The organism is Blautia glucerasea (assembly GCF_020537505.1).
Taxonomy (GTDB): domain Bacteria; phylum Bacillota; class Clostridia; order Lachnospirales; family Lachnospiraceae; genus Blautia_A.
On the sequence record NZ_JAJBMO010000005.1, the window covers coordinates 57672 to 115342 of the forward strand.

Below are 57671 nucleotides of genomic sequence, written 5' to 3' on the forward strand. Positions count from 1 at the left end.
TTGCTCAACATTCCGCCTATCTGGTCTATTTCTTCTAACATACAGCGCCAATCCTTTTTTATATAAAAATGCTTTATAACTTCTCTCCAGTTCTTCCCATTTTTTATCAGTGATGCTGCTACAACTTGTACACTTCTCATTCAGAAATTCTTTCAACAGATCAAATCTGTAAATATCATTTACTACTGTTGATAATGACAAACGTCTACATCTATCATCGATATACCCATAAATCTCATCCTGCATCTTTTCATTATGAATCTCTGATATGTAGTACACCCTGTTTTCCTTCCATTTCAGTCCTGCCAACTGTTTTTCTGTAGCTTGTTGATAACAGTCATACGAAATCAAATTAATATTACCTTTCATCATCTTCTGCTCCTTTCAATTTAAATGACTGATTTTTAGAGAAATATTTATCTTCAGCCGATACAATACGTTCCGGCATGAAATCAATGTACTGTTTTGTCATATTCTCACTTGAATGTCCTAGATAATCTCGTACCCCTTGTATAGAAACCCCATTTCCGTACATTGAAGTTGCAAGGTTATGTCTGTAATCGTGTGCTCTAAAGATATAATCTCCGCAGGCAATCCCACGAGCCTTACACTCCCGAATCATCTGATTTGAAAATGTCTGTCCATTAAATGCACCACCCTTTTTATTTTTGAATAAATACTCCCCATTTTTTATTCCGTACTTTTTTTCATAATCATTCACCAGTCCAACCAATAAACTGGGAACAGGAATGACTTTTTCTCTCCGCATTTTGCTTTGATATATGCGCATCCAATTCTCATTGCCTTGTGAATAAAAGGCTCCCGATTTTATTGTACAAACCTCGCTTTTCCTAATTCCTGTGCAAAACAAAATCAAATACATCAACTGTAAATGCTCTGGGAATGCCGGCAGCTCCTTAATTAGATGAGCAATTGTTTTTTCTGGAACACTTCTTTCATTGTGTTCCGAAAAACCTTTTTTTAAAAATCGTTCCGGATAAAACTTCAACACTTCAATATTTTTCATTTTCAAAAACTGTAGAAATGTATGCATATGTGTGATATATCGGTTAAAAGTGGAATACTTAATATCGGACTCATCCAAAACAGACACATAATCCGCTATATCTTGCATCTCCAGTTCAGTTACTTTCTTACTCTGTCCATCCAGATATTTTAAAAATTGTGAAATAAAACTTATTGTATTTCGGATATTTGATAAAGACAGATCAGATATCCCGACCAAATATTTTGCGTATAATTGTAAATACCAACGATTTTCTTTTTCGTAAATATTAATAAACGAAAGGCTTTTAACAGGTGAACTGGCATTGATTCTCGATTTATCAAACTGAAACCTATCCATATACCAGATACACGCTCGCCAATTTGTCTCTGAATCTGTTAGAAATAACGTTCTTCTCGCAAACTCAACAATCTTAGAAGCCTGTTTTTTTATAATTTCCGACTCCTTGTTTAAATACAGATAAAATCTGTTTTCGTCTGCCTGTTCCATTTCTTCAATATCATCTATTCCGTACTTATCGCAAAACCGTATAAGTGCTTTTAATGGTTCTAAAAAATATCTTCGATGTCTTTGTACCTTATCCATATTCAGAATTTCACACAGCAATATTTTTGTCTGTCGCACCAACTGTGATGAATGTATCCTCGTTAAGTCCCATAACAAATCATTCTTATCGACCACCTGACGAAAAGATTGTGCTTTCTTCTTATTGGGGACATACAGCAAAAACAATTTGTCTTGCTTAAAAAACTCCTGTTCTACAAAGAAGGGATTTCCTTGTGAATAGACATCCGGCATATTTTCTATTTTTAAACGATCAAATAAGCTCATTAATTCCGCTTTATATTTTTCTGAAATATCCTCTTTTTCAAGAGAATCCATATACATTTTTCTCGTTTCATAGTTAATATCTGCAGTACACTGTATATCTGTATACTGGAAAAATTTGTATAACCGGTTATAGTATTTTGCTTCTCCATTCGTAACTAAAGATATTTCTTCCTTTAATTTCTCGGATATTTTTTCCTGATATAACTTAGGAACAATTTTTAATATTGCCAAGGTAATCCCTCCTTCCTTTTACAGAAAATCTGCAATTTGGTATAAATCTTCATTATTTGAGTAGTATTGATCTGTCGCTTCTATCAATCGTTCATTATTTTCACCCAAGTATTTAATGGTAGTTTCAACTTTCTTATGCCCCAGGGCAAAACGAATGTCATTCAAATCCCATCCTTCTTTTCTTCTTTCCTCCGCAAAATAGTGTCGGAGCTGATGCGGATGGGAATTGATATCCGTTTTTTTGGATAGCCTTTTCAACATGCTATACACAGAATCCGCATCTAATGGCTCTCCTTTGTTTTTTCCAGTCAATTTTGTAAATAGATACTCCGAGTTCATCAGACTTTTTCGATTATCAGAAATGTACTTAACCAAGAACTCAAAAGTTGTATTACTTAACAAAGCCATTCTATATTCTGCATTTTTTGCTCTTGCCAAGTTGGTATTGGATTCACGATACCTTACCCGAACCGTCCTTCTTTTAAAATCAATATCTTCGGTATAATGGATTCCCAGAATTTCCCCTAATCTAAGACCGGTTTCTGCCATCATTGCTATCAGCAATCGATCTCTATCATTCGAACAGGCATTTATCAGCTCCTGTATTTCTTCGGATGTTATTTCTTCCAGATTAGGTTCTTCTTCTTTGAAGAAACCTTTAAACGAATTCACTGCATTTTGATGATTTACTCCCATACTGTCAAAATACGATACTTTTTTTACTCGTAAGACTTTAAGCATTGGCAAAACATCTTCCAGTGCCAAAAACTGGTAGTATCTGAAGACTGCACCAAGATACATATTGCAGGTCTTATTACTCGTCTGTGTATTATGCTCAGTATGCTTTCCACTCTTAACCCAATACAAGAAATCGATAAAATGTTTATTCTGCTCTGAATAGGATAACAATGTAATCTCATCCAATCCTATCGTTTGCTCCTGCAGATAATTGTAATAATATGAAAGTGCGAAGGCGGCGGATTTTACAGTATTCGGAGAAGCATTAATCTGATCCAGATGCTTCAAATACTTTGATGGAAGGATTTCAATTTCTTCAATATCAGAAGTAATCAAAAAACGTGGTCTATTATCTTTCAAAACCGAAACAACCCTATATTTCAATCCACAGCCCTCCTTCCTTTCTTTTTGATTTGTTTGACTTCTTTGACTTCTTGATTTACATTATACACAAAGATATCAAAATGTCAATTACGTTTTTGACTTCTTTGACTTTTAAAGGAATATCAATAAAGCATTTTTTGATTTCTTTATGTTTTAAATTGATTTTTAGGGATATAATTGATAAGATAAAATACAAGAAGTCAATTTATACAAAGTCAAAGAAGTCAAGAGGAGATTTGAATGAACGAATTTATATCAAATTCAGGCACACTAATAAATCCTGACAGCGTTTACGATCAGGAAAGATTCATCAATATACTTCAAATCATTTTACAGAAAAAAACACAAAAAGAATTATCTGAACAAACAGGCTTAAATAATGCAACCATTTCACGAATGCTCAACGGTGCCCGATCTGGAAGACCATATAAAAGCACTATTGATAAAATTGCAAAAGCCATTGATGATCCAGAACTTATCCAAGAATTATATGATGCAACGGGATATTCTTCTAAGAAAATACGGGAACGGAAAAAGATAATTGCAGACAATGGATTTTCTCTGGATCTCTCTACTGTTCAGGTGCATGAAAAATTTTTTTCTACCTTAATGCGTGGACTTTCCATGATGACAAGTCTGCATAAAGTTGAATGGACAATAAAATCCGGAACACCCAGATCATACGATTATTTAATTGAATTAAAAGAGGGAAATATAGATTATTGGTACATTAGATATGTAGATAGAATTATTTCTGATGAAGAAAGAAAAAAAGCCTTAACTGCCATTTATGGAGAATTTGCAAAATTGAAATTGGGCGGAAAAATCAAAGTTTCTTGCGCCACTCCTTCTTACGAAGATTATGATTATTTTGTTACAATTCCGCCATATCAATTAAATACAAATGCTTCAATTATACATTTTGATTCTGAACTCGAAAGATTTGCAGACGAAACCTTTTTAGAGACAGCTTTACCACTTAAAGAAAATATTCCTGTTAAGGATTTTTGTAATCTTACCGAACCACTGATACTATAACTTTTTGATTTTATCACAGAGAGAGTTACTTATGGCTCTCTCTTTTTTTTGCACTTCCTCCTCCCACGTTCCAACTCATTATGGCTAATCATTTTTCTAAAGTAAGTATCGCCTAGAGTAACTCAAAATTCCATTTCTGGATTATGATTCTCTGACAAACTTGATGGAGATTACGATTCCCCATACCCTCAATATCACAAAATATCAAATTTTGCTATTAGCTCATAATAAATTTTCGCAGCTATCTGTTTTTGCACTCATAGTTATCAAAAGCTTTTTATAACCATCTGCTTCTACCAGTAACAAAATGTCAATAGTTTTTGAATCACTTTTTCAAAAAAGGCAAAAAATAGAACGTATAGATTATTTCCATACGCTCTATCTCACATTTCATATTAAATTTTTGAATTCTACAAACAGGAAATTAGCTATTTCGTTGCAACAATACTTATCCAATGATTTTTTGTATTTGAATACATTTTTATCTCTGTAAAACCTGCTTCTTTCAAAGCAGCAATGAGTTGATCAGAGGTGTAAATCTTCATACCATCAATCAACTTTGTCCATTTTTCATCTGCGGCATTCGTTCCGTCAGATTCGTTACAAATCAGGAATGTCCCTCCGTTTTTCAGAACCCGATTTACCTCAAAAAAACATTTTTCCAATCCAGGCCAGAAGTAAACTGTCTCGAAAGCAGATACATAATCAAAAACCGCATCAGGAAAAGGGATAGCAGATACATCACCTTGAACCACGCAACATTTCCCTTGTTTAATGGCGGTGGCGTTCAGTTTTTGAGATTCTGCCACGCTGACCTCCGAATAATCCATTCCTGTCACATGTCCATTTCCGCATTTGCCCAACCAGGCTACAATATTTGCACCGCCTCCGCAACCAACATCCAGTACCGTAGCGTCCGGATTCACTGAGATATTTGAGAATCCCCATTGTGATAACTTGGCGTGACCGATGTTCATCATCTTCGTCATCAATTTTCCGCCGAAGCCTTGTGGCTTACGAGTATTTTCAAAGAAGTTCATTGCATTATTCCTCCTCTTTAAATTCCGATTTGTTACTCACATGATATCATATTTTTTCTTCAATTACATCCACCTAATTTTAATACACTGCCTGTCGACTTGCTTCTGTAACCAGCATCCGGTTAATCTTCTCCTGCATTGTTTCCTTTGCATTTTCATTGAAATGATAACGGACAACATAGACTGTCTGCCCGATTTTCTTTGTAAATGTGTTACCCTCTGTTTTTGTATTCATCATTTTTTCCATAATCATTTTTCCTTTCTTTTGGAGCCCCAGCAGAGAGTCATTCCATTGGTCTCTGTCAGAACATTATTCTTTAAATCAGGCCCAAAATGGGCACTTCCAGTTTCACAGGCTACCTATATATAGCCTTTTCATTTTTGCTTGCAAAAAGCCTTGTGATCACAGCACTTTTTTAACGTAAAAAGCGTTTTAATATGATGCAGCCAACGACAAGAAGCATATCTAACAAATATCATTGTCTATCACTTCTGTTTTCTCTGCCGATATCTCTCTGGTTAATCCCTAATAATCTTCCCTGCCAGACAAGACGATAAGTACAGCGTTTGCTTCTATCGTGTTTCCAAATACTTTCTTCCATCATCCGATGGTTCTTCATCAAGTTCCAGTCCGTGACGTTTACAGATATCTAAAAACATTGTCCGGCAGGCAGAATCGGCTGCAGATTCAAAATTTTATTATTCAAAAATAAATAAAAATGGATTCCACCAAAATACCCATCACCAAAAATGTACTGGACACTTCTATTCATTATATTTGCACCAACAACTTGAAGTTATCTTCCTGCTTACGACTTTCCAACAACATAAACTCCAAATATCATTTTGATAATATAAAGATACTTCTTTCTTACCCCAGAGCAAGATCCACCTGTGTTTAACAATATTGTCTTTCATCACAATATTCTCTTATCAGGTTTTCATCTTGCTGGGGATTCCCCAAACCCATTTTTCTATTTATGCCGAGGTCTCAGTATACACTAGAGCAAGATCCACCCCGGTAATACCATATCGCTATTTTAGCAATATGATATTTTCCGGACGTAGGATTCTTGCTGAGGATTGTGCTCCCCAGTTCCTCACATTCAGCATAAATATATAATTGGTTCCTCGAATTTCTTCGGTCACAGCACAGGGAGAAAAAATAGGCTAAACAGCCCTATATCCCTGTGAAATCACCATGTGATTATAAAAACAGCAAGGACAGGAAGTGTGGATACACTTCCGCAAAATTGCCAATTTCGGAGCCATATCCAAAATTGAAAAATACATAAAAATCAAAAATCCGAAACCCTACTCGATATCCAAATTTATAATTTTTACAGATTACCAAAAAAACCAATATGAAAATTTTACAAATTTTGTAACACATGTAAAATTCACATATTGGTTTTCATTCAGCTTTTATGGATTGGGAATATTCTATATTTTCCAAATATTCTGTGCATTAGCTAAGAGCCATTCTGCACGATTTTCTATTTCATGTTCGTTCCAATCATTTTTTTGAAGTACGTCATGTAATGTATAAAGTCCGCTCGCACACAAAAGTAAGCCTGGTTTATTTTGTCCCTTCCCCGCCTTTTTTACATTCCATGCAGCATCACGTATAGATGCATTTAAAGCTTGCGGAATAATCGCCAAATTCCCCAATGTCAATAATAGAGAATCTCTCTTTTTTGCATCATCTTCTGTCGCACAAGCTCCCCAATTATTTCTCCATTTCTTTGGCATTAAATGTTCCAAACTATAATTGTTAAATCCAAGCAATGCTGTAGAACTATTGTCTGAACGAATTTTACTTTCTAGCAAATAAATAATTCCTTTCGATTGCAGATTAACCAGTTTTGATGTTTCAAAGCCAATTTTCATTTCATTATCATCTGGACAATATGTAGTTGCATCACCAATTCCTTTTAAACGTAAAGTTAAAGTCTGCGAATCCAGCACTTTATTCAAAATCAATGAAGTGAATAAATTATTGTAACTTTTAGTAGATGCATGTACCACAACTCTTCTCATTATATAACTTTCCAAAATTCCATACATTTTATTTAGCTCGTTTTTGTCCTGCACGTTTTTTGCAATATATAAAATATATGGTATCATCGTTGTATTCTTTAATCCAAAAATCACAACATTTATACGTTCAATACCTTCTTCCTTCGGTATACTCATTCCACATTGATTTGGGTTCAAATTATTTCTGAAACACTCTGCATATTCTTTCATCTGATCTAGCACAATATTTTTATTGCCACCACAATACTTATTGATGAAATGCTGATAAGACTGAGCAAGCCTGTCTACCCTAGAATACATAAGTTTGTCTTCATTAGAAATATTATACTGCTTATCCTGAATAAATAATTGAAAATAGGAATCAAAGAATATGTCAATAATTGCTCTCTTTATTCGTCCTGTCTCAATTTCCCTATCCCAATATACTTTAGTCTCATCATTTTTTTCAAATACATCTGCCCATTTTCTTTCATATTCGCCAACAGTCTCTCGATTGAAAAAATAATTTTTTAATAATTCAGATGTAGTTAGATTTACGCCCAAGGAATTAATTGTATCAAAAATTTGCTGTTCATCTTCATCCGCATCCAAATCAATACGAACAAATTGTGTATTTACAAATATTGTCATAATGTCCAGCTTACTTTCGTCAATATGTTCCACAAAATAATTAAATGCTCCAATTATTCTGGACACCGGCTCTGGATTATCAATTATTTCCGCTTTGCTCAATGACATTACTTTTTCAAAAGCCTGTATGTCGTTCCTTCCATGTCTAAGCGCAATCATTTGACCCATGATTCTAAATTGGCAATCAAACAACGCAGTCTGTCCTAATTTTAAGCAAAGCACTTTCATAAATATCAAAAAAGTTGTTAATCGTTGCTGACCATCAACTATTGTTCTGCAATCCGCAAAGTTTTCTCCCAATTTAGGCTTTCGACCTTCTTTCAGAATAATAGAACCCAAGAAATGTGGTTTTTTTGTCTTTACTACAAACTCCATATCTTCAAGAAGTCGTCCCCAAAGGTCTTCTTTCCACACATATGATCTCTGAAAAAAAGGAACTTCCACCAACGTAGAATTGTTAAAAATATTGGTAATTAACGCTTTATGTGCATCCATCTTTCTTCGTTGCTCCTTACTTATCTTTGCATTTTTTGATATAGCTTCATCAATTCTGCAACACACTCTTCTTCTGTCATTTTTATGCCAAAACCATAGGCTGCCATAACTGCCTTATCATTTGCGATATGTGCTTTTCGCAATTCCGGTGGCATAGTCAGTTCATCATAAAGATCTGCAAGGCTGCTGTCCGGATATAATGCTCTGGCATCAAGGATTGCCTGTGCAGTCTGTTCGATTTTTTGCCGTTGTGGGACGGTAGGCTCCGGCCATGGGAAGTTATTATAAACAATATCTTTAGAATAACGATAATCACTTTTTAATCGCCCACAAACGACACGCACCCATGCCATATGAACATTAGATGTAAGCACGCCAAAATGATAAAGTGTTGCATCTGGAATTATTTTCACAAGATTACTGCAAAAAATATTAGGTGTAAAAAATCCCATTGGAATGTATCTTCTTCGTTGTGATGATACTTCAGGAATTACAATATAATTCTCCTTTGGCATATTTTCCACATGAAACCTTGTTGGTCTTTCTGCCAATTTAACAGTTCCAGCGCTTGTACTTTGCAGCCGATATTCTTTTACTGCCCTTATTCTTTCCATACACATTGGAAGTTTTCTTAATTCTGCTGGGCTACACTCACCCAACCAAAGACAATATCTCGGTGACCTGTTAATAAATTCCTTTGAGCCATACCAAGGGCGAAAGTATTTTTTTGCTTCAGGTTCTTTTTTTATAAAATCCTCCATTTCATCTTTTTCAAAAAGATAATAGCCACCGTCAATCGGCTTATTTCCGATTCCTATGTCTGGAATATTACAGATAGGTTTGTTTCTGCTCTCAACATATACATTCGCTGCATCTAACAGGTATCCATTGATGTTTTTTGCAATTTGATATCGTTCATCTGTAAATATCTTTTTGGGTTTATCATAAGGCGCAATACTAAATCCAATAATCACACAATGCACATGGGCCTTTATCTTTGCTTCACTATCCCATTGAAATGTTCGATATGCAAAGTCAATATGCACGCCATTTTCCAATAGTGGTTTCCACAAATTAGCAACACTTTCTCCTTGGGAAACAGAATTTGTCGAAACCAATGCAGCTCGTATTGATGTATTCTTCATAAAATCTGCACATTTCTTATACCAGCAGCAAACGTAATCCATATTTCCAACATTTTTCCAGCCTTGAAAAATTTCTTTCACATCATCTTTCTGTTCAGAACTCATTACTCTAGCACCAACAAACGGAGGATTTCCCATAATATATGATACCTGATATTTCGGTACAACGCTCTCCCAGTCAATCTGTAAAGAATTGCCTTCCACAATAAATGCATTAGTTGTCAATGGCAGAAAATCCAGATTCATGTGAACAATGTCTTCTGTCTCTTTCATCATCTGTGATTCTGCAATCCACAATGCAGTCTTGGCAACTGTGACAGCAAAATCATTTATTTCGATTCCATAAAACTGATTAATAGAAACATGAATCGGAGAAGATTCATCGAAGCCAAAAGTAATCTGTCCTCTCTGCAATTCTTTTATGACTTCATTCTCCAATCGTCGGATACTGATATATGTCTCTGTAAGGAAATTTCCACTTCCCGCTGCCGGATCAAGCCACCGAAGATTTGATAACTTTGTCTGGAAGTCTCTCAGCTTTTTATCTTTTGTTCTCTGAACCGTTATCTGCTGAATTTCTTTCAGTTCATTTTTCAGATCATCCAGAAACAGTGGATCAATGACTTTATGAATATTTTCGATAGATGTATAATGCATTCCTCCAGAACGTCTGGTCTCAGGATTTAATGTAGATTCAAATACGGCTCCAAATATAGTTGGAGAAATATCACTCCAATCAAAATCTTCTGACGCTTTTGTAAGAAGTAATTCTTTAATTTCCTCTGTAAAAGGTGGTATCTCAATAGTTTCATCAGCAAATAACCCGCCATTTACATATGGAAACTGAGCAAGATCTTCCTCCAAATACTCGTCCCGATCTGATATCGGCGTATCCAATACTTTAAATAATTCTATTAATGCTCTTCGACAATCCCTTACTTCATATGTTTCCAAATAATCATGAAACATATTTCTCTTACCCAAAATTCCAGCATCTTCAGCATATAAGCAAAAGACAATCCGTACACATAAAGCATTCAGGCTCTTTAATTTATGCTCTCTTTTTTCTTTCTGTTCGGACGTTTCATCTTTTTCTTTAATATCCGGTATACGATATTGTTTTAAAAACGCATCATAAATAAGCCCAACAATATCTCCTGCTTTTATTGATACTTCCATTTCATGCGATATTGTCTTTACTTCTTTTTTTACCAAGAAATCCAACAATGGATATTTGCTTTGTAATTCATCTAAAGCAATCTTTGTCGGTTCTGGCTGTTTCTGGTTCATATCATAAATCCAAATTTCCGCAAAATTTGACGTAACAATCCACCGAGCTCTTTCATCAAAAGTCAGCTTTCCATTATATCTGTCTGCCTGTTCAAATGGAGTAAGATCAACATCTCCTGAATTCCTGATTTTCTGATCCAATGCTTTTCCAAGACTCTTCTGTTCAATAATTACTCGTGTTTCAGGAATATATACATCAATACGTTTTGTATTTCCATCAATTACAACTTTCTTTTCAAAGTTCAAACGTTCTGTCACATTATCCATTCCCAAAACGTTCGTCAATAAATCAATCCAATAAGAACGTCCATCTTCATCTTCTTTCCCTTTTCCCATCCATCGGTTTACAAATTGACGGGCAGCCTCTCTTTGTTCTGCATCTGTCATGCTTTTTTCCTCCTAAATAATCGTGCATTCACAAATCTTTCTCCGACTATTTTTACATATCATATCCACAGTATATCATAAAATTATTACAGAACAGCATTCATATATCATTATTTGTATTGTGTCTGCACACAAGGAACTTCTACCGCCAAATCATAATAATATTGATACATGATCATGTTATCTTTTGCTTCTATATACACTCTCTGCGCTTCTTTCATCAAGTTATTCCAAATATCTTTCCATTCACTAGGAGCTGAATCTAAAAACCACATATTATTAAATGACATTTCTATCGTCCCCCATAAATCATCTTCTTTACGCTCAGTTTTTATATTCATCTGCATATTTCGTGCAATTTCCAATGCATCTTTTTGTAAAAAAGTGAACTTCACTACTTTTTGAGGATCTGGAACTTTCTTAAAACGACGCATATGAGCTTCTGCCTTTTTAATAATTGTTTCCAATTGTTCATCATGCCATTTTTTATCCTCTAGTATCTCTTCTTCTGACATTTGCGCTTTTTCTTCATTAATTTCTCTTTGCATTTCTTCCAATTCACGCTGTGCAATATCATAATATTTCTTTTCAATCACCATAATCTCCCAACTCCATAAAAAAAGAAACAGTCAACATTTTCGTTACAACTGTTTCCTTTATTTTTGAAGTCCCCGGAGCATTTGTATCACTACATTCTGTTCTTTTTCATCAAGATTATTCCAAATATTCAGAACCTCTTGTTGTGATTCTGATAAGCTTACTGGAACATCCATTCCGGCAAAGAATTGTGCCATTGTTACTCCCAGTGCATCACATATCTTTTCTACAGTAGGCATGGTTGGTAAACTTTCTTTAGCAATAATTTTTCCAATCGAAGATTGAGATATACCAGTCAATTGTGACAGCCGATATTTACTCATATCACGTTTTTTACATAAAGCTATAATATTGTCCGCAATATAATCCTCTGTACGCAAGTAAATACACCTCTTTCCGATAGTAGTTACCTTAATTGTAACTAGAAATCCGCAAAAATATTAGAGATGTATCTTACAAGTATTTACTAAGGGAAACAGTAGTATTAAAACAAAAAAAATAGAACTATATAAAGTTGTATTCCATTAATGTCAGCTTATTATCTAAATGCTCATATTCTCTTTGTACCTCTTCAATTTTATCATATAGTTTCAGCACTGTCGAACCCTTTATCATTTTATTTTCTTGGCACATCTGCCGGAATTTTTCTTTGTACTCCCGCAGTATTCTTCCTTTTTCCTCTAATTCCTCCAGTGTTTTAATTTCCTCTTTATCTGCCATGTATTTTCCTCTCAGACATAATTTTTAATACATAAATAATAACCTTTTTTTCGCTGTTGTTCAATTACAACTTATCGCCTTTTTCTCCCATCAATCGACAATCTTCTTTTTGCTATATACATATGATATACTTCTTTTCATGCAACCAATTACTATTGTATAGCTCACCATTTTTTCTATCTACAACACAAAAAAGTCAAGTTGTGATGGAAAGGAGGTGAGGACATGGAAATAAATTATGCACTTATAGGCAAACGTATAAGAGAAACCCGCAAACAACGAGGATTATCTGCCGAGGAGCTGGCTGAAATCGCTGATCTTTCTACTGTTTATATAAGCTATATAGAAAATGCCAAGCGTAAACCCAGTTTAGAATCTTTAATCAAAATTAGCAATGCCCTTGAAATTACTATTGATGAATTACTCTATGGAAACTTGTTATACAATCCTACGGAATATCAAACTGATATTGATTTATTAATGGCAGATTGTACCAGCACTGAAAAACGTTACATATTCGAGGTTCTTTCAGCCATAAAGAATATTTTACGAATCAATGATTGGCATCTATCCTCAAAACACAATTACGATGCTGATAACCCGAATGATTATTAAATCATTCAATAACAATCAAATATCTATTTCTACATAAACCATCCGTTAATCACTTAACGGATGGTTTATGTCTTTTTCAATCCAAAAATTCTATGATAGTTGTATCAACTATAAAGGATGTCGCTATTGATGAAAGAAAGTGAAGAACGAAGCAGTAATATTGATGAACAGAAAGCCAGAATCCGGCAAAGATACAAAGGTATTGATCCAGAAGAACTGGAAGTAATTCCGGCACTTCCACCAGAGGATATTTTTAAAACAGAAAAAAAACTACGAGTAGCTGTATATGCAAGGGTATCTACGGATGATCCACGCCAAACATCCTCATATGAATTACAGAAAAATCATTATCAGGATGTAGTAAATAAAAATCCGAATTGGATGCTTGTCGAAATATATGCCGACGAAGGCATTTCAGGCACTTCGCTTCAACATAGAGATGCATTCAAAAAAATGATTGAAGATTGTGAAGCCGGAAAAATTGATTTAATCATAACAAAAAGTGTATCCCGATTTGCAAGAAACGTTGTTGACTGTATCCGATATGTACGAGAGCTTTCTTCACTCCGTCCACCCGTCGGTGTATTTTTTGAAACAGAGCATTTAAATACTCTTGATCCCAAAAGCGAAATGATTCTGTCATTCATGTCAACACTTGCACAGGAAGAAAGTCATACCAAAAGTGAAATTATGAATTCTTCCATTGAAATGCGTTTTCGTCGGGGAATATTCCTTACACCTCCTCTGCTCGGATATGACCAAGACGAAAATGGAGATCTTGTAATCAATCCACATGAAGCTAAAATTGTGCAGCTTATTTTTTATATGTATCTGAATGGAAGCAGTACTCAACAAATTGCTGATTCTTTGACAGAACTCGGTTGTAAAACAAAAAAGAATAATGATGTCTGGTCATCCAGTACCATACTACAAATCCTTCAAAATGAACGCCATTGTGGAGATGTTCTGGCGAGAAAAACATGGACTCCTAATTATCTTGACCATAAATCAAGGAAAAACAATCAAGACCGTAATCAATACAGAAAAGTCGGACATCACGAAGCTATTATCTCCCGAGATGATTTCATAGCTGTTCAAAAATTAATTACAAATGCGAAATATGGAAATAAAGAGATTTTACCAGAATTACATGTGATACAAGAAGGCTCTCTAAGTGGATTTATAAGCATTAATCCAAGATGGTCTGGATTTAAAGCTAGAGACTACTTTGAAGCATCTCAAAGCGTCCTTAAACCGGCAAATATGAATGTACCTGATACAATTACTGCTTCCGCCGGTTCCTTCGATTTAAGAGACTATGAAGTTGCCAGAGGACAATTTTTCTCCTCTGTTGGTCGGATTTCTGTTTCTTTTTCATATAAACAGATCTCTTTTAACAAAGATGCTATACGGAAATTTCCAAACATAAAATTTGTCGAACTGCTAATACACCCAAGCTCAAAACTACTTGCTATCCGACCATGTTCCTCTGAAACAAAAAATAAAGTGCAGTGGTCACGTCTCAAAGATGGTCAACTTATTCCAAAACCAATTTCCGGCGCTGCATTTTTGCCAACATTATACGAGATATTTAAATGGGACAAAAAATGCAAATATAGAATATTAGGAGTTGCCCACCAAAAAGGCAATGAAAATGTCCTTATTTTCAACATGGACGATACAGAAATACGAATACCGACAAGTACCAACGACGTATCCGCCCCCAATAACAACATGCCTGATACAATATCTGATTCTAAGAGTGTGTTAGCTTATCCTGCCGACTGGATGAATAGCTTCGGTAATAATTACTATACTCAGTCTCAAGCGCCAGAATTAACAGAATTTACAGCAGACAAAAACTGGCAGACTGCTTCAGAAAGTAAACCTTATAAAGAACCCGAGCTACAAACCACTCCCAAAGAAACCATTATACAAAATATAAAGAATATTATTACAGAAATTAAAGGAGACACCCAATGAGCGAGCAACCTATAAATCAATGGAATATGACTACAGAACCTTCTGATATGATGAAAATCAACACACCTATGCCAATAACAGTCGCGCCCAGCCCCTCAAATCAAATGGAAGTCATTGACGATGATTCTTTCAGCTATGACGGTTATCAAGTTGTACGTGGCGAATTCTTCGCTCATATTTACGAACCTTCGTTTACGTTTAATAACTACAAGGTATCTGTAAATACCGCCTGCATAAAAAAACTACCCGATGTCGAATATGTGCAAATATTAGTCAATCCCATTGAAAAAAAACTGGCTGTCCGTCCCTGTCGAGAAGAAGAAAAAGACTCTTTTCGTTGGTGTTCCTCTGGAAAAAAGCGTTCGCCAAAACAAATCACCTGTCGAATTTTCTTTGCTAAAGTGATATCTCTCATGGACTGGAATCCTAATTATCGGTACAAGATTCTCGGCAAACTAATTCGTTCTGGCAATGAAATACTGTTCATTTTCGATTTAACTTCACCTGAAATATTTCCTCGTACTCTAAAAGACAATGGAACTGTAACCACTGCTAGGACACCTTCTTATCCTGAAGAATGGAAGAATCAGTTCGGTATTCCAGTGGAAGAACATCAAAAATCAATGCAAGTCAATATATTTGAAGGCTACGCAGTATTTGACATACAAGAAAAGAAGAAGGCAACTGATAAATCCATAGAAAAAGCAAAAGAACCATCAACAGCAGAAAGTGAGGAAAAATCCTATGAACAACAAACACTCTTCCCATCCACTAATATGTATTGACTTTAAAAAGAATCGTATACGAATCCACCGCAATACACTCCGTCAAATTGGTAACCCAGAATATATTCAACTTCTTGTTAATCCTGATCAAAAAATGATAGGTATAAAGGCTAGTTGTGCGGAGGATAAATTGGCACATAAAGTTAAGGATTATTTTGTCATCAATGGTAACAGTTATGAATTGTACAGCCGAGAATTACTATATTCACTTTCCCAACTTAACCTTTCTTGGGAGAAATTTAACATTTTTCGTTTAGAAGGCAATATTTACCCAGATAAAAAAATAGCTCTATTTTCCATGGATAACATCATCACAAAACTGCCACAAACAGAATTCAAATCAGAAATAATGGGAGATGAGTATGCGCAATTATAGTATATATACATTAAAAACAAAACTAGAATTCACCAATTTGTATCAATATCTCAGTGAAAAAGATTATAAACAACTTGAACAACAGATATTATGTCATTCCTATCACACCCCCATCTGCACATGGAATGGTATTGTCATTAATGGTATAGAAGCATATGAATTATTTCGTAAACACAGTATTCCTTTCCGAATAAAAAGACTCCATTTTTCCAGTAAAGAAGATGTAATTTCATGGATATGTACTGACCAACTTAAACGAGAGGATTTAACCAATATCAATAAAAAATACCTGATTGGGAAAAAATATGATGCTGAAAAAATTATAGTTTCAAGACAACTTTCATCTACGAATAAATCTCATATTTCCGGTGCAAGCATCGCAGCAAAAAAAATATCCGAAGAATGTAATGTAGCAATGGCTACCGTTTACAAATATTCTGCTTACAGTAGTGCACTAGATATAATTGATGAAAAAGTTCCGGATTTTGTCAAACGAGTTCGTTCTGGTCAACTCTGGATTTCCCAAGCTAATATTATTGAGCTTTCAGGATTACCAAAAGAGCAACTTTTAAGTCTAAATAACTACCTTCTTGCCGAAAAGATAGAACATCTCAGTTATCATGATATGAAAAGGGAATTACTATGGAATAATTACGCCAAACCGATGTTAAGGAAAGAATCTTCCGTTTCTATTCCTTCAATACGCAACCTGCCACAATTTGATCCAGATGCGGAAATTGCAAGTCTTACATTGACGATTCCCTCGTGGAACAGTTCTATCGAAAGAGTATTAAAAGTTTCAGATTTTAAAATTGCATCTGATACAGCAAAATATAAGCTTAAATATCAGCTTATGTGTCTAATATCAACCACAAATAATATTTTAAAAAAATTGGAGGAAATATAATTATGGATGGAAATACCGAAGATTTACAAAAGTTTGTTCCCCAAGTGCATTTTGAGCAAATACCTATTAAAAATTTATGTTCAAATCAAGATTATCAACGTAATCTTTCCATCAAACACGTTCAGCGTGCTGCAGCTAATTTTGATCTTTATCAGATAAACCCTGTAAAAGTAAGTAGACGTGATGGGATAAATTATGTGTTCAACGGACAACACACTATAGAGATTGTTGCTCTCGTCTCTGGATCAAGAGAAACTCCTGTCTGGTGTATGGTTTATGATGATCTTGTTTACACCCAAGAAGCAGATATTTTTGCAAATCAGATGAAATATGTCAAATCGTTATTACCTTATGAAATATTCATGGCTAATATTGAAGCTGGTAATGATAGAGAACTTATTATTCGTGACCTTGTTGAATCATATGATCTCACTATTACTTCTTCCTCTCGCCCCGGAGGTATATGTGCTGTATCCACTTTAATTAATATCTATGAAAAATATGGTTTTCACACTCTTGATCGTGTTTTACGCCTTTGTGTTGCCACATGGGAAGGTGCGCCTATGTCCTTTAGTTCCAATATGCTTAATGCTATTGCCCGTCTGGATAATGCTTATGGAGAAACAATGAAAGATGACACCTTCAAAGAAAAAGTTGGGCGTGTCTCTGTCAGAGAAATCAGTCGTACTGCCAGAGAACGTCGTGCCGGTTCATTAGGATTCGCAGAAGCTCTTTTACTAGAATACAATAAAAAATCCAAGTATTCACTTCCTTTTGAGAAATTATACACTCATAAAACACCCAAAAAAAGAGAACCATCAACTGAAGATGAATCCGGTCAAAGTTCCACTCCAGAAGGTCAGTTAGATTTATTTTCTACGGATCAAGAGAATACTCAGGCTCTGCCAAACGAATAGCGCAGAGCCTTCAGCCTTTAATTCTATCCATACTTTCAAAAGAACACCCTGCTTTAAGGCTCTCTTTCATGCAATCACTATTTTATCTTATCCCAAATTCATCAACCGCTCCATCCGCCACCTTATATATGAATACCCATTCCAAATATTTGCTTTTACCGGATACTCTTTCCTGTAAACAAATACAGTGTGATATTTAACAAAATGTATTCTACACCAATTATGTATATCTTTCATATATATGTTATTTATACCATTCATCCACTGTTCTAAAGCCCATATGTCTTTATCTGACACTAACTCCATTATGAACAGTACATTATAATATTGAATGACACCTACTCTCTTCCTTTCCTCTATTAACCTTTTACACAATAACCTATACTTAATGTTCATATCGTTCCTATGCCCCTCCCTCTAATCTATATTTTCCATCCTTATATACGTTATATATATAATTATTATATAGTACATATAAGTGCCTGCAGCATATCCATTGCTTCTCCTCCACGTACTTCGCCCACAATGATTCGTGATGGTCTCATTCGAAGGGCAGTCCGGATAAGATCCCGGATGCTTACAGGAGGTGCACCGTTAACACTTGCCGGTCTTGCTTCAAGGCGGACCAGATTATCGATCCCCTGAATTTTTAATTCGGCATTGTCCTCAATTGTGATGATCCGCTCATCCTTGGGTATGTATTCAGACAACGCCCCCAGGAAAGTGGTCTTCCCACATCCGGTTCCGCCTCCGATTACAATGGAATATCGGGCTTCCACCAGTTTTTCCAGAAACCTGGCACATTCTGGCGTTATGCTCCCCAGCTCGATCAGCCGCTCCATGGTGATCGGCTTGTCCGGAAAACGCCGGATTGTCAGGATAGGTCCATTTAAGGCAACTGGCGCAGCGACCACATTTACTCTGGAACCATTCTCCAGTCTGGCATCCACGATCGGACTGGATTCATTTACAATACGATTGCATTTTCCTACGATCTGCTGAATCACATCCTCCAGCTTCTCCTGATCAGTAAAAGATTTCTTCCATCTTGTGAGCTTTCCTTTCCGTTCTACAAAAATGGCATCAGGGCCATTTACCATAATTTCAGTCACAGTTTCGTCTTCGATCAGCTCCTGCAGCACATCCAGTTTTCGTACAGAATAAAATAATTCCTGGCGAAGCTGTACCTTTTCTTTCAAGCTTACTCCAGATTCACGCAAAGTATTTACAATGAGCTCATCAATGGTTTCCAAAATCTCCTGGTCGGTAAGCTCCCGGTAAACATCCAGCTTTTCCATAAGCATTTTTCTCAGTTTACGAAATATTTCCTGGCTCATTCCTTTTCCTTTCTCAAAATCTCTCTCACATAATCTCCAAGTTCACTCCACAATAGTCCCTCAATGTAATTTTCCGGTGGGGTATTTCCTCCATGAAATGGCGGACGTACCTTTACGGTTCTGGTAAGGATCTGAGGATAGTCCCAGATTCTTACCAGATTTTCAAACTGGGAAATCTTTGAGACGGATACCGGATCAGACAATACAGGCATATATATCCGCTGGCACATATCCAGCATTTGAAATGTGCCGTCTATTGCCCCTCCCATATCCAGGATCACCACCTCATAATTGCTGTGAAGCATGATCTCCTGCAGCAGTTTTTCCCAGTCCTCCCATTCAGTTCCGCGTATATCTTCTGGTGTACGCACTGGTGGAATGTAATCCAGATTACTGATGGTCTGTATCATGCTGTTCATCTTATAGATCAGGTTTCCATTTTCCTGGCGTACAAAATAAAGAAGATCGCTTAAATTCTGAGCAAAGCCCTTCCCCATCATTTCTTCAAAGCCAGAATATTCTTCCAGGTTGAGATACAGCACAGCCCGGTCTCTTGCCAGGATCTGCCCCAAAGTAAGGGCAAAAGAAGTTTTCAAGCAGCGTCCTAAAGGAGAATATACAGCATAAATCTCTGTGGTCTTTTTCAGTACAGGAAAGACTACCGGCGCAACTGCCTTCTCTGCTCCATAACACGCCATTACTTCCCGGACTACATTGGAAGAAGCCTGATATTTATAAACGCTTGGATAACGGTCCAGTTCCGGAGGGTGCACGCCTTCCGAAAGTATAACAATTTTACCAATTTTTAACTCCTGCACCTGACGGCACATAGCCTTCTGGGAAATCAACAGCAACTCAATCCGGTTAACTTTCCCATAGGCGATCAGACTCTCCACATTTGTAAACGCCTGGATTTCAAAGGGAATGTTTTTCTTCTGGTTCAGATAGTCCATAAAGTTCAGGGCATAATCCACTTCAAGATCGCAGACTGCAAAAATGTTCTTCAATAGACACCTCCTGCATAGAGCAATGCACTTAGAAATATAGGAACTGTGAAATGAAAGTTTTCTGGCGGCATGCCGCTTTTGTAATAGGGTTCTCTTTTTCCTGTTTTAAGATAACCACAAAGGTAACGTAGTAAATAAAGGATTCGCTGGCTGAAAATGCCGCTTGAAACCATAAGAGCTGCTGATAGAACTGCTCCGATCAGAAAAGAATAAAACATGCAATTTAGGATTTTCACAGGTCCCATCAGGCTTCCAAGCACGCTTAGAAGCTTGATATCACCGGCCCCCAGCATTCTGAAAAGGAACAAAACCCCCAGAAGCAATACGGGAATCAGCAGACCGCAGATCCAGTTTCCCAGACTGCCCAAATCCTTTTCCCATAGGCGTGTACACAAGCTGATCAGCATGCAGAACAAGAGCCAGCCATTGTCTACCTTCGTCCTTTGAACATCCATCAGGACGGCACATCCCGCTGCTATGGCAGGGAATATTCTGTAAAAAAGCATAGATGGATCCATCCCTTCTTTGATGTAGAGTTTATCCGTAACAGGAGGGTATCCTTCGTATTTTCGCGTAGAAAAGTTCTACTATTTTATCTTTCGTAGAATAGGGAATTGTCAATCCGAAAGGATGACGTTCGATACCAGATGACTTCTGGTGAGTCTTATTATAGGTTCTCCATTTCCATTTGTCCAGTCCTTTTTTCAAAAATATGTAAAAAAACTATAAACCCTTTTGAAAAAAGAGTATAATCAATATTATAAAAAATCGTTTCTATACAGAATCAAGAAGAAGGGGAAATTATGACAATATTAACATGTCTGGGTGACAGCATCACAGACTGTGATCACTGCTTTACTGCGGATTTTCTTGGGAATGGCTATGTGCAGATGCTGTCCAAGCGTTTTGAAAAGGAAGGAATTCCATGTCAGGTACGTAACTATGGTACAGACGGCTTCACTGTAAACAGGCTTTTGCAAAGGATAAAATGCGAAAATGATTTTTCCAGTAATATTATAACAATTTTGATTGGGATCAACGATATTAGTATGATGGCCGATACTTACACACCCAAGGAACAACAATCTAAAATGCTCATTTCCTTTAAGCAGCACTATACAGAACTTTTAACAATATTAACAAAATCTACCTCACATATTATTTTAATGGAGCCTTTTCTTTTTTCCTGGCCAGCCTTTTATGAAACATGGCTTCCACTTCTTTCTGACATGTGGAAGATCATAAAGGAACTTGCGGAAAGCTTTCAGTTGCCCTACGTTTCTTTCCACGAGAAATTAAATGAAGAGGCACGCCGCTATGGATATGCTTCAGTTACCATCGACGGGATCCATCTTACCGAACAGGGACAAAAATTTATTGCTGACAAATTATATCCATTGCTGCTTCCATATTGCGGGAATGATTTTTCAAACAGGCTCTAGAGCATACAGATTGCAGGAATGCTTTTGGGGCAGGCTCTGATGTAGTTGCATTTCCCACATTAATTATGTATAATTACGTTTAAATTCTAAGCAAAAGAAGGGTTTTCAATGGATAAAATAATCAAAGAAATCGAAGATATGTCATTAAATGCCTGGCCCTCCCACAAAATGGAGCTTTATGATGGGTGGATCCTCCGTTTTTCCTATTTCTATACACACCGAACCAATAGCGTCGAACAATTTGGAACCTCTACCCTCTCCTGGAGAGAAAAGGTTTCTTTTTGTGAAGCAGAGTATGCACGCCTGGGAAGTCCGGCTATTTTCAAGATCAGCCCTCTGGTCTCCCCTGACTTTGATTACCTTTTGGAAAACCGTAACTATGAAATCCAGCATACCACCAATGTTATGGCTGCTTCCTTAGATGGAACAGATCTTTCTGCTCCATGTGATCTGGTAACACTTACAGATGACATTCCTGATATCTGGATTGAAAGTCTCTTTGATCTGAAGGGAACTATTAATCCCGTTCACCGTGCGGTAGTTCCTTCCATGTATCACGCCATTGTGAAAGATACGGTATGTGCTTCTATCTGGAATAATGGAAAAATTATTGCCACGGGGCTTGGAATCCTGGATCGTAATTATATTGGGCTTTATGCCATTCATGTCCGTGAAGATTTCCGCCACAAGGGATATGCCCGCCAAATCTGTACTGCACTTCTGAAGGAGGGCAAAAAGAAGGGGGCAACCAAGGCTTATCTCCAAGTGGTTGAAGGGAATACGCCGGCCCGCAATCTTTATGAATCCCTGGGACTTCATTATGTTTATACATATTGGTTCCGGGTACAGACGCATATGGACTAAATCCTGTCCTAAAAAGCTTCCAGTAAAAAAGACTGTGAATCCAGTTTGTAAAATTACAAGTGGTTCGCAGTCTTTTTATTGGGGAATCGTATTTTATAGATTTATGAACTAGAGCGTGTCTGAAAAAGGCTTTCTACAAGATGTGCATCACAATTTGTGGAAGATGTTTCCAGGATGAATACGCCGCAGCGGGCTACGGCAACCGAATTCAGGCAAAATACAGCACAAAGTGGGGCGTGCAGATTGCGGGAATGATTTTGGGGCACGCTCTAACCAGTCTTATCTTTATTACGTCACATTATTCAATTTTCATTATTTATTTTATATATGCCACCGTTCTTATACGGTCTTCTTCTCCAGCTTCGCTGGTCTTACATTTCCAACGACCATACCTGTAAGTGGGCTGAAATAAAGAAGGCTTGTAATCACACAATAGATTGGAGTCATAATTGCGAACTGCACAAGGCGTCCTGGCATAATTGCATAGAAGTTTGCTCCGATCATTACCAGTCCGGCAGTCGTAAATCCAAGAGTACCAACCACACCAGAAATTACAATTCCAGCGCACATGATCGCTGTTTTTACTTTTCTGCTCTTCTCAGCCATCAGCTTGCCTGCTACTCCGGCAACAACGCCCCAGGTCACAGCAGATAATGTGATCAGCGGATTAACACCATAGCCTTTCATAAAACATCCGATAATATCGGCAACTGCACCTTCCACCCCACCTGCTACAGGTCCCATCCAGAGACCAGCTAATACGGTAGCAATGGTTCCAAGTGTAATACGGTATACACCAAGATCAATTACCAGGATACGGGATAATACAAGCTGGATTGCAACCAACAGCGCCAGAAATACAAGAGTCTTGACACTCCATGTCTGTTTGTTTTTATGCATAAAAAAAACACCTCCATAATGATTAAAATAACAGAGTAGTTACCATAAATAATAATCCCTCCACATTATGAGATGTTCTCACATGTAGCAACGGGTGCGGAAAATATATCGTAAGCAGTCCTGCTGCTTTTCGTTTCACGGCGACTCCCCAGCCAATGAACACTTAACGCATAAATTCCTACTTCGCTATTATTTATTTAAGCTGATTATAGCACAAAATATGGAAATTTCAATATGTATTTGTTATAATATTCACATTGAAGAATTGTAAGGTTCCTGTTCGTTGTAATCGTGTGTATACTCTTTCCTTTTTCGCATACTCTAAGAATATCTCCCCTTATGTGGGATAAATATCAAATAAAAGGAGTATCTGTATGAGTATAAGATCAAAACAGTCATCGTCTTCCCGGGAACAGTCGCTTCTTCAAAACCCTTATAATATTTTTTATGACAATTACCTGAATACAAACGCCACAACAGAATGTACAGGACTTGGCTATCGTATGCCTGATAATCTGGAGGAATGGGATGCATACCGGCAGGTTTTTGATTTTCTTCCTGTACCATTTCTGAATTCGGAGGATATAAACCAATCATGAAGAAATTCGCAAAGCTACTTCTTAGTTCCTGTGTGCTGCTCTCTCTGTCTGGATGTACGGCTGGCGACCTGATTGCCAGCTATACGTCTTCCCAGTCAGACACTAGTACTGCACAGGAAGCTTCAGATACCCCAAAACAGCGGGTTTATATGGATGAAGTCAAGGGAACCCTCCAGGACTTCACTGGTGCTACGCTCACTATGGCAAGCCAGGAGCAGACCTATGTCTTTGATGTTTCAGAGGCAACTCTGGAATGTGAAGATGGCATGATCACAGGAGACGAAATCAGCGTGATTTACGAAGGGCAGCTGTCCAATGACGATACCAGCACCGTAAAAGCATTAAAAGTAGTGGATGACTTTCACAAAAAGAATCAGCTGGAAGACAGAAAGGCTTACGGAGAAGTCCAGAGCCTGACTCCAAACACCATAACGATTAAAAATAAAAAAGGCAAAACAGCGACCTACCCCATTACCGGAACGGAACAATACTACCAGAACGGTATCCACGCCGGGGTATGGATATACATTCATTTTAAGGGAAAATTTGCTTCCAATCAGGATGGGCAGGGTTCTTCCCTTAATGCCAGCCACTTGAAAGTACTTAGTATTTCAGATATTGATCCTCTGACACTTCCAGATCCAACACCAACACCTGATCCTGCAGAGGAGTCTGCTGATGAATCAGGAAAAGAGCAACAGCTACATGCAGTAGTTCAGAATATCTCTTCCAATATTCTGACTATCCAGCCCACAGGAGCAGATACTTCCCAGAGTTCACTGAATATAGACCTCTCCCAGATTCCCTCTTACTTCAAGGGAGGAACAGCACCAGGCTCCTATGTAACCATCAATTATAAGGGACAATATCAGGGAAATTCACTGGAAGGCGTTACGATCATCTCTGTTACCGGAGATGATCCAGATTCCCTTGCCACCCGCAATCTTTCCTATACCGTCAGCGGCACGATCATTGGACATACTGCTAATACCGTCACTCTTCAGACTGGTGACGGAGCAACTATTACCTGTTTTACAGAAGGCGCAAAGGATACTTCGACCAGCAGCATGGAAGCTGGTGCTGGTATTCGTATTACCTTTGATCCTACCAAATCCAAGGAATCTAATATCTATACTTCCATTAAGATTCAGGACGCCTGAAAGTGTCCTGAATCTTTTTTTCTCCAGCCCTCAGCCAGCAGCATACCTGATCTGATTCTCCCAGAATATCCACAAAAGCCTGATATTCATCTAGCAGACCAGTTCCATGGGGAACCATATAAGCACCCGCGTCACTGCCAAGAGCCACTTTTACCTTATATCTCCATGCCAGCTGCAGGTTCTTTTGCGCAAGTTCTATAATTGGCTTAAGAGTCTCCACCTCATATCGTCCACACCCCCAGAGATTACGTATTGTCACAAGAGTTGGAACCCATACGGTATCACTATCCGCCAGCATTTTAATTGTTTCTTCATCAATATAATTGCCATGTTCCACGGAATCCACACCGGCTTCCACCGCTGTCTGTACCCCGTAAATGCCATTGGTATGACTCATAACTGCCATCCCCTCTTCATGGGCAATGTGTACCATTTCCAGAACCGCTTTCTGCTCCAGAGGTGTACCAGTGACCTGACCGTGATTGTTAAAATCCAGAAGGCCCGTTGTCATGATTTTAATAAAATCTGCCCCCTGCTTTTTCGCAGTCTTCACCAGATCATAATATTCCTTCATATCATCGAACCCTTTTCCCACAATAGCTCCATAATGGCCATTTTTGTGGATTGCAAAAACCGGTGTCCGATAATCAATTCCATATTCTGCTGCCAGATCCCTGGCCCTTCTGGATACGCCTAAAGCGTCCCCACCATCTCTTACAAAGGTAATTCCCAGCTTCTGATACGCCTTCAGATGCTCTCGGATTACCATATCATTTATACTATCTTTATGAATGGAAATCGCTTCTTTATAGTTCACTCCATCCATAATGATATGCGCATGACATTCTCCAAATATTTCTTTCATATTTCAGCTGGATTGCTTCCTTTCTCCTGATAAGGCAGATATTTCCTATCAGAATCTGTTATTTACCAAAAAAATCACGTATTTCCTTCTCCGATGCCTGCACGGATCCCTGCACAAAGAACGGCTTTCCTCCGCCTCTTCCATTAAGCGCCGCATTCATATCTTTGGTAAACTGGCGTAAATCGCCGTCTTTCTCTCCCATTGCGTATTTATAGCTTCCGTCTGTATTTCTGGAGAATACAGCACAGCGTCCCTTGCAAACCTGTAAGATTGCATCCGTAAGCTTCTGTACACTTCCAGCATCCATTCCCTCCTGGAATAAAAGCACGTTCTCTTTCTCTTTCCATTTGGCAGCTTCACTGGCGATAAATTCTTCCTCCAGCGCATGCACCCTTCCCTTTAATACAAAATTCTCCTCCTGAAGCCTTGTCACTGCTGCAGCTGTTTTATCTATTTTCGCAGAAAGCTTTACAGAAATCTGGCGGTTCTGTTCATTAACCATGTTCAAATAATCCAGAGCTCTTTTTCCTGACAGCATTTCCATACGGACACCTTCACGGAATTTTACTACGGAAAGCAGCTTCACCATTCCAATTTCTCCTGTACGTGTCACATGAGTTCCACAGCATGCGCAGGTATCTGCTCCTGGAAACCGCACAATACGTACCCATCCAGAAAGTTCCTTCTTGCTTCTGTACTCCAGTGCTTTTAATTCTTCCTCTGTTGGATAAAAGATTTCAACCTTCTGGTTCGCCCAGATGATCTGGTTCGCCTTTGCCTCAATCTCTGCCATCTGCTCTTCATCCACCACTCCGCTGAAATCAATGGTGATCACATCGCTTCCCATATGAAAGCCTACATTATCGTATCCAAACGCCTCATGAACAAGGCCACTTACAATATGCTCCCCAGAGTGCTGCTGCATAAGGTCAAATCTTCTGTCCCAGTTGATTTCCCCAGTCACTTCTGTGCCAATTTCCAATGGACCATCTGTATAATGGATCAGTTCGCCATTTTTTTCGTGCACTTCTTTTATATTTACATTCCCTAACGTACCGTTATCACTTGGCTGTCCGCCGCCTTCCGGATAAAAAGCAGTCTGGTCAAGAATTATTTCATAGCCTTTCTTTCCTTCACGGCACTCCAGAACCTTGGCCTTAAATTCTTTCTTATAAACATCTTCATAGTATAATTTCGTTGTCTCGTACATATATGCTCCTTCTTTCGCTTTACTCGCCGTTAATATTCTTCTAAGCTTTTTCACAAGCTTGATTATAGTCTATTTGTTTTCTTCCTGCAATTTTTATCCTTTCATTTACAAAAATAAAATTTTCATCAATTTCTGAAGTACTTTTCCCTGCAGCCGCGTTATAATTAGAGAACGGACAGGAAGGGGGCTGATAGCATTTCACAGGAACAATATCTGGAATATTTAATTGAGCAATACCAGAATCTTATTTATTCCATTTGTCTGAAATCCGTAGGCAACCCTTTTGATGCAGAAGACCTTACCCAGGAAGTATTTCTGTCCGCCTACAAAAATCTTGCCAACTTTGATGGGCTTTATGAAAAAGCCTGGCTTAGCAAGATTACAGTACGTAAATGTCTTGATTTTCTGAAAGCAGCCGGGCGCCGTTCTATCCCAACGGAAGATATTTATTTTTCCCAGCTCCCAGATCAGGAAAATCAGTCCTCACCAGAGGAACAATGCCTACAGTCCGATTCTGAACAGCAGGTATTCCAAATATGCAGCAGTCTGAAAAGTCCTTATCGAGAAATTGCCATTGCCCATTTCTGTAAGCAAATGTCCGTAACGGAAATATCGCAAAAAGAAGGAAAAAATCCAAAGACTATCCAGACACAGTTATATCGGGCAAAAAATATGTTAAAAAAAATGTTAGCAGAAAGGAGCGAGTAAATGCATATCAATAATAATGACCTTAGCAATTTTCAAGATGAAGAAATGAATACAGATGAACTGATTGCATTTCTCCAGCATCTGGACACTTGCGATTACTGCCTGGAGCAATTAATAGATACTCAGTCAGAATCCCCGGCTCCCGCTCCTGCTTACATGAAAGAAATGATTATGAAACGTGCCACTGCTGCCGATACACAGGTTCAGAAAACAGCTATAAATGCAACTCATCAAATGCGTATTTTCTACCAGGGGCTTCGCACAATGGTGGGAGTTGTACTGGCACTGATCATGTTATTCAGCCTTGGACAGATGGATTGGTTCACACCACAGCTTCCACAGTCCACAGCCAGGTCTGCCCAGGCCCGCAGAGAAGCCCAGACTTCCTTCCGTAATTTCTCAGATAACCTGACAGATGGATTCACAGACGGATCCCAAAAAGTTGTTGACTATATTAATTCTATTTCCAATACTATAACAAATGGAGGTAACTAACATGCAAAAACAAAAAAGAGGCTTTCTCCTGTTTATCTGTTCTCTGATTCCTGGAGCCGGAGAAATGTATATGGGCTTCTTCAAACAGGGAATCAGTATTATGACACTTTTCTGGGCGCTGGTTGCGATTGCCGGAGGATTAAACATCTCTTCTTTGGTTATTTTCCTTCCAGTAGTCTGGTTCTATAGTTTCTTTCATGTGCATAATCTGAAAGAGCTGCCAGAGGAAGAATTCTATGCTGTAGAAGATAATTATATTCTGAACCTTGACCGTATATTTCCAAATTCCGAAAAGCTTGCACCAAAGCATACAAAAATCATTGCTATTCTTTTGATCATTTTCGGTGCTGCTATCCTCTGGAATGGATTCCGTGACCTGCTGTTCTGGATTCTTCCGAACGCGCTGGCTATTATTGTACAGGATATCATGTATCAGATTCCATCTGTTATCATTGGAATCCTAATCATTATTGCAGGCTATCATCTTCTTACTGGAAAAATTAAAAGCTTCTCTCTGGAAGAAAAAACAGATAATAAGAAAAACGAACAGGAGCACTATTGGCAGCCATATCGCCCTTATCAGCAGTCAGACAATAACAACACAGCAGCAAAGAGTATGGCACAGTTTCCAATTCCCACAGAACCTTCCGCAAGCTCAAAGGAAACCAATACAAACAATGAACCCACAGCAGCAAGAGTCACAGATACCCCAGCTCAGCCATCTGCTGCCGCTGCTCCTTCCAATGTTAACACAGACAATGCGGATTGACGCTGGCGCGTGTCCCAAAAGCTTCTAAGATAACGTTACCGCCGATGAATCATTTCTTCATCGGCGGTATTTTTATTGAAATTTCTCCAAAAGACAGCTTGCTCTGTTTCCCATCAGACTCCTGAACCAGCAGTTTCCCATCTGGACAAATGGATAATGCCCTGGCACTTCGGCTGCTTTTATTATCTATAATTGTAATATCATTTCCTGGAACAATATTATGCTCCACATATTCTTCTGACAGCTTCAGTTCTCTGGTCTCCTCAAGCAGATGATTCACGATCTGGGCTGCAAGGCGATTCCGGTCTGCCTTCTTCGCGGACTGCTGGTCTTCGTAGATTCCACCAGCCACCTCCTGTAATTCTTCCGGAAACAATTCACGTTCCACATACAGGTTCAGCCCGATTCCCACAATAGCAAACTCAATATTTCCACTCTCAAAATCTGTTACAGCTTCTGTTAGGATTCCGCAAACCTTGCGGTTCTCTTTGTAGAGATCATTTACCCACTTAATTCCAAGTTCTATGCCGCACACTTCTTTTACGGCCTTATATACCGCAGTGGCTGCCGCAGTTGTGATCAAAAGACTTCCCTCCAGTGTCCCCTGTGGCTCCAGGATCACACTTAGATAAATACCGCTGCCCTTCGGTGAATAAAACTCCCGACCTCTGCGCCCTCTGCCAGCAGTCTGCTCCATGGCAACCACAAAAGAGCCATGTCCTGCCTGACCGCTGACAGCCATCTGTCTGGCCTCCAGATTGGTAGAGCTGATCTCATCAAAGATTCTCACTTCTCCCTGTGGATGCTCCAGAAAAAGCCGGATTCCCTCTGCTGAAATCAGGTTGCTCTCCCTTGTAAGCATATACCCTTTATTTGGTCCAGCCTCTATGGGATACCCCTCCTGTCTGAGACTGTTCACTGCCTTCCACACGGCAGCCCGTGTACAGGAAAGCTCTCTGCCAATATCCTCGCCAGATAAAGTTTCCCCTTTATGCTGTTCCAACAACTCCAAAAGTCTGGATTTCACTGTCATGCTCTCATCCTTCATAATTCTCCAGGGCTTTCTTTAAAAAGTCCCGGTATTCTTTCCGTACATTCTCCGGTGAAAGCACTTTCACATCATTTCCAAGAGCTGCAAGCCAACCATAAAACTGGGAACTCACACTCACCTGTACTCTGGTCACCGAGTGCTCATTATCTTTCGCCATGATCATGATGTCCTGTCCAAAGCGGTCTATCATTACTCCCACAAGATGGTTCTCAAATTCCAGACTGATATTCTCTTCCCTGCCGCCAAACATTCCAAAGGTGCCGGAAGCGAACTTTGCACTGTCAAACTTCTCAAAGAGTATAGCACCGTTCCTGAATTCCTTCTCAATAACGATCTTCAACATTTTATCTACACGATAATGCTTCACAATACCGCTCTTTTCATCAACTCCTACCAGATAATAATTCCCATCCTGCCATACCATCTGCCAGGGACTGATCTGGTATCGTTCTCCGTTCTTCTTCAAATGCCGTTCCTTGGATACGGTCCATTCTGTATACTGGAAGCTGATCTGCCGGTTCTCTGAAATCGCTCTATGGATCTCATCCACATTGTAGTAGATGCTCTCATTAGTATTCTTCACCTGATTCTGTACGATCACCTGCCGCTGCAGATCCTTGGCCTGATAAATACTGGTAAGATGTTCCAGCTTCTGAATCAGCTGACGTGATTTCCCGCTGGTCAGAAATCTGGAAAACTGAACAGCATCCACAAGCAATTTCAGTTCTGCGGTCTCAAACTCACGGCTCGCCAGATAAAAGCCAGCCGGTCTCTCCCTACGGTTCACAATGTCCATTCCAAATACGCGCAAAGTCTCTATATCGTCATATATGGTCTTTCGCTCTGCGTGGATTCCAAGACTCTCCAGATAGGAAATCAGATCTTTCACACTCATGGGATGTGCCTCATCTGTTTTCTCAGAAAAGACGCGCATAAGATATAAAATTTTCAGTTTCTGCTGGAAAGATTTCGGCATGTCCTTACTCCTATTTATCTGTCAATACTGCTACGACTCCAGAATATAATACCACAAAAGCAAATATCAAGGCAACAATATCCCCACCATGAAAATCATAATTAAAGATCATAGCTCCCCCGATCATGATCTCCAACGTAATAAAAAACCCCAGTATCATGGCTGTACTTCCAGAAAACTTTCTGCCCTGGCTCTCCTGAGCTTCTTCTATGTATCCTTCTGCGAGAGCTGCCTTTCTGTTATTCAAATTTCTGCCTGAATTCCACATAATCTCTCCTCCTTTTTCCAAACGTCACCATCATCCGTCTCTCAAATATCGAACATATTTTCCGAACATGTTTTCTTGTATGAGATTAGTCTACCACATTATTAGTCCTATAAAACGGCACAAATTTACTTTTTTCGAATATTTGTTCGTTTTTACTCATAAAAATACCGCCTGCAAACACCTTTTTAAGCATTTTCAGACGGTATTCATTACAATATATTGGATTTCAGGCAAACCCTGTTTTACATAAATCCTGCAAACGCAGATGCTGCGATAACTGTCAAAAGACCGGCAACTGCTATTGCAAGGCTGCTCATTGCTCCCTCTACAGGTCCCAGTTCCATTGCTTTGGATGTACCGATGGCGTGGGCAGAAGTTCCAAGAGCCAGGCCTTTGGCAATAGGCTCCTCTATCTTCGCCAATTTAAGTACAGCTTCCGCGATCACATTTCCAAGCACACCGGTAATGATGATAACCGCAACTGTGATCGTCACAAGCCCACCAAGCTCCTCTGATACGCCCATTCCAATGGCTGTTGTAATGGATTTCGGAAGGAGAGTAACATACTCGGCATGGGAAAGTCCGAACAGTTTTGCAAAAATAAGAACACTTACCATACTTGCCAGCACGCCGGAAACAATCCCGATAATAATCGCTTTCAGGTTATTGCGAAGCAAGGTAAGCTGTCTGTAAAGAGGCACTGCAAGACATACTGTAGCGGGGGTAAGCAGATAGCTGATATACTGACCACCAGCATTATAAGTCTTATAATCCACCTGCATCAGCTGAAGGATTCCCATTACGCAAAGAATTGCGATCAAAAGAGGATTAAACAGCGCCATCTTAAATTTTTTCTTCAGCAAAAGACCGACCTCATATCCGACCAGACTTAATGCCGCCCCGAAAAACAGGGAATTCTCAATAAAAGACATCATTTCTTATCTCTCCTCCTGTCTTTTCTGATCACAAACTGCGTACTGCGGCCAGTTACTACCATTACAATAACCGTAGTCAGAATTGTGATGATCACAACAGGAATCCAGATTGGCTGCAGGTCGCCCCATGCTTCCAATAAGCCCACACCTGCCGGGACAAACATAACCGGCATGATCTCAACCAGAAAATCCGCTGCATCCTCCACCTGTTCAAGCTTCAGGATTCCACTGATAAGTGCTCCCAGCATCAATACAAGTCCGTAAACACTGGCTGGTACCGGAAGGGGCAGCAGGATATGCAGTCCTTCGCCTAATGCTGAAACCAGCAAAATAATACAAAATTGCCTTAGATACTTCAATTTCCGTCTTCCTCCTCGCTGTCTCCACAAAGAAGTTCATTTGCAATTTCCAGATATGGCTGGAGCTCGTCCAAAGCAGCTCGTCCATTTCGTTTCATCTTTGTAACCCCTGGATACTGTGCAGGGATGGATTTTGTCATATTTCCATCGCCATAGATCTTGACCATATCACCATTTTCCAAAGTGTCCCCGGCAATCAATTTATCATTTCTGTTATAAATTCCTTCCTTGGGAACCGCTGCCTTGAAAACTGTTTTTTTGTCCATATCTACGAATACCATTTCCTTCAGTACATCTCCGGCTTCCACATAGATCGCCCTGATCGCCTCTTTTTCCAGACGGGCTTCCTCCTGCTTGTCTTTCTCAGCCTGTCTGGCAACCAGATTCCAGAAAGAGCCACCTACCAAGCCAAAGATCACCAGAAGAATGACAGTCCCTACAATGAATTTCACATCAATTTCTTTTTTCTCCACTGCAAATCCTCATTTCTTTCATGGCACTTTTCTTCTGCCCCATTATACCTTATCTCGTTAAAATTGCAATGTTATCTTTCGACAATTCTGCAACCTGTTTTCCCTGTTTTTTCTACAATATTATTTGAAAGTCTTATTCGGTATATCTCTTTTTCCACATGACAGGATTTAAAACGTAATCTTTTCCACTGTCCAGACTCCGTTCTCCACCGTCATGACAGCCATAGTCACACCGCCTCCGAACCGGCTTCTGCCGCAGCTTCCAGGGTTTAACCACAGCCTTCCGTCAATCTCTTTTGAAAAATACTGGTGGCTGTGTCCAAAGATCACCACCTGCGTGTCTCCCAGTTCCCAGGCTACATCTTTTTTATCATGGACTATAAAAAATTTCACATTTCCTACGGTAAAATTCAGGCTTCTTCTCAAATTCTGCGCCCAGTATCCATCATTATTTCCCCGCACAACATATAATGCCCCCAGCGGTCTGAGGGCATCCAGAAGTTCCGGCCGGTCTACATCTCCTGCATGAAAAATATAATCACAGTTCTTCAGTATTTCCACCACTTCCGGCCGCAGAAGTCCATGGGTATCTGAAATAATTCCAATTTTTATCCTTTTTGTTTCGGTCATTTTTCTCCTACTTCTGGGTAAACAGACAGATTTTTCCATATTCACCATCAAATCCCGGCTTACAGATCACTTCTTTTCTTCGCAGTTTTCCAATGCCTTCTGCAATTTTTTCACTGCTCTCCTTCTCTATATCTTCAATGGGAATTTCCCTTAAAATCTGAAATTCATTTCCCAGCTTCTGAAGCATTTTTTCGTATTCACAGGCCACTGTTTTGGTTGTCACAGCTTTGCCAACACAGGCAGAAATCACTTCTGGAAGAGGCACAATACTTTCAAAAGGTCTGGCATTTTTCTTTACAAAACCGGTCTCCCGGTCCGCCAGATCCAGGATTCTGTGATCTACTCCCATAGTCAGTTTTTTCCCACATACAGGACATTTTCCATGATATTTTTCTGCCTCCTCCGGGCTCAGGCAAATGTGGCATTTTCGGTGGCCATCATAATGATATTTCCCCTCTTCCGGGAAAAATTCCAAAGTTCCCATAAGTCCTTTTCCATATTGAATGGCGTTATAAAGGCCTTCATAAGACAATTCAATGTCCAGAAGATTGGCTTCCCTGCCCAGCCTGGATGGGGAATGGGCATCGGAATTAGATATCAGCTGAAGCCCATCAAGTGCAGATAATCTCCAGTTCATAGGAGGATCGGAAGAAAGACCGGTCTCCACAGCATGAACATATTGGGTGAGATCTTCGAAGCATTCTTCCATAGTATCAAAGCCGGAAGCTGCACCGAAAAGGCCAAAATGGGGCGTCCAGATATGAGCCGGGACCAGCATTCCGCCTTTACAGTTTTCCAGTAAAATTTCCAGAAGGTCGTGACAGTCAAGCCCCAGGATTGGTCTTCCATCCGAGTAGATATTTCCAATCTGTTCCAGCTTCCCAGCCATCTGATCTGCCGCCTCAAGTCCTGGTAAAAGAAGCACGTTATGCACCTTCCTGCACTTTCCGTTCTTCTTATAAATAGAACTGATTTCTCCCGTAATGACAAATCTAGGAGCCTGTCCTGGAAGCAGTTTTGCCTCTTCCAGAACGTATTCTTCCTTTAAACGATATAATCCTGTTTCTGCCGGGACCAGCTTTTCTTTTAATTCTTCCCGCCATGCAGGGTGGGTAAAATCTCCGGTTCCAACAAGAGAAATTCCCTTCTTTCTAGCCCACAGATCCAGATATTCCGGGGTTCCAAGTTTACTTGTTGCCATGGAATATCTGGAATGAATATGAAGATCTGCGATTATTTCCACTTTTCTTTACTCCATTTCAGGCATTTATTTCCTCTGATCTTCTTTGCGCTCTGCAAACCGCAAGGCTTTCAATTCTGCCTGACATTTTATCTTTTATTTTTTCTTTTTATACCAGCTTGTAATCCACTTTCCTGCAGCAGTCAGATTTCCAGATGTCCATTTACTGGTCTTGCTGCAGTTAGATTTAATAAGTGCAGAGCTTTCAGCCTTATTGGACAAGCTCCATGCCATATAACTGATCTTGTTTTTGTCCAGGAAGGTAAGCCATTTTTTAGCTTCATTTTTATCCAGCCCACCATTTCCGGAAGCATCGCAAATACTGAATTCCGAAACAAATAATGGAAGCCCTTTGTTAAGTGCCGTCTGCGCTTTGTCTCTCAGCCATTGCTTATGAGTCGCTGCATAAAAATGCAGGGTATACATTACATTTTTCCTGTATTTCTTTGCAATCGGGGACAGTGCAGCCTGGTCTACATCCTGTGACCAGTTTGGTGTTCCAACCAGGATCACTGCTTTTTTATCATAGGTACGGATACCTTTTATAATCTTTTCTGCGTATTTTTTTATGGTATTCCAGGAAGTTCCACCATTCGGTTCATTGCAGATTTCATAGATCACATTGGTGTTATTTTTATATTTTTTTGCCATTTTTTTGAAGAATTTTAAGGCTTCTTTCTGATGCTGCTTTGGATTTCCATCACTTAAAATATGCCAGTCAATGATTACATAGAGACCAGCATTTGTGGCATATTTTACGCCATTGTCGATGTACTTTTCCAGCTTGCGCTGATTGGCTGCATCACCAGTGCAATACCCATTATATTCCGCAGTATACATGGCAAGGCGGACTGCATTTACTTTCCAGTTCTTCTTAATATAAGTAAATGCACTCTGATTTACATACTCTGGATACCAGGATAAGCCATGGGTGCTCACACCGCGGAGCTGCACTGTTTTTCCACTGCTGTTCACAAGCTTCGTACCCTTTACCTGCAGTCTTGAAAGCTTCGAAGCTGCAGATACCGGCACACAAAGTGTGCATAAAAGCAAACACATAAGAAGCAATCCAAACCATTTTTTTCTTTTTTCGATCATTACATTCCCTCCTCCATTAAGCGCCAGCCATTGTCTTTTAACCATTTTTGCCGCTCCCGATAATCTGGAAGAATGGTCTCCACTTCCTTCCAGAATGCCTGGGAATGGTTCATTTCCCTGCGGTGACAAAGTTCATGTACCACCACATAATCCAGCACCTCAGAGGGTGCCAGAATCAACAGCCAGTTAAAGTTCAGATTTCCATTTACAGCACAGCTTCCCCACCTTGTTTTCTGCTGCCGCAGGGTGATTTTTCCATATGTGACTCCTATTTTTTCTGCAAAATAAGCGACTCGTCTTGGAATTACCACGCAGGCTTTGTTCTGTAAATGTTGTCTTTCCAGGGCGGACAGTCTTGGAACATGCTCTCTTTGTTCGTCCCTTTTCTGGATTTTCTCCATATTTTTCAAAATCCATTCCTGTTTTTCTTCCACAAATTTCCGGATTCTGGTCTCTGACAAACGAAGAGGTGCACGCACGATGATTCTGCCATCCGGCTTGATCTCCAGACTCATTGTTCTGCGGCTGCTGCGGATGATCTGATAGGAAATCTTCTGGTTCAGCATAGGCACTTCTCCATATGGGCATTCATCTGCTGGTCCAGGATTTCCATCTTTTCCCTGGTGTCTTCGTCCTTATAATCCAGTCTCTTTATGATTCTGGAAATATAATTCTTTTCCTTCATGATCTGCCATGTTTCCTTAAAATTCAGGTCATAATATTGTGCCACATAGGACACCCAGTAATCCACAGAGGTTACCCTGTCCTGGGACAAAACAGCCTCTCTTTTCAGGCAGGCATTCCACACCTTCGGGGATATTTTTCCCTCCCCTGCGCGTTCCTGTGGCACCCCGATCATGGCTTCTACAGAGTCCACAAGCTTCACTCTGCAATTGTCAAGTTTGTCCGCATCACGGATTATTTTTGCATGAAAAAGAGTCCGCTTATCCGGGATTCCTTCCAGGCGGAAATCACTGTGTCTGGCGATTGCAGTGTGGATGATTCCATCATACTGCCTTTCCTCTAAGAACCTGCTGATCATAGGGTTCTCCCCTTCAAACAATAGCTGCGCGCCAAATGCTGCGTGATCCATGGTATCCGGTGAGAAGCTGTCATAAAGGCGCAGCTGCTCGAACCTTCCAATATCATGGAGCAGCGCGATCATCTCTGCCAGCTGCTGGTCCTCTTCATTTAAATGCATTCTGTGCCCGATTTCCCGGGCGCTTTTTACCACTCCGTATGTATGGATGATCTTTAATTTTATCTTCTCATCTTCTCTGTCGTATCCATCCAGATACTCTTCGAAAACGTCCCTTGCGTGTTTAAAATCAATTTTCAAAATGTCTTCCTTTCTGCTGCATCTTAGATGCGGCTACACTCTTATTATAAACTACCAGCATTTCTTTTCCAATAGGAGCTTCGGATTTTCGGAAATTTCTACAGCTTGCGTCAGCTCTGTCCATAACGTATAATACAAGACAGAAATCACGTATATGCAGAACTGAAAAGGCTGTTTCGCACACTATAGTTTGCATCATATTATCGCTGATTGAAAAAAGGAGGATACCCATGGCAGATAAAACACCAGATAATTTTCCTAATGTAGACGAAACCATGAAGGAGCTGGAAACTCATGGCTCTTTTGAACTGCCAGTGGAAACCTATACCGATAATTGTGAGATTTTTCGTTCCTTATACAACCACTGGCACAAAGAAATGGAGATCATCTATATTGACAGGGGAAGCGGTCTGGCAAGGTTAAACCGGGAAACGCTGCGTCTGAAGAAAGGAGATCTTCTTATTGTGAACAGCGGTGTTCTTCATGGAATCAAATCTGATTCCAGACATATTTTATATTATAGAAGTGTGGTGTTTGACTTAAATTTTCTGGCTGGTCCTGCTGGGGATCTCTGCCAGGAAAAAGTGATTTCCCTGCTTATGGAAAACCGGGCAGAGTTCACTCATCTGATCACCCCTTCCCATGAAAACTATGATAATATTTTCCATCTTTTCTGTGAAATCCATAAATGCCATCATGAGAAACCTCCTTTCTATTATATGAAATTAAAGGGCCTTTTCTATGGGCTTTTTTATGAAATGCTGGCAGGAAATTACATTATTACCACCGATGCAGACCAGAACAGGAATCTTTTATCCATGAAAAAGGTGCTGGACTATATCAGTACCCACTACCGGGAACCTTTATCTGTAAAAGAACTGTCCGGCCTTTCCAATTACAGTGAATTTTATTTTATGAAGCTTTTTAAACAGTATACTGGAAAAACAGCTGCTGCCTACTTAAATGACTACAGGCTTGAGAAGGCAAAGTCCCTGCTATTGCACACAGATGCCTCTGTGACAGACATTGCCCTGGATGTTGGCTTCAACAATACCAGCTATTTTATAAAAAAATTTCAGGAAGCCAATCAACTTTCCCCTCATAAATTTCGCAAAAAAATGTCATAACAGAACAGTTTTGTTGTATTTTTCCCAGAGCTGCATATGCTAATATAACAGCATCAGACAGAGGTGAGGTCCATGACACCTGACTGATCAATGGACTTTAATCAACATTCATACGCTCTCGAAAGGAGAAAATCATGAAAGCTTTAGAAACTATGATTCAGGACATGTTCCACAAAGACTGCGCAGCATGTACAGACCAGGAAGTATATGAAGCACTTCTCACATATACAAAGGAACAATTAGCTGCAAAGGGCTATCACGACGGAAAGAAAAAAATCTATTATATTTCTGCGGAATTCCTGATTGGAAAGCTTCTTTCCAACAATCTGATCAACCTTGGAATCTACGATGAGGTTGCAGAGTTCCTGAAAAAAAACGGCAAATCCTTAGCAGAAATTGAGTCTGTTGAACCGGAACCATCACTTGGAAACGGCGGTCTTGGACGTCTGGCTGCATGCTTTCTGGACTCCATTGCAACACTTGGACTGCCAGGCGAAGGTATCGGCCTGAACTACCACCTTGGACTTTTCAAACAGGTTTTTGAAGACAACCTTCAGCATGAGGTTCCAAACCCATGGATCACTCCGGAGTCCTGGCTGAGTGCTACAGATGTAACTTATATGGTTCCATTCCGAGGCTTTTCCCTGAAATCTACCATGTACAATATTGACGTTGCCGGCTATGAAAATAAGGCCATCCGCCTGCGTCTTTTTGATATTGACCTGGCTGACGAGTCCATGGTTCACGATGGAATCACCTTTAATAAAAAAGATATCCTGCACAATCTGACACTGTTCCTGTATCCGGATGACAGCGACGAGGATGGACGTAAGCTTCGTGTTTACCAGCAGTATTTCATGGTAAGCAATGCAGCCCAGCTGATCCTGGATGAGGCAGTTTCCAAGGGAAGTAATCTTCATGATCTGGCTGATTATGCAGTGGTTCAGATCAACGACACACACCCAAGTATGATCATTCCAGAGTTTATCCGTCTCCTTGGCGAACGCGGAATTGACTTTGACGAGGCAGCTGAAATCGTTTCCCATGTATGCGCATATACCAACCATACAATCCTTGCTGAGGCTCTTGAGAAATGGCCGATTCACTATCTGGAGGACATTGTTCCGCAGCTGGTTCCGATTATCCGCAAGCTGGATGAGAAGGTAAAAGCGAAATATCCGGCTGAAAATCTTGCTATTATTGACAGCAATAATCTGGTTCACATGGCTCATATGGATATTCATTATGGCTTCTCCATCAACGGTGTTGCATCCCTTCATACAGAGATCCTGAAGAACTCTGAGCTTCACCAGTTTTATGAGATCTATCCGGAAAAATTCAATAATAAGACCAATGGTATTACCTTCCGCCGCTGGTTAATGTATTGTAACCAGTCCCTTACCAAGTTTATTTCTTCTCTTATTGGAGATGGTTTTAAGAAGGATGCAGATGAACTGAAGAAGCTTCTGGCTTACAAGGATGACCAGAAGGTACTGGATCAGCTTCTTGAGATCAAGGCAAACGCAAAGAAGATCTGCAAGGATTTTGTACTGGAAAATACTGGTATTGAGATTGATGAAAACAGTGTTTTTGATATCCAGATCAAGAGACTTCATGAGTACAAACGCCAGCAGTTAAATGCCCTTTATATCATCTATAAATATCTGGAAATCAAGGGTGGAAAGAAACCGGAAAGACCGATCACTTTCATCTTTGGTGCAAAAGCAGCTCCTGCTTATTACATTGCAAAAGATATCATTCATTTGCTTCTGACTCTGGAAGCTTTAATCCAGAATGATCCGGATGTAGCTCCTTATATGAAGCTTGTTATGGTGGAAAATTATAATGTAAGTGCTGCTGAAAAGCTGATTCCGGCCTGCGATATCTCCGAGCAGATTTCCCTGGCTTCCAAGGAGGCAAGTGGTACTGGAAATATGAAATTTATGCTCAATGGTGCCGTTACTCTTGGTACTATGGATGGCGCAAATGTGGAAATCAGCGATCTGGTTGGCAAAGAAAATATCTATATCTTTGGCGAGTCCAGTGATGACGTAATCAAGCATTATGAGAAAATGGATTACAATTCCAGAGCGATTTATGAGAGCGATGCTGACATTAAGAGGTATGTGGATTTCATTGTCAGCGAGCCGATGCTGAAGCTTGGTAAAGAGGAGCATCTGAGAAACTTCTATAATGAACTTCTGAATAAAGACTGGTTTATGACTTTGCTGGATCTGAAGGATTATATTAAGGTAAAAGATCAGGTGTTTGCGGATTATGAGGACCGCAATAGCTGGGCTAAGAAAATGCTCGTAAATATTGGAGAGGCTGGATTCTTCTCCTCTGACAGAACGATTGCACAGTATAATAAAGATATCTGGCATTTGAACTAAGAAAGAATATATTCAAGACATACGACGGGGAGAGGGTGTGCATTGCACGCCCCTCCCCGTCGTATGTCTTGGGCAAAAGTCCGGTAGGATTTGATTTGTATTTTATTGTCTGCATGGCAGATTCCGTTGGAAATGACATTCTCCTTTATCAAACAGTTACTGTTCACTCCGTGACCAGTAACACGCTCTGGCACAAAAATAAAGCAGCGTGAACTTGCAAAATTGAGAATTTCCAATTACAATGAACGTTAGATTAAGATTCAAAAGGGTGGAACGTAACAACAGAACTGCACAGGATTTACGAAAGGATTTTATAAGATGACAAAAGAAGAACTTGCTCTTGAAGTAATAGACCGATTAAAAAAGGAATACCCGCTGGCGGACTGTACTCTTGATTATGATGAGGCCTGGAAGCTGCTGGTAAGTGTGCGGCTGGCGGCACAGTGTACAGATGCCAGAGTCAATGTGGTAGTCCAGGATCTGTATGCAAAGTATCCGGATGTAGCCGCTCTTGCAGCTGCTGCCCCAGAAGAAATCGAAACGATTGTAAAGCCTTGCGGACTGGGAAAAAGTAAAGCAAGGGATATCAGCGCCTGTATGAAAATCCTTCATGAAAAATACCACGGCAATGTTCCTTGCGACTTCAATGCACTGCTCGCCCTCCCTGGCGTAGGACGTAAAAGTGCAAACCTGATCATGGGGGATGTGTTCGGGAAACCAGCTATTGTCACAGACACACACTGTATCCGTCTCACTAACCGGATCGGTCTTGTAGAAGGTACTAAGGATCCTAAGAAAGTAGAGATGGCACTGTGGAAGATCATTCCGCCAGAGGAGGGAAATGACTTCTGCCACCGCCTGGTGAACCATGGACGTGAAATCTGTACAGCACGAACAAAACCATATTGTGACAGATGTTGTCTTGCTGATATTTGTGCTAAAAATGGGGTAGACTAACCATAATTTTAAACGTTATTGTTCTCCAACAATTTTCTTCAATACAAACATAAAAATCTTCTCAACCCCCACACTCACCGCAATGATCACAATGGTCCATGCAAACAGATCCGGGGTTTCCAGATAGACCTTGGCTTTGTATAGTTTTTCGCCGATGGAGCCAGCTGGAATCCCGATTACCTCAGCTGCGATTCCCGCCTTCCAGCAAAGGCCAAGCCCCAGTTTGCAGGCTGTAGCTGCATAAGGCATCACCTGGGAAAGATACACAAACTGCACCTTTTTCCCTACGCCTGCACCAAAGGAATCTGCCATTTCCAGAAGCTGTTTATCTGTCTGCCGGATGCCCTCCAGGATATTCGTATATACCACAGGAAAAACCATAAGAAATGAAATAAAAACAGATAAATTTCTGGACGGAATCCAGATCAGGCACAAAATAATAAACGAGGCAACCGGGGTAGCTTTTATGACCATGATCAATGGTTCCATCAGCACCTCCACGGCAAAAAAAGCACAGGAAAGTGCTGCCAGAACTGTTCCCAGAAGCAGGGCCAGAGAAAATCCCAGAATGATCCTTCCCAAACTAAATGCCACTGATTTCCAGAAATCCGGCAGCACGATCAGCTCCGTCAGCCTTTTTATAACAGAAACAGGAGATGCCAGAAGGATCTCCTGTTTCAGCCACATACTGGTCAGCTGCCAGACCATGATCCATACAGCAGCTGCCAGGATTTTATATAATGTACGATGTTTTTTGACGCGATCAGCGCTTGTAATAGAAGTCCTCATCTGGCAACTGGCCTCCGATGGTTTCCGGATTCTGCTCATTTAAGGTGTTCAGATAACCAGAAAGAATGGTCTGCATTTCATCTCCTTCCATGAATACAATACTGCATTCCGGAATGGCTTTTGCTGCAACTTCTGTTGGAATAATATCATGGTTTCCAATGATTTCTGCAGCAGCTTCTGTATCTGAATTTACAAATTCCACAGAAGCTTTATAGGCATCCATAAACGCATCTACATCTGCCTCATGCTCTTTCAGATAATCATTTCTGGCGATCACAACACCAGTTACAAGCTTGCTGCCATCTGTCACAGAGGATTCCCAGAGCTCATTCAGATCAAGGGCTACCCGAAGATTCTCATTCTTCATCAGCGCTGTGGTTACAAACGGCTGTGGAAGAAGTCCCACTGCTGTCTGGTCTTCTGCAAGAGCTGCTACAACCTCTGCATGTTCTGATTTATATTCAATTGTAACATCCTTCTCCGGATCCAGTCCATTGGACTTAAGGACAGAGTTTAAAGCGTACTCAGGAGTGGCACCTTTGCCGCTGGCGTAGATGGTTTTTCCCTTTAAATCTTCCACAGACTGGATGGAGTCACCGTTCTCTACCAGGTAAAGAATACCCAGGGTATTGACTGCCAGAACACTGACATTTTTGTCTGTTTTCTGATACAAAACAGAGGCAAGATTGGACGGAACTGCTGCCACATCCACCTGTCCCTGAACGATCATTGGAACGATCTCATCCGGGGATGCCACAATAGAAAAATCGTAATTTTCGTCATCAAGAAGCTGCGCCATTCCCATTGCGGTAGGACCTTTCATAGCTCCGATTTTCATTACAGAACCATCCGTTTCATCTGCGGCGTTTTCTGCTTCCTCTGTCTCTTCACCGGTGGCTTCTGTTTCCTCACTCTGCTCCTCTGCAAATACAATATCTACACTTGCAATACAGCCTGTTAATGCTCCAACACCAAGTACTGCGGTCATAAGCCATGACAATGTTCTTTTCTTCATAAAACTTCCTTTCCGGATCTCGTCCCGATCCATTTCATAGGATTTGTTTTTGATTTGCTGCTGAGCTTTCTGCTGCTGTCATGCCTTATATTGTCTGAAAAAAAGTGTCAGACTGTCCAGTGCTTTTGCAAGAACAAGAGCCTCTTTTTCATCCAGTACCTCCAGTACTGCATCGGTCATCTTCCGGTGAAATTCTGCATGGTGATGATATGCTTTTCTTCCCTTCAAGGTAAGATGGATAAATACCACACGGCGGTCCTGTTCGCTTCTCTCTCTTGTGGTATAGCCTTTCTTTACCAGACTGTTCATGGAAGTCGTCAGGGAACCTACGGTAATATTCAGCTTGGCTGCAATGTCAGACATTTTATTTCCGCCAAGACCAACTGCCTCAATAATGTGCATATCGTTGTTGGTGATATCCTTATATTCTTCCGTAATAATTGCCTGCTCTTCCAGCTCCATGATCTCGTTAAACAGATGCACCAGTACATCATTAATAACTTCTCTGTTCTCCACTCTTTTCTCTCCTATAACGGCCACTGCTCACCACATGTCCAGCAGCCTATAATATGACAACATTTCTGCAAAATGTTCAAGCAAATATTTACGGTAAGTATACCACAATTTCATATTTTTTTCTACAATTTTACATATTTCGAAAACGATTATAACGCTTATTCAGTAATTTTTCCAAATCAAGAGTACTGTAATCCTCCAGGAAAATACCAATCCTGCTCTTCAAAAGCTCCATGGTATCTGCCATATTTTCTCTGGTAAGAGGCTCTTTTTCCGGAATCATCTGTTCAATAATTCTAAGATTTTTCAAATCCGCCGCAGTCAGCTTCATTACTTCAGCGGCTTCCTTTGCTTTCGAGCTGTCCTTCCATAAAATAGAGGCAAAGCCCTCCGGAGAAAGGATGGAGTAGATAGCATTTTCCATCATCCAGACTTCATCACCAACTGCAAGGGCAAGAGCTCCGCCGCTTCCCCCTTCTCCGATCACAATGGAAAGAATGGGGACTTTTAGTCCGGAAAGCTCAAACAGATTCCGGGCGATTGCCTCTCCCTGTCCTCTTTCTTCTGCCTCCAGCCCACAAAAGGCTCCAGGAGTATCCACCAGACAGATCACTGGCCTATGGAACTTTTCTGCCTGTTTCATAAGGCGCAGGGACTTGCGGTAGCCTTCCGGGGAAACCATACCGAAATTATGGGCGATATTCTCTTTTGTGCCGTTTCCTTTTTCCTGAACCAGAACAGTTACAGGCCTTCCAGCAAAGTATGCAATTCCCCCTATAAGTGCCGGATCGTCGCCGAAAAGCCGGTCGCCGTGAAATTCTGTAAAGTAATCGAACAGCCAGGGAAGGTAGTCTTTTCCTGTAGGACGTTCTTTGCTACGGGCAAGGGAAACACGGTCCCAGGCAGATTTTGGGGATATATTTTTTTCTGTAGAAGCTATATTAAAAATACTATTTTCAATTGTAAAATTGGTTGGATTGCTTCTCTTTACAGAAATATTCCCGAGGGAAAAGCCCATATCATTGACTTCATTCTGTATTGTTTCAACCAATTTTTGTGGTTCCTTTTCTACATTTTCCAGTACTTCTTTCTCTTCAACACAGCCGCTTCCACAGTGCATTTTCAGGATTTTTGTCAAGGTTTCCTTCATGTCTTTTCGTTCTACGATCTGGTCAATAAAACCATGTTCCAGCAGAAATTCAGACCTCTGAAATCCTTTCGGAAGCTTCTGCCGTATGGTCTGTTCAATGACTCTTGGACCTGCAAAACCAATCAGCGCATTTGGCTCTGCCAGAATAATATCCCCAAGCATGGCAAAGCTTGCAGTCACTCCACCGGTAGTTGGATTGGTCAAAACACTGATATAAAGAAGCCCTGCATCACTGTGTCTTTTTAATGCTGCGGAGGTCTTTGCCATCTGCATTAAAGATACAATTCCCTCCTGCATTCTGGCACCTCCAGAGCATGCAAACAGCACTATCGGAAGCCGTTCTTCCGTAGCTTTTTCCACCGCTCTTGCGATTTTTTCACCTACATTTTCCCCCATGCTAGCCATGAGAAAACGGCTGTCACACACCCCAAGAGCTACCGAAACTCCGCCAATCTCTGCCTTTCCAGTCACAATTGCCTCATCAAGACCTGTCTTTTCCTGAAGCATCTTTACCTTTTCTTCGTAGCCTTTGTAGGACAGCGGATTGCTTACAGGCATTACCGGATTCCATTCTTTAAAGGTTCCCTCATCTGCCAGCATTTCGATTCTCCGCCTTGCATGAACGCGGAAATAATTGCCACAATGAGGGCAGATATAAGCATTCTTTTTCACCTCATCTACAAAAACAGCCCCCTTGCAGGCGTTGCATTTTTTCAGCATACCATCTGGCACTTCCGGTCTTATTTCCTTTTCTGCACTTGCAGATTTGTTTGCAATTGTACGTTTAAAGGCATATCTAAGCTTCATTTACCTTCACTCCTCCGATCTGGTGGCTTTCCAGAAAACCGATATCAAATTCGCCTTTTTGATAATCAGAATCGTTCATAATTTCAAACTGATAGTCTACATTTGTATCAACCCCCTGGATGATCACTTCTCCAAGAGCACTTTTCATTTTCGCAATTGCTTCCTGCCGGTTATCGCCATGCACAATCAGCTTGGCCAGCATAGAATCGTAGTATGGCGGGATCTGATAACCACTGTAGATTCCAGTATCCACACGGATTCCCTGACCACCTGGAAGATGCAGATCTGTAATGGTTCCAGGTGACGGACGGAAGTTTTTCCATGGATTTTCCGCATTGATACGGCACTCAATAGCATGTCCCTGAATGTGGATATCCTTCTGCGAAAAGGATAAGGGTTCTCCAGATGCAATCTTTAGCTGCTCTTTTACCAGATCTAGTCCAGTCACCCATTCTGTCACTGGATGCTCCACCTGAATACGGGTATTCATCTCCATAAAATAAAATTTTCCAGTCTTTTCAAGAAGGAATTCAATGGTTCCGGCGTTCACATAATGGGCTGCTTTTGCTGCCTTCACAGCCGCAATTCCCATCTCTTTTCGCAGTTCTTCTGACACTGCCATAGACGGAGATTCCTCGATCATTTTCTGGTGGTTCCGCTGAATGGAACAGTCCCTTTCTCCAAGGTGTACTACATTCCCCTGGCTGTCTGCAAGAATCTGAAATTCAATATGTCTGGGATGCTCCACAAAGTGTTCGATATACATGGTTCCATCCCCAAATGCGATCTGGGATTCCTTCTGTGCAGTGAGAAATGCCAGTTCAAATTCCTCTGGGGAAAACGCAGTCCGCATCCCTTTTCCACCGCCTCCAAGAGCTGCTTTTATAATGACAGGATAGCCAATCTGAGCTGCTTTTTCAGCTCCTGTTTTTGCGTCCAGAATAGCCTCTTCTGTTCCCGGGATGACTGGGACTCCAGCCGCCATCATGGTATTTCTTGCAATCTGCTTGTTTCCAAGATTCTGGATCACCTGGGATGGCGGTCCTACGAAAGTAATGCCGCACTGCTCACAGATCTGGGCAAATCTGGCATTTTCGGATAAGAAACCAAAGCCGGGATGTATGGCATCTGCACCAGAGATCATAGCCGCACTGATAATGCTTTCCATATTCAGATAGCTTCCGGCGGAAGGTCCAGGGCCAATACAGATGGCTTCGTCTGCAAGCTGTGTATGCAGGCTTTCCTTGTCTGCTTCAGAATAGACTGCCACAGCTTCTATTCCCATTTCCCTGCATGCCCGGATGATCCTTACTGCAATTTCTCCACGGTTGGCAATTAATAACTTTCTGATCATAATTTTACCCTTCTAAGTGTCATTTTCTGGCTTAGAACAAGCCATAAAATTACAATGAAAAAATTTTCTTTTGTACACTTAATAGTCTTCCGAAATACCCTAACCTACCATAAATGTAAGCTCTGCCTTCACAACAATCTTTCCATCCACCGTTGCCACAGCCTCTCCAACTCCCATTGGGCCTTTCTGTTTGATGACCCGCATTTCCAGCTTCATTTTATCTCCAGGCTGTACTTTTCCTTTAAAACGGCACTTGTCAATGCCTCCAAAATAAGCGATCTTGCCTTTATTTTCCGGCTTGGAAAGGATAGCTACGGCTCCTGTCTGTGCCAATGCTTCTACGATGAGCACACCTGGCATTACCGGTTCCTGGGGAAAATGTCCTTTAAAAAAATCCTCACGGAAGGTGACACATTTGTAGCCTACTGCAAACTCTCCCGGTTCATAATCTTCGATGTAATCCACCAGTAAAAATGGGTGACGGTGAGGAAGGATTTCCTCGATCTGTTTTATATTTAAATGATTCATATCTGCTCCTATTTTTGTTTCTCAGCGAACAACAAATAACGGCTGTCCGTACTCCACTGGCTGCCCGTTTTCTACCAGAATTTCTGCAACTTCTCCGTCAAAATCGCTCTCGATCTCATTCATCAGCTTCATGGCTTCTACAATAGCCAGAACCTGTCCTTTTTTTACTTTATCCCCTGTTTTTACAAAGGCTGGGGCATCTTCAGACGGGGCTGCATAGAAGGTTCCAACAAGCGGGGATTTTACAATATTTCCTTCTGGTTCCTCAGTAGAAGATGGAGCAGCTGTGTTCTGGACTGTTTTTGCAGATGATGGAACGGTACTATTGGGAACTGTTTCCGAGGTAGGGGAAACAGTACTATTTTTGACTGTTTCAGCACCAAATACGGCACTGTTTTGCATCATTCCAGGTACGATTATCGGAGCAATTTTATTATTTAAAGTGAGCTTTAGGCCATCACCTTCATAGCAAAAAGACTCCAAATGAGAAGCTGAAACATGATCTACAAGCTTCAAAATCTGTTCAAATTCCATTCTATTTTCTCCTTTTCCAGCAGATTATCTCTCTTTTTCTGCTGCAAAATCTTATATTTTCAAAAGCCAGACAGTCTCTAGCATTTACTCATACTTTTTCATCAAAAGAACTGCATTGTGTCCGCCAAATCCCAGGGAATTGCTCATTGCATATTTTACTTCCTGCTCCCTTGGTCCGGCAATGCAATAATCAAGATCCAGCTCCTCTTCTGTCTCCCTGGTGCCTACTGTCTGATGGATAAATCCTTCCTCAATTGACTTGACACAGACAACTGCTTCTACCCCTCCGGCAGCGCCTAAAAGGTGTCCAATCATCGACTTTGTGGAGTTGATCTTCACCTTTTTCGCAGCGTCTCCAAGGGCTGCTTTAATGGCTCTTGTTTCAAAAAGATCGTTGTGGTGGGTACCAGTTCCATGTGCATTGATATAGTCGACTTCTTCCGGCTGTACCCCTGCTTCTTTCATGGCATCTGTCATAGCTCTGGCAGCTCCGCTGCCGTCTTCAATAGGAGACGTAATGTGATAAGCATCCGCAGTTGCACCGTAGCCAACTATCTCTGCATAGATCTTTGCGCCGCGGGATTTTGCATGCTCAAGCTCCTCCAGAACCACTACTCCGGCGCCTTCTCCAATCACAAAACCGCCTCTTTCTTTATCAAAAGGAATAGATGCGCGGTATGGATCCTGGCTGGTGCTAAGAGCGGTAAGATTGGTGAATCCTGCTACACCAACCGGGGTGATTGCACCTTCTGTTCCACCTGCGATCATAACCTCTGCATCCCCGTACTGGATAGCCCGAAAGGCGTCTCCAATGCAATGTGTTCCTGAGGCACAGGCTGTCACTACATTGGTACATTTTCCTCTTGCGCCTGTGGCAATGGACACGTTTCCGGCAGCCATATTGCTGATCATTTTAGGTACAAGAAGAGGATCCACCTTGGATGGGCCACGCTGGATCAGCCTCTGATCTGCAGCTTCCATAGCCTGAAGACTACCGATTCCGGAACCTACGATCACGCCCACACGGAAGGGATCTTCTTTTTCCATCTCGATTCCGGCATCTGCCATAGCTTCCTTAGAAGCCACAACTGCGTACTGGGAAAAAAGCTCCATTCGCTTTGCAGATTTGAAATCCATGTAATCTTTTGGATTGAAATCCTTCACCTCTGCAGCCAGCTTTACCTTGAAATCAGTGGTGTCAAATTTGGTAATTTCACCGATTCCAACCTTGCCTGCTTTCACATTTTTCCAGAAGGTTTCCACATTATTTCCAATAGGAGTGACTGCACCAAGTCCTGTCACTACTACACGTCTTTTGCTCATAACATTCCTCCATCTACACACAAAACCTGTCCTGTAATATACTTCGCTTCCGGAGATGCCAGGAATGCCACAGCCTTCGCCACATCCTCCGGTTCGCCAAAGGTTCCCATGGGGATATTTTTCAACGTTTCCTCTTTTACCTTATCAGAAAGTACATCTGTCATGTCCGTTCTGATAAAGCCAGGAGCAATGGCATTTACGGTAATTCCCCTTGACGCAAGCTCCTTTGCAGCCGTCTTTGTAAGACCGATCACACCGGCCTTTGAGGCTGCATAGTTGGCTTGTCCCGGGTTTCCGCCAATACCAACTACAGATGCCATATTCACAATACGGCCGTTTCTCTGCTTCAGCATCTGTCTTGCCACATGACGAATGCAGTTAAAGGTTCCTTTCAGATTTGTGTCCATAACCTTACAGAAATCATCTTCATTCATTGCCATCAGAAGCCCGTCTTTTGTGATTCCAGCGTTATTTATCAGGATGTCGATTCTTCCATATGTCTTTACTGTTTCTTTGATAAAAGCAGCACAGGCATCAAAATCAGCCACGTTACACTGGCCGATTTCAGCCTCTCCACCCTGGGAAATAATTTCAGCTTTTACTGCCTCTGCTTTCTCTTTTGAGCCATTATAATTGATGATTACGAACGCACCTTTTGCGGCAAGTTCAAGGGCAATGGCTCTTCCAATCCCACGAGAAGCCCCTGTTACAATTGCAATCTTTTTCTCTGCATTCATGCTCTTTTTACTCCTGTCACTTAGATAAATCTACTTACTTTTTATCTTTCTCCACTGCAAAAAATATGCAGCAAACAATCTATTTTCTATCTAGCTCCTCTGTTATCCATAATCTCTGGAAGCAATTCCAGATCTTCCACCTTCTGAATATTATAAGTCTTTGCATCTGGTGCAATTTTCTTCATAAAACCAGTTAAAGTCTTTCCAGGACCAATCTCCACAAAGGTATCCACGCCATCTTCCAGCATCTTTTCCACGCTTTGCTGCCAACGGACCGAGGAAGAAATCTGCTTTGCAAGAAGGTCTTTTGTCTCCTTGAAATCTGTCACATACTGTGCCGTTACATTGGTTACATAAGGGATTTTCAGACTGGAAAATTCCACTTTTGACAGCTCTTTTTCCAGTTCTTTTCCTGCATTCTGAAGCATGGATGAATGAAACGGTCCACTTACTGTAAGAGGAAGAACCCGTCTTGCCCCAGCCTCCTTCAGCTTCACAGAAGCCTCTTCTACCGCAGCTTTTGGACCAGTGATCACAATCTGTCCAGGACAGTTATAGTTGGCAATTTCTGCTTTCATCCCACCAAGAACTGCCTGGATCTTATCTGCATCCAGTCCCATAACAGCTGCCATGGAACCCTCTCCGGCAGGTACTGCCTGCTCCATAAGAATTCCCCTTTTTCGAACAGTTGTTATGGCATCCTGCACACTCATTCCCCCAGAAACGGCGATGGCGCAATACTCTCCAAGGCTTAATCCTGCTGTCACATCCGGACAAAGGCCATATTCTTCTACTACTTTTTCCATAGCCAGACAAGTTGTTACCAGTGCTGCCTGAGTGTACTCTGTAAGGTTTAATCTGTCATTTTTTTCAAAGCAAAGCGCTTTCATATCAAGGGAAAGCCACTGGCTTGCCTGGTCAAAAATCTCACGGGCAGATGGGAATTTTTCATAAAAATCCTGTCCCATTCCTGTCTTCTGGGCTCCCTGTCCAGGGAAAAGAAATGCTGTTTTACTCATAGATTTTTGTTCCTTTCAACAGCTCATCGGTCTCTTTTACAAGCTTCTGGATCAGGTCGTAACAGCTCATCTGTTCCTTCACAAGACCGGCACTCTGGCCTGCCATCACACTTCCCATTTTTACATCACCGTCCACAACTGCACGGCGTAGACTGCCAAGTGTCATCTGTTCCAGTTCCTCAAAAGGTACTCCCTCTGCCTCTTTTTTCAGGTATTCCTTTGTCATCTGATTGCGAAGGGCACGCACCGGATGACCTGTGGAACGACCTGTTACTTTTGTATCAATATCCTTTGCTTTCAGGATCATATCTTTATAATTCTGATGCGCCCAGCATTCTGTGGTAGCTACAAAATGGGTTCCCATCTGGACTGCTTTTGCCCCCAGCATAAAGGCGGCTGCAATTCCTCTTCCATCTGCAATTCCGCCAGCTGCAATCACTGGAATGTTTACGGCATCCACGATCTGAGGTACCAGAACCATGGTGGTTGTTTCGCCGATATGACCGCCGGATTCGCATCCCTCTGCCACTACAGCGTCAGCACCACAGCGCTCCATTCGCTTTGCATGAGCCACAGAAGCAATCACCGGAATGATCTTAACTCCTGCTTCTTTCCACATTTTCATGTACTTTTCAGGATTTCCTGCACCGGTTGTAACCACCGGAACTTTTTCCTCTACGATCACCTGTGCGATCTCATCTGCATATGGGCTCATCAGCATAATGTTGACGCCGAATGGCTTATCTGTAAGTTTTTTTACCTCACGTACCTGCTGGCGTACCCAGTCTGCTGGAGCGCTTGCGGCACCAATAAGGCCAAGGCCTCCGGCTGCGGAAACTGCTGCTGCAAGGTGATATTCTGCCACCCATGCCATTCCTCCCTGAATGATCGGGTATTCAATTCCAAGTAATTCTGTCACGTCTGTTTTCATGAAATTCTCCATTCTGTAATGCTATAATTTCAAATTACTGACGGCTCTGAAGATAGTTTTCCACGTCACCGATGGTCTTAATATTCTCAAGATCCTCTGTAGGAATCTCTACCTCAAACTCCTCTTCCAGTGCCATTACCATCTCAAAAAGGTCAAGGGAATCTGCTCCCAAATCTTCTTTAAAAGAGGTTTCTGCTGTCATGGTGTTTACATCTGCTCCTAATGAATCTGCTGCGATTTCTTTGATTTTTTCTAACATTTTTTATTCTCCTTATTTCGATTTTTTAATTTGTTTTTTCTTATTTATTTATGATTCAAAGCCTTTTTTCAGCTTGAATTACTTGATTATTTCCAGCCGAAATATAATTTTATGCCTGGCAGAATTTCAGCCAGTCAAATTATAATCTGCTTTTTACCACCTCATCAGGCTTGCCCCATAGGTAAGTCCGCCTCCAAATCCCGAAAGAACGATCCAGTCTCCCGGATTCAATTTTCCTCTTTTTTTCCATTCATCCAGCAAAAGCGGAATACTTGCAGATGAAGTATTTCCCAGTCTTTCTATGTTCATGGGATACTTTTCCAAAGGTTCTTTCATGTGCTTTGCCACAGAAGAAACGATTCTCTGATTTGCCTGATGAAGCATGTAAAAGCGAATCTCTTCTTTTGTTTTTCCTGCTTTTTCCAGAACCTCGAAAATCACTTCCGGCACTTTGGAAACTGCGAATTTGAACACTTCTTTCCCATCCATCTGCATATATGTGGCAGAAAGATTGGTGCCTTTTTCCACAAATTCCGGCTGGTTCCGACTTGTGCAGGTAAGGGCATCCCCACCTTTTCCAATGGAATGAGTGGCCTGAATATAGACGGCATCTTCCTCTGCTTCCAGCACCACAGCTCCTGCTCCATCCCCAAACAGCACACAGGTGCTCCGGTCCTGCCAGTTTGTCAGATTGGAAAGAACTTCTGCACCGATTACCAGCGCTCTTTTGTAAATATGCTGTCCAAGATATGCCTGAGCTGTATTTAGCGCCAGTAGGAATCCGGTACAGGCACTGTTCAGATCAAAGCAGGTGGCGCCCGTTGCACCGATTAGCTTCTGCACTTCGCAGGCTGCACAGGGCATGATTCTCTCGGAAGACATAGTAGAAACCAGGATCAGATCAATCTCTTCCGGTCTCACTTCTGCATCTCTCAGCGCTTCCCCAGCTGCTCTGGCCGCCATATAAGCAACCGTCTCTCCCTGGCTTGCAATATGCCGCTGTCCAATTCCTGTCCGTCCCCGGATCCATTCATCACTTGTCTCCATCATGTGGGACAGCTTGTCATTGTCCCACACCTGAACCGGTCTATAGGAACCGGTTCCTTTTATTTTTCCAACCATAATACCTCCAGGTATGTTGTACTTTCTGCATTTGTTTTTGTTTTAAAATAGTTTGATTATCAAAGTATATCATAAAATTCCTGTTTGTCAATAGCCAAAATTACAGGAAGCGGAATCTTTTATGCCATTATGCATTATCCCGACATGCGTTAAGGTCTCTTGCTCGTATGGACTGTTACTCGCAGCTTACAAAAAAATACCGTCTGAATCAGATTCTTTTCTGACTCAAACAGTATTTTCACTTTTCATTATACATCTGGAAGCGTAACTCCTGCTTCAGACTATTTTTTCACCCGAACCTTACAGGTCACTTTTTTACTTCCTGACTTAACTGTAATGACCGTGGTTCCTTTCTTTTTCGCAACGATTTTCCCTTTTGAATTTACAGTTGCCACCTTTGGTTTGGAGCTCTTATAGGTTATCTTCTGCTGGCTGGTAACGGGCTTGAGGATTACCTTTAGCTGGAAGGTTTTGCCCTTCTTGGCCAGAACCACGCTTCGTTTATTCAAAGATACGCCTGTAGTTTTTACAATGCCCTTCTGGACTTTTACATAAAAAGCCGTGCGGCTTCCATTGGTATATGTAACCGTAACGGTGGTCTTTCCGGCTTTTTTTCCTACGATTTTTCCTCTTTTAGATACAGCCGCGATCCGCTTGTTTGAGGTTCTGACCTTCTTTATTTTTCCAGTGGGTTTATAGGACTGTCCAACCTGCAACGTAAGAGAAACAGGAGCAGCAGTGGGCGCCGGTGTCTTGACTGGCACTGGAGTTGCCGTTGGTTTCGGCACTGCAGTTGGCTTTGGCGTCGCAGTTGGCTTTGGCGTCGCAGTCGGCGCTGGCGTCGCAGTCGGCTTTGGCGTCGCAGTCGGCGCTGGCGTCGCAGTCGGCTTTGGCGTCGCAGTCGGCACCGGTGTATTGGTTAGAAGCGGCATCACAGTAGGCGTTGGTGTCATCTCTTCCTCTTTTTCCCCATACCCTCTTTCCGCCAGTTCCGGCAAAATAAATATCGGGGAACTTCCTCCGCTTGATGATGTGGAAAAGCTTCTATATTCCACCCTTTCTTCCCCAATGAGTATAGATTGTCCCATAGACTGCCTTCCTACAAGCAGGTACCGTGTAGACGCCTCCGTGCCAATGTCATCCCAGGTGGCATCCACTAAATACCACTTGCCGTCCTCCATCTGGATGTAATTCCACATATGCGCACCAGGTGTCCCATATGCAGTTCCCTTTGCAGTTCCGCTGACACAGGCACAATTGAGTCCCATATAATCACAGAGAATCTTCATAGACTTTGCATAGCCTTCGCAGACAAATGCCGGATCTTCGTCCAGAAAAAGAGAGGCTGCGGTGTGAACCCACATAGTACTGTTATTTCTGTACGACACATTCTGGCAGATATAGTCATGAACGGCCTTCACTTTCTGCTGTCTGTTCATTCCGGTAGTACACGCATTTAATTCCTGGACCGTCTTCTGCACAGACGCCATAAAATCATTCATTTTCCAATGGGCTCCCTCAGCAATCTCCCGCTTCTCCGGATTAAAGCTATATCCGTAAAAAGTGGCTCGATATCCCGTGGATGAGGTGTCGTCCAAAATGCAGCTGATCCGGTATCCATAGCTTCCGCCTCTGAACCAGAATGCCTGTGGATAATCATAGGAAAAAGCGTCCGAAGCCGCCTGTATTGCACCGCTTACTTTGCTTTTCGCTGATTCGTACTCTTCCCCTGTTTTCTGAAAAGCTCCATCTTCTACTACCGCCTCAAAGGAAATGCTTTCCGGAAGTTCAAAAGAAATAGTCAGATTATCCAAATGCTGGCTATACTCTGTCACATAATTCTGGACCATTAAATTATAAAGCTGCCTGGCATCCCCATCCAGCTGCGCGCCATAGCTGTCCGTGTAGGTTTCCAGGGAAAACAGGCTGATGCCAGTGTCGCCGGCGGCGGATGCAAGGGCTCCGGAGGTGACGGTGCCGGAGTCTTCTGTTATATCCTGCGCAATTACCAATGCAGGGCATCCCAAAACAAGCAACAGAACAGCAAATACAATTGAAACAAAGTAACTTATTTTTTTCATTTAGCAGTACCCCTTTTTATAGTGCTTTTCCGAAAATTATATATTGATAAATACATGCGCTGCATAAAAGAAGTCCACTTCCCAAAGCGATCTGATAATATCGTAATTTTGAAATTCTGACATTTATCTTATTGTTCCATACTGCATATGCAAATGGCAAAACCAAGGGCAGATAATACCTTGTCTGAACGCCCTTTATACTGCCCGCGCCAATAGGTGTAAACGCCAGATACATAGCAAGCCAGATAAGAATAACTGATAAAACTACACCTGCTATACATGTTTTTCTAAAGATTTTAATGTTCTGGAAGGACTCCGGTTCCCCTTGTGGTTTCACCAAAAAGATAAGCAATAAAAGCGGCAAAAGGATCAATGCCCATACTTCCTTTAGCGTTCCAAGTACATACAGATTTAAAAACATCTGGTTACAGATCAAGATTGTATTTTCTGCTCCATCTCCAAAATTCCGGAAATTATCTAAAGCGCAAATGTCCCGAATAAACATTTTTAAAGCAGCTATAGGATGATGGATCATGCTCAGAATCTGTCCAGCCATACCAGTATTCCCACCACGTGTATCACCGCCATAAGACAGATTTCCTTCTATCATATTCCTTACCAATGGCTGGAATTTCATTACCAGTATTCCGACCATCACAAGACATAGAAAACATAAAATACCTGTTCCTATGCGCTTTTTCATTTTTGTATTTAGACACACATTTATTCTTCTCCAGATTACAGGAAGCAATAACAAAAATACGGGAAAATATACGGGTTTGATAATACAGCCGCATCCAAAAAGCACTGCCGAAAAAAGAATATTCAAAAGATTTTCTTTTCCTTTTTCCTTTTCTATTTCGTTTACACAAAGCACTGTTCCTAATGTGATAAAGGAAAAACAGATCCCATCATAAGTATACATACTGCTTTGAAATATGACAGTTGGCATCATGCCAATTACTGCAATCAAAACCTTTTTTCGCCGTGCCAATATAATGGCCAAAATATTTAACAGAACACAAAAAACAAGATTTCCAAGTCTTCCCAGAATATAAGCATTCGCATAGGAAAGACCAATTTTTTCTCCAAAATGATATGCCAGGATCATTGGGAAATAGGAAATAT

General features: G+C 40.8%; 59 protein-coding genes, 1 pseudogene and 1 riboswitch (2 of these 61 cut by a window edge). Of the genes and pseudogenes, 17 read left to right on the plus strand and 43 right to left on the minus strand.

The genetic code is table 11. From position 1 onward, the window contains the following. The 3 genes in view from LIQ05_RS05815 to LIQ05_RS05825 are tightly spaced (at most 18 nt apart) and all read right to left on the minus strand, a layout consistent with a single transcriptional unit that may run on beyond the window. Positions 1–372, minus strand: the 5' end (the start) of a protein-coding gene (locus LIQ05_RS05815) for a tyrosine-type recombinase/integrase (protein WP_226819361.1). The gene continues 1137 nt to the left of window position 1, outside the view; only the first 372 of its 1509 coding nucleotides appear in the window; its start codon is at positions 370–372; its stop codon lies beyond the left edge, outside the window. Beyond that, on the minus strand, positions 359–2089 hold the full coding sequence (locus tag LIQ05_RS05820; protein WP_055196435.1) for a tyrosine-type recombinase/integrase: 1731 nt from the start codon (positions 2087–2089) through the stop codon (positions 359–361). Before LIQ05_RS05820 ends, LIQ05_RS05815 begins: the two co-directional genes overlap by 14 nt. Before the next feature lie 18 nt (positions 2090–2107). Continuing rightward, entirely contained in the window at positions 2108–3211 is a 1104-nt protein-coding gene (locus LIQ05_RS05825; protein WP_101884916.1) for a tyrosine-type recombinase/integrase, read from the minus strand. 240 nt (positions 3212–3451) lie between these two features. Here LIQ05_RS05825 and LIQ05_RS05830 point away from each other — a divergent pair, with 240 nt between their 5' ends. Further along, a complete protein-coding gene (locus LIQ05_RS05830; protein WP_055196437.1) occupies positions 3452–4249 on the plus strand; it encodes a helix-turn-helix domain-containing protein in 798 nt (265 codons plus the stop codon). A gap of 428 nt (positions 4250–4677) precedes the next feature. On the opposite strand, the gene LIQ05_RS05835 is transcribed toward LIQ05_RS05830, so the two are convergent. From LIQ05_RS05835 to LIQ05_RS05865, 7 genes are all read right to left on the minus strand, one after another. Beyond that, a complete protein-coding gene (locus tag LIQ05_RS05835) occupies positions 4678–5289 on the minus strand; it encodes a class I SAM-dependent methyltransferase (RefSeq protein ID WP_055196438.1) in 612 nt (203 codons plus the stop codon). Between the two features lie 79 nt (positions 5290–5368). Further along, on the minus strand, positions 5369–5536 hold the full coding sequence (locus LIQ05_RS05840; protein ID WP_015513594.1) for a transposon-encoded TnpW family protein: 168 nt from the start codon (positions 5534–5536) through the stop codon (positions 5369–5371). Positions 5537–6732: 1196 nt separating this feature from the next. After that, positions 6733–8454, minus strand: a complete 1722-nt coding sequence (locus LIQ05_RS05845) for a DUF262 domain-containing protein (RefSeq protein ID WP_173715843.1) — start codon at positions 8452–8454, stop codon at positions 6733–6735. A 20-nt stretch (positions 8455–8474) separates the two neighbouring features. Further along, a complete protein-coding gene (locus LIQ05_RS05850) occupies positions 8475–11276 on the minus strand; it encodes a DNA methyltransferase (RefSeq protein ID WP_101884911.1) in 2802 nt (933 codons plus the stop codon). A 110-nt stretch (positions 11277–11386) separates the two neighbouring features. Further along, positions 11387–11875, minus strand: coding sequence for a hypothetical protein (locus LIQ05_RS05855; protein ID WP_055297401.1), 489 nt, complete (start codon positions 11873–11875; stop codon positions 11387–11389). A 57-nt stretch (positions 11876–11932) separates the two neighbouring features. Beyond that, entirely contained in the window at positions 11933–12253 is a 321-nt protein-coding gene (locus LIQ05_RS05860; protein WP_013976760.1) for a helix-turn-helix domain-containing protein, read from the minus strand. 124 nt (positions 12254–12377) lie between these two features. Beyond that, positions 12378–12593: a hypothetical protein gene (locus LIQ05_RS05865; protein WP_055057201.1), complete on the minus strand. Its 216-nt coding sequence runs from the start codon at positions 12591–12593 to the stop codon at positions 12378–12380. Between the two features lie 225 nt (positions 12594–12818). On the opposite strand from LIQ05_RS05865, the gene LIQ05_RS05870 reads away from it, so the two are divergent. From LIQ05_RS05870 to LIQ05_RS05895, 6 genes are all read left to right on the plus strand, one after another. After that, positions 12819–13208 (plus strand): helix-turn-helix domain-containing protein, encoded by a 390-nt coding sequence (locus tag LIQ05_RS05870; protein ID WP_008374249.1) that lies wholly within the window; start codon positions 12819–12821, stop codon positions 13206–13208. A gap of 129 nt (positions 13209–13337) precedes the next feature. Further along, positions 13338–15191 carry a recombinase family protein gene (locus LIQ05_RS05875; RefSeq protein WP_055145187.1) on the plus strand — a complete coding sequence of 618 codons (1854 nt, stop codon included), beginning with the start codon at positions 13338–13340 and terminating at the stop codon, positions 15189–15191. Then, the gene (locus LIQ05_RS05880) at positions 15188–15976 is read left to right on the plus strand and encodes a hypothetical protein (RefSeq protein ID WP_055145192.1); all 789 of its coding nucleotides are present in this window, start codon (positions 15188–15190) and stop codon (positions 15974–15976) included. The genes LIQ05_RS05875 and LIQ05_RS05880 overlap by 4 nt, the downstream gene beginning before the upstream one ends. Then, positions 15936–16352 carry a hypothetical protein gene (locus LIQ05_RS05885; RefSeq protein WP_044999283.1) on the plus strand — a complete coding sequence of 139 codons (417 nt, stop codon included), beginning with the start codon at positions 15936–15938 and terminating at the stop codon, positions 16350–16352. Before LIQ05_RS05880 ends, LIQ05_RS05885 begins: the two co-directional genes overlap by 41 nt. Continuing rightward, the gene (locus LIQ05_RS05890) at positions 16339–17259 is read left to right on the plus strand and encodes a hypothetical protein (protein ID WP_055145197.1); all 921 of its coding nucleotides are present in this window, start codon (positions 16339–16341) and stop codon (positions 17257–17259) included. Before LIQ05_RS05885 ends, LIQ05_RS05890 begins: the two co-directional genes overlap by 14 nt. Positions 17260–17261: 2 nt before the next feature. Beyond that, positions 17262–18176 carry a DUF6551 family protein gene (locus LIQ05_RS05895; RefSeq protein WP_055155695.1) on the plus strand — a complete coding sequence of 305 codons (915 nt, stop codon included), beginning with the start codon at positions 17262–17264 and terminating at the stop codon, positions 18174–18176. A gap of 461 nt (positions 18177–18637) precedes the next feature. Here the strand turns inward: LIQ05_RS05895 and LIQ05_RS05900 are convergent, their stop codons facing one another. The 3 genes from LIQ05_RS05900 to LIQ05_RS05910 are packed head-to-tail and all read right to left on the minus strand — an operon-like array spanning position 18638 to position 21026. Next, a complete protein-coding gene (locus LIQ05_RS05900) occupies positions 18638–19513 on the minus strand; it encodes a CpaF family protein (RefSeq protein ID WP_318289490.1) in 876 nt (291 codons plus the stop codon). Next, positions 19510–20520, minus strand: a complete 1011-nt coding sequence (locus tag LIQ05_RS05905; protein WP_226819363.1) for a hypothetical protein — start codon at positions 20518–20520, stop codon at positions 19510–19512. The genes LIQ05_RS05900 and LIQ05_RS05905 overlap by 4 nt, the downstream gene beginning before the upstream one ends. Next, complete coding sequence (locus LIQ05_RS05910) at positions 20517–21026, minus strand: prepilin peptidase (RefSeq protein ID WP_226819365.1); 510 nt, start codon at positions 21024–21026, stop codon at positions 20517–20519. Before LIQ05_RS05910 ends, LIQ05_RS05905 begins: the two co-directional genes overlap by 4 nt. Before the next feature lie 297 nt (positions 21027–21323). Between LIQ05_RS05910 and LIQ05_RS05915 the strand changes: the two genes are divergently transcribed. Next, the gene (locus LIQ05_RS05915) at positions 21324–21962 is read left to right on the plus strand and encodes an SGNH/GDSL hydrolase family protein (RefSeq protein ID WP_226819367.1); all 639 of its coding nucleotides are present in this window, start codon (positions 21324–21326) and stop codon (positions 21960–21962) included. Between the two features lie 108 nt (positions 21963–22070). Beyond that, the gene (locus tag LIQ05_RS05920; RefSeq protein WP_226819369.1) at positions 22071–22826 is read left to right on the plus strand and encodes a GNAT family N-acetyltransferase; all 756 of its coding nucleotides are present in this window, start codon (positions 22071–22073) and stop codon (positions 22824–22826) included. Positions 22827–22927: 101 nt separating this feature from the next. Here the strand turns inward: LIQ05_RS05920 and LIQ05_RS20255 are convergent, their stop codons facing one another. Both LIQ05_RS20255 and LIQ05_RS05925 read right to left on the minus strand, forming a co-directional pair. After that, entirely contained in the window at positions 22928–23092 is a 165-nt protein-coding gene (locus LIQ05_RS20255; RefSeq protein WP_416385978.1) for a DUF6783 domain-containing protein, read from the minus strand. Positions 23093–23165: 73 nt separating this feature from the next. Next, on the minus strand, positions 23166–23726 hold the full coding sequence (locus LIQ05_RS05925) for a folate family ECF transporter S component (protein WP_226819372.1): 561 nt from the start codon (positions 23724–23726) through the stop codon (positions 23166–23168). An 86-nt stretch (positions 23727–23812) separates the two neighbouring features. Next, a riboswitch (THF riboswitch) is annotated at positions 23813–23914 on the minus strand. A gap of 186 nt (positions 23915–24100) precedes the next feature. Between LIQ05_RS05925 and LIQ05_RS05930 the strand changes: the two genes are divergently transcribed. Together LIQ05_RS05930 and LIQ05_RS05935 are read left to right on the plus strand one after the other, a co-directional pair. After that, positions 24101–24325: a hypothetical protein gene (locus LIQ05_RS05930; RefSeq protein ID WP_226819374.1), complete on the plus strand. Its 225-nt coding sequence runs from the start codon at positions 24101–24103 to the stop codon at positions 24323–24325. Beyond that, on the plus strand, positions 24322–25485 hold the full coding sequence (locus LIQ05_RS05935; protein ID WP_226819376.1) for a hypothetical protein: 1164 nt from the start codon (positions 24322–24324) through the stop codon (positions 25483–25485). Before LIQ05_RS05930 ends, LIQ05_RS05935 begins: the two co-directional genes overlap by 4 nt. Here the strand turns inward: LIQ05_RS05935 and LIQ05_RS05940 are convergent. Continuing rightward, the gene (locus LIQ05_RS05940; protein WP_264292725.1) at positions 25466–26350 is read right to left on the minus strand and encodes an amidohydrolase family protein; all 885 of its coding nucleotides are present in this window, start codon (positions 26348–26350) and stop codon (positions 25466–25468) included. The genes LIQ05_RS05935 and LIQ05_RS05940 overlap by 20 nt on opposite strands. A 58-nt stretch (positions 26351–26408) precedes the next feature. Further along, the gene (locus LIQ05_RS05945; RefSeq protein ID WP_226819378.1) at positions 26409–27560 is read right to left on the minus strand and encodes an alanyl-tRNA editing protein; all 1152 of its coding nucleotides are present in this window, start codon (positions 27558–27560) and stop codon (positions 26409–26411) included. A gap of 225 nt (positions 27561–27785) precedes the next feature. On the opposite strand from LIQ05_RS05945, the gene LIQ05_RS20265 reads away from it, so the two are divergent. The 3 genes from LIQ05_RS20265 to LIQ05_RS05960 are packed head-to-tail and all read left to right on the plus strand — an operon-like array spanning position 27786 to position 29532. Then, on the plus strand, positions 27786–28268 hold the full coding sequence (locus tag LIQ05_RS20265; RefSeq protein ID WP_226819573.1) for an RNA polymerase sigma factor: 483 nt from the start codon (positions 27786–27788) through the stop codon (positions 28266–28268). Further along, positions 28269–28763, plus strand: a complete 495-nt coding sequence (locus LIQ05_RS05955) for a hypothetical protein (RefSeq protein ID WP_226819380.1) — start codon at positions 28269–28271, stop codon at positions 28761–28763. A 1-nt stretch (position 28764) separates the two neighbouring features. Next, complete coding sequence (locus LIQ05_RS05960) at positions 28765–29532, plus strand: hypothetical protein (protein WP_226819382.1); 768 nt, start codon at positions 28765–28767, stop codon at positions 29530–29532. 49 nt (positions 29533–29581) lie between these two features. On the opposite strand, the gene LIQ05_RS05965 is transcribed toward LIQ05_RS05960, so the two are convergent. From LIQ05_RS05965 to LIQ05_RS06015, 11 genes and pseudogenes are all read right to left on the minus strand, one after another. Continuing rightward, positions 29582–30580 (minus strand): biotin--[acetyl-CoA-carboxylase] ligase, encoded by a 999-nt coding sequence (locus LIQ05_RS05965; protein ID WP_226819384.1) that lies wholly within the window; start codon positions 30578–30580, stop codon positions 29582–29584. Next, positions 30570–31559 (minus strand): helix-turn-helix transcriptional regulator, encoded by a 990-nt coding sequence (locus LIQ05_RS05970; protein WP_226819386.1) that lies wholly within the window; start codon positions 31557–31559, stop codon positions 30570–30572. The genes LIQ05_RS05965 and LIQ05_RS05970 overlap by 11 nt, the downstream gene beginning before the upstream one ends. Positions 31560–31569: 10 nt before the next feature. After that, positions 31570–31827, minus strand: coding sequence for a hypothetical protein (locus tag LIQ05_RS05975; RefSeq protein ID WP_226819388.1), 258 nt, complete (start codon positions 31825–31827; stop codon positions 31570–31572). A gap of 242 nt (positions 31828–32069) precedes the next feature. Then, positions 32070–32762: an LrgB family protein gene (locus LIQ05_RS05980; protein ID WP_226819390.1), complete on the minus strand. Its 693-nt coding sequence runs from the start codon at positions 32760–32762 to the stop codon at positions 32070–32072. Next, a complete protein-coding gene (locus LIQ05_RS05985) occupies positions 32759–33121 on the minus strand; it encodes a CidA/LrgA family protein (RefSeq protein ID WP_226819392.1) in 363 nt (120 codons plus the stop codon). Before LIQ05_RS05985 ends, LIQ05_RS05980 begins: the two co-directional genes overlap by 4 nt. Continuing rightward, complete coding sequence (locus LIQ05_RS05990) at positions 33118–33594, minus strand: hypothetical protein (protein ID WP_226819393.1); 477 nt, start codon at positions 33592–33594, stop codon at positions 33118–33120. The genes LIQ05_RS05985 and LIQ05_RS05990 overlap by 4 nt, the downstream gene beginning before the upstream one ends. 168 nt (positions 33595–33762) lie before the next feature. Continuing rightward, positions 33763–34224: a metallophosphoesterase family protein gene (locus LIQ05_RS05995; protein ID WP_226819395.1), complete on the minus strand. Its 462-nt coding sequence runs from the start codon at positions 34222–34224 to the stop codon at positions 33763–33765. A gap of 19 nt (positions 34225–34243) precedes the next feature. Next, positions 34244–35425 (minus strand): annotated as a pseudogene (locus LIQ05_RS06000) (endonuclease Q family protein); the annotation flags it as partial. A 135-nt stretch (positions 35426–35560) separates the two neighbouring features. Next, a complete protein-coding gene (locus tag LIQ05_RS06005; RefSeq protein WP_226819399.1) occupies positions 35561–36562 on the minus strand; it encodes a glycoside hydrolase family 5 protein in 1002 nt (333 codons plus the stop codon). After that, complete coding sequence (locus tag LIQ05_RS06010; RefSeq protein WP_226819401.1) at positions 36562–37128, minus strand: M48 family metallopeptidase; 567 nt, start codon at positions 37126–37128, stop codon at positions 36562–36564. The genes LIQ05_RS06005 and LIQ05_RS06010 overlap by 1 nt, the downstream gene beginning before the upstream one ends. Beyond that, the gene (locus LIQ05_RS06015) at positions 37122–37901 is read right to left on the minus strand and encodes an HD domain-containing protein (RefSeq protein WP_264292726.1); all 780 of its coding nucleotides are present in this window, start codon (positions 37899–37901) and stop codon (positions 37122–37124) included. Before LIQ05_RS06015 ends, LIQ05_RS06010 begins: the two co-directional genes overlap by 7 nt. A gap of 230 nt (positions 37902–38131) precedes the next feature. On the opposite strand from LIQ05_RS06015, the gene LIQ05_RS06020 reads away from it, so the two are divergent. The 3 genes from LIQ05_RS06020 to LIQ05_RS06030 all read left to right on the plus strand — a co-directional run bounded on the left by LIQ05_RS06020 (position 38132) and on the right by LIQ05_RS06030 (position 42378). Further along, positions 38132–39028 carry an AraC family transcriptional regulator gene (locus tag LIQ05_RS06020; protein ID WP_226819403.1) on the plus strand — a complete coding sequence of 299 codons (897 nt, stop codon included), beginning with the start codon at positions 38132–38134 and terminating at the stop codon, positions 39026–39028. 134 nt (positions 39029–39162) lie between these two features. Continuing rightward, positions 39163–41421, plus strand: a complete 2259-nt coding sequence (locus tag LIQ05_RS06025; RefSeq protein ID WP_226819405.1) for a glycogen/starch/alpha-glucan phosphorylase — start codon at positions 39163–39165, stop codon at positions 41419–41421. A gap of 318 nt (positions 41422–41739) precedes the next feature. Next, complete coding sequence (locus LIQ05_RS06030; protein ID WP_226819407.1) at positions 41740–42378, plus strand: endonuclease III domain-containing protein; 639 nt, start codon at positions 41740–41742, stop codon at positions 42376–42378. 15 nt (positions 42379–42393) lie between these two features. Here LIQ05_RS06030 and LIQ05_RS06035 read toward each other — a convergent pair whose 3' ends face one another. The 15 genes from LIQ05_RS06035 to LIQ05_RS06105 form a co-directional block, all read right to left on the minus strand. Further along, positions 42394–43167, minus strand: coding sequence for an ABC transporter permease (locus LIQ05_RS06035; RefSeq protein ID WP_226819409.1), 774 nt, complete (start codon positions 43165–43167; stop codon positions 42394–42396). Then, positions 43142–44182, minus strand: a complete 1041-nt coding sequence (locus tag LIQ05_RS06040) for an ABC transporter substrate-binding protein (RefSeq protein WP_226819411.1) — start codon at positions 44180–44182, stop codon at positions 43142–43144. The genes LIQ05_RS06035 and LIQ05_RS06040 overlap by 26 nt, the downstream gene beginning before the upstream one ends. 78 nt (positions 44183–44260) lie before the next feature. Continuing rightward, positions 44261–44698, minus strand: coding sequence for a transcriptional regulator, SarA/Rot family (locus tag LIQ05_RS06045; protein WP_330633953.1), 438 nt, complete (start codon positions 44696–44698; stop codon positions 44261–44263). 130 nt (positions 44699–44828) lie between these two features. Continuing rightward, a complete protein-coding gene (locus LIQ05_RS06050; protein ID WP_226819413.1) occupies positions 44829–46655 on the minus strand; it encodes an acetyl-CoA carboxylase carboxyltransferase subunit alpha in 1827 nt (608 codons plus the stop codon). Further along, the gene (locus tag LIQ05_RS06055) at positions 46645–48009 is read right to left on the minus strand and encodes an acetyl-CoA carboxylase biotin carboxylase subunit (protein WP_226819415.1); all 1365 of its coding nucleotides are present in this window, start codon (positions 48007–48009) and stop codon (positions 46645–46647) included. The genes LIQ05_RS06050 and LIQ05_RS06055 overlap by 11 nt, the downstream gene beginning before the upstream one ends. 99 nt (positions 48010–48108) lie before the next feature. Next, complete coding sequence (fabZ, locus tag LIQ05_RS06060; protein ID WP_226819417.1) at positions 48109–48537, minus strand: 3-hydroxyacyl-ACP dehydratase FabZ; 429 nt, start codon at positions 48535–48537, stop codon at positions 48109–48111. Between the two features lie 21 nt (positions 48538–48558). After that, entirely contained in the window at positions 48559–49071 is a 513-nt protein-coding gene (accB, locus tag LIQ05_RS06065; RefSeq protein ID WP_226819419.1) for an acetyl-CoA carboxylase biotin carboxyl carrier protein, read from the minus strand. 84 nt (positions 49072–49155) lie between these two features. Continuing rightward, positions 49156–50394, minus strand: coding sequence for a beta-ketoacyl-ACP synthase II (gene fabF, locus LIQ05_RS06070; RefSeq protein ID WP_226819421.1), 1239 nt, complete (start codon positions 50392–50394; stop codon positions 49156–49158). Further along, on the minus strand, positions 50391–51131 hold the full coding sequence (gene fabG / locus LIQ05_RS06075; protein WP_226819423.1) for a 3-oxoacyl-[acyl-carrier-protein] reductase: 741 nt from the start codon (positions 51129–51131) through the stop codon (positions 50391–50393). The genes fabF and fabG overlap by 4 nt, the downstream gene beginning before the upstream one ends. 86 nt (positions 51132–51217) lie before the next feature. Continuing rightward, positions 51218–52150, minus strand: a complete 933-nt coding sequence (gene fabD, locus LIQ05_RS06080) for an ACP S-malonyltransferase (RefSeq protein WP_226819425.1) — start codon at positions 52148–52150, stop codon at positions 51218–51220. Then, positions 52143–53081, minus strand: a complete 939-nt coding sequence (gene fabK / locus LIQ05_RS06085) for an enoyl-[acyl-carrier-protein] reductase FabK (RefSeq protein WP_226819427.1) — start codon at positions 53079–53081, stop codon at positions 52143–52145. Before fabK ends, fabD begins: the two co-directional genes overlap by 8 nt. A gap of 34 nt (positions 53082–53115) precedes the next feature. Further along, on the minus strand, positions 53116–53340 hold the full coding sequence (gene acpP, locus LIQ05_RS06090) for an acyl carrier protein (protein WP_226819429.1): 225 nt from the start codon (positions 53338–53340) through the stop codon (positions 53116–53118). A 153-nt stretch (positions 53341–53493) separates the two neighbouring features. After that, positions 53494–54462, minus strand: coding sequence for a beta-ketoacyl-ACP synthase III (locus LIQ05_RS06095; RefSeq protein ID WP_226819431.1), 969 nt, complete (start codon positions 54460–54462; stop codon positions 53494–53496). 281 nt (positions 54463–54743) lie between these two features. Continuing rightward, entirely contained in the window at positions 54744–56543 is a 1800-nt protein-coding gene (locus LIQ05_RS06100; RefSeq protein ID WP_226819433.1) for an Ig-like domain-containing protein, read from the minus strand. A gap of 16 nt (positions 56544–56559) precedes the next feature. Then, positions 56560–57671, minus strand: partial view of a DUF2142 domain-containing protein gene (locus tag LIQ05_RS06105; RefSeq protein WP_226819576.1) — the 3' portion only. 826 nt of this gene lie beyond the right edge of the window; only the last 1112 of its 1938 coding nucleotides appear in the window; its start codon lies beyond the right edge, outside the window — the gene reads right to left on this strand; the stop codon is at positions 56560–56562.

Coding starts and splice junctions, on each gene's coding strand:
- LIQ05_RS05830 (WP_055196437.1), top strand. CDS start 3,452: ATGAACGAATTTATATCAAATTCAGGCACACTAATAAATCCTGACAGC.
- LIQ05_RS05835 (WP_055196438.1), bottom strand. CDS start 5,289: ATGAACTTCTTTGAAAATACTCGTAAGCCACAAGGCTTCGGCGGAAAA.
- LIQ05_RS05840 (WP_015513594.1), bottom strand. CDS start 5,536: ATGGAAAAAATGATGAATACAAAAACAGAGGGTAACACATTTACAAAG.
- LIQ05_RS05845 (WP_173715843.1), bottom strand. CDS start 8,454: ATGGATGCACATAAAGCGTTAATTACCAATATTTTTAACAATTCTACG.
- LIQ05_RS05850 (WP_101884911.1), bottom strand. CDS start 11,276: ATGACAGATGCAGAACAAAGAGAGGCTGCCCGTCAATTTGTAAACCGA.
- LIQ05_RS05855 (WP_055297401.1), bottom strand. CDS start 11,875: ATGGTGATTGAAAAGAAATATTATGATATTGCACAGCGTGAATTGGAA.
- LIQ05_RS05865 (WP_055057201.1), bottom strand. CDS start 12,593: ATGGCAGATAAAGAGGAAATTAAAACACTGGAGGAATTAGAGGAAAAA.
- LIQ05_RS05870 (WP_008374249.1), top strand. CDS start 12,819: ATGGAAATAAATTATGCACTTATAGGCAAACGTATAAGAGAAACCCGC.
- LIQ05_RS05875 (WP_055145187.1), top strand. CDS start 13,338: ATGAAAGAAAGTGAAGAACGAAGCAGTAATATTGATGAACAGAAAGCC.
- LIQ05_RS05880 (WP_055145192.1), top strand. CDS start 15,188: ATGAGCGAGCAACCTATAAATCAATGGAATATGACTACAGAACCTTCT.
- LIQ05_RS05885 (WP_044999283.1), top strand. CDS start 15,936: ATGAACAACAAACACTCTTCCCATCCACTAATATGTATTGACTTTAAA.
- LIQ05_RS05890 (WP_055145197.1), top strand. CDS start 16,339: ATGCGCAATTATAGTATATATACATTAAAAACAAAACTAGAATTCACC.
- LIQ05_RS05895 (WP_055155695.1), top strand. CDS start 17,262: ATGGATGGAAATACCGAAGATTTACAAAAGTTTGTTCCCCAAGTGCAT.
- LIQ05_RS05900 (WP_318289490.1), bottom strand. CDS start 19,513: ATGAGCCAGGAAATATTTCGTAAACTGAGAAAAATGCTTATGGAAAAG.
- LIQ05_RS05910 (WP_226819365.1), bottom strand. CDS start 21,026: ATGCTTTTTTACAGAATATTCCCTGCCATAGCAGCGGGATGTGCCGTC.
- LIQ05_RS05915 (WP_226819367.1), top strand. CDS start 21,324: ATGACAATATTAACATGTCTGGGTGACAGCATCACAGACTGTGATCAC.
- LIQ05_RS05920 (WP_226819369.1), top strand. CDS start 22,071: ATGGATAAAATAATCAAAGAAATCGAAGATATGTCATTAAATGCCTGG.
- LIQ05_RS05925 (WP_226819372.1), bottom strand. CDS start 23,726: ATGCATAAAAACAAACAGACATGGAGTGTCAAGACTCTTGTATTTCTG.
- LIQ05_RS05930 (WP_226819374.1), top strand. CDS start 24,101: ATGAGTATAAGATCAAAACAGTCATCGTCTTCCCGGGAACAGTCGCTT.
- LIQ05_RS05935 (WP_226819376.1), top strand. CDS start 24,322: ATGAAGAAATTCGCAAAGCTACTTCTTAGTTCCTGTGTGCTGCTCTCT.
- LIQ05_RS05940 (WP_264292725.1), bottom strand. CDS start 26,350: ATGAAAGAAATATTTGGAGAATGTCATGCGCATATCATTATGGATGGA.
- LIQ05_RS05945 (WP_226819378.1), bottom strand. CDS start 27,560: ATGTACGAGACAACGAAATTATACTATGAAGATGTTTATAAGAAAGAA.
- LIQ05_RS05955 (WP_226819380.1), top strand. CDS start 28,269: ATGCATATCAATAATAATGACCTTAGCAATTTTCAAGATGAAGAAATG.
- LIQ05_RS05960 (WP_226819382.1), top strand. CDS start 28,765: ATGCAAAAACAAAAAAGAGGCTTTCTCCTGTTTATCTGTTCTCTGATT.
- LIQ05_RS05965 (WP_226819384.1), bottom strand. CDS start 30,580: ATGAAGGATGAGAGCATGACAGTGAAATCCAGACTTTTGGAGTTGTTG.
- LIQ05_RS05970 (WP_226819386.1), bottom strand. CDS start 31,559: ATGCCGAAATCTTTCCAGCAGAAACTGAAAATTTTATATCTTATGCGC.
- LIQ05_RS05975 (WP_226819388.1), bottom strand. CDS start 31,827: ATGTGGAATTCAGGCAGAAATTTGAATAACAGAAAGGCAGCTCTCGCA.
- LIQ05_RS05980 (WP_226819390.1), bottom strand. CDS start 32,762: ATGATGTCTTTTATTGAGAATTCCCTGTTTTTCGGGGCGGCATTAAGT.
- LIQ05_RS05995 (WP_226819395.1), bottom strand. CDS start 34,224: ATGACCGAAACAAAAAGGATAAAAATTGGAATTATTTCAGATACCCAT.
- LIQ05_RS06005 (WP_226819399.1), bottom strand. CDS start 36,562: ATGATCGAAAAAAGAAAAAAATGGTTTGGATTGCTTCTTATGTGTTTG.
- LIQ05_RS06010 (WP_226819401.1), bottom strand. CDS start 37,128: ATGCTGAACCAGAAGATTTCCTATCAGATCATCCGCAGCAGCCGCAGA.
- LIQ05_RS06020 (WP_226819403.1), top strand. CDS start 38,132: ATGGCAGATAAAACACCAGATAATTTTCCTAATGTAGACGAAACCATG.
- LIQ05_RS06025 (WP_226819405.1), top strand. CDS start 39,163: ATGAAAGCTTTAGAAACTATGATTCAGGACATGTTCCACAAAGACTGC.
- LIQ05_RS06030 (WP_226819407.1), top strand. CDS start 41,740: ATGACAAAAGAAGAACTTGCTCTTGAAGTAATAGACCGATTAAAAAAG.
- LIQ05_RS06035 (WP_226819409.1), bottom strand. CDS start 43,167: ATGAGGACTTCTATTACAAGCGCTGATCGCGTCAAAAAACATCGTACA.
- LIQ05_RS06040 (WP_226819411.1), bottom strand. CDS start 44,182: ATGAAGAAAAGAACATTGTCATGGCTTATGACCGCAGTACTTGGTGTT.
- LIQ05_RS06050 (WP_226819413.1), bottom strand. CDS start 46,655: ATGAAGCTTAGATATGCCTTTAAACGTACAATTGCAAACAAATCTGCA.
- LIQ05_RS06055 (WP_226819415.1), bottom strand. CDS start 48,009: ATGATCAGAAAGTTATTAATTGCCAACCGTGGAGAAATTGCAGTAAGG.
- fabZ (WP_226819417.1), bottom strand. CDS start 48,537: ATGAATCATTTAAATATAAAACAGATCGAGGAAATCCTTCCTCACCGT.
- accB (WP_226819419.1), bottom strand. CDS start 49,071: ATGGAATTTGAACAGATTTTGAAGCTTGTAGATCATGTTTCAGCTTCT.
- fabF (WP_226819421.1), bottom strand. CDS start 50,394: ATGAGCAAAAGACGTGTAGTAGTGACAGGACTTGGTGCAGTCACTCCT.
- fabG (WP_226819423.1), bottom strand. CDS start 51,131: ATGAATGCAGAGAAAAAGATTGCAATTGTAACAGGGGCTTCTCGTGGG.
- fabD (WP_226819425.1), bottom strand. CDS start 52,150: ATGAGTAAAACAGCATTTCTTTTCCCTGGACAGGGAGCCCAGAAGACA.
- fabK (WP_226819427.1), bottom strand. CDS start 53,081: ATGAAAACAGACGTGACAGAATTACTTGGAATTGAATACCCGATCATT.
- acpP (WP_226819429.1), bottom strand. CDS start 53,340: ATGTTAGAAAAAATCAAAGAAATCGCAGCAGATTCATTAGGAGCAGAT.
- LIQ05_RS06095 (WP_226819431.1), bottom strand. CDS start 54,462: ATGGTTGGAAAAATAAAAGGAACCGGTTCCTATAGACCGGTTCAGGTG.
- LIQ05_RS06100 (WP_226819433.1), bottom strand. CDS start 56,543: ATGAAAAAAATAAGTTACTTTGTTTCAATTGTATTTGCTGTTCTGTTG.